Annotated in this window: 48 protein-coding genes and 4 pseudogenes (2 of these 52 cut by a window edge); 28 read left to right on the top strand and 24 right to left on the bottom strand. The window is 71.7% G+C overall.

Going from position 1 to position 57136, the window contains the following annotated elements; translation table 11 throughout:
• Positions 1-855, bottom strand: partial view of a thioredoxin domain-containing protein gene (locus ACZ501_RS07175; protein WP_468793170.1) — the 5' portion only. The gene continues 1200 nt to the left of window position 1, outside the view; only the first 855 of its 2055 coding nucleotides appear in the window; its start codon is at positions 853-855; its stop codon lies beyond the left edge, outside the window.
• A gap of 47 nt (positions 856-902) precedes the next feature.
• Positions 903-1121, bottom strand: coding sequence for a hypothetical protein (locus tag ACZ501_RS07170; RefSeq protein ID WP_468793168.1), 219 nt, complete (start codon positions 1119-1121; stop codon positions 903-905).
• 529 nt (positions 1122-1650) lie between these two features.
• Between ACZ501_RS07170 and ACZ501_RS07165 the strand changes: the two are divergent.
• Together ACZ501_RS07165 and ACZ501_RS07160 are read left to right on the top strand one after the other, a co-directional pair.
• Positions 1651-2073: pseudogene (locus ACZ501_RS07165) on the top strand (very short patch repair endonuclease); the annotation flags it as partial.
• A 193-nt stretch (positions 2074-2266) separates the two neighbouring features.
• Complete coding sequence (locus ACZ501_RS07160) at positions 2267-3577, top strand: DNA cytosine methyltransferase (RefSeq protein ID WP_468793166.1); 1311 nt, start codon at positions 2267-2269, stop codon at positions 3575-3577.
• Here ACZ501_RS07160 and ACZ501_RS07155 read toward each other — a convergent pair.
• The 4 genes and pseudogenes from ACZ501_RS07155 to ACZ501_RS07140 all read right to left on the bottom strand — a co-directional run.
• On the bottom strand, positions 3546-4433 hold the full coding sequence (locus ACZ501_RS07155; RefSeq protein WP_468793164.1) for a DUF6339 family protein: 888 nt from the start codon (positions 4431-4433) through the stop codon (positions 3546-3548). The genes ACZ501_RS07160 and ACZ501_RS07155 overlap by 32 nt on opposite strands.
• Complete coding sequence (locus ACZ501_RS07150; protein WP_468793162.1) at positions 4430-5422, bottom strand: hypothetical protein; 993 nt, start codon at positions 5420-5422, stop codon at positions 4430-4432. The genes ACZ501_RS07155 and ACZ501_RS07150 overlap by 4 nt, the downstream gene beginning before the upstream one ends.
• A pseudogene (locus tag ACZ501_RS07145) lies at positions 5419-7323 on the bottom strand (transcriptional regulator); the annotation flags it as partial. The gene ACZ501_RS07150 and the pseudogene ACZ501_RS07145, both read right to left, overlap by 4 nt.
• A gap of 309 nt (positions 7324-7632) precedes the next feature.
• Positions 7633-8289: pseudogene (locus ACZ501_RS07140) on the bottom strand (sigma-70 family RNA polymerase sigma factor); the annotation flags it as partial.
• Positions 8290-8988: 699 nt separating this feature from the next.
• Between ACZ501_RS07140 and ACZ501_RS07135 the strand changes: the two are divergent.
• From ACZ501_RS07135 to ACZ501_RS07120, 4 genes are read left to right on the top strand one after another with little or no spacing between them, the layout of a single operon-like run.
• Entirely contained in the window at positions 8989-10605 is a 1617-nt protein-coding gene (locus ACZ501_RS07135) for a nuclease-related domain-containing DEAD/DEAH box helicase (protein ID WP_468793159.1), read from the top strand.
• Complete coding sequence (locus ACZ501_RS07130; protein WP_468793157.1) at positions 10602-13760, top strand: helicase-related protein; 3159 nt, start codon at positions 10602-10604, stop codon at positions 13758-13760. The genes ACZ501_RS07135 and ACZ501_RS07130 overlap by 4 nt, the downstream gene beginning before the upstream one ends.
• The gene (gene drmB / locus ACZ501_RS07125; RefSeq protein WP_468793155.1) at positions 13757-15646 is read left to right on the top strand and encodes a DrmB family protein; all 1890 of its coding nucleotides are present in this window, start codon (positions 13757-13759) and stop codon (positions 15644-15646) included. Before ACZ501_RS07130 ends, drmB begins: the two co-directional genes overlap by 4 nt.
• The gene (locus ACZ501_RS07120) at positions 15643-16743 is read left to right on the top strand and encodes a P-loop NTPase family protein (protein ID WP_468793153.1); all 1101 of its coding nucleotides are present in this window, start codon (positions 15643-15645) and stop codon (positions 16741-16743) included. The genes drmB and ACZ501_RS07120 overlap by 4 nt, the downstream gene beginning before the upstream one ends.
• 19 nt (positions 16744-16762) lie before the next feature.
• Here the strand turns inward: ACZ501_RS07120 and ACZ501_RS07115 are convergent.
• Both ACZ501_RS07115 and ACZ501_RS07110 read right to left on the bottom strand, forming a co-directional pair.
• Positions 16763-16919, bottom strand: a pseudogene (locus tag ACZ501_RS07115) (DUF255 domain-containing protein); the annotation flags it as partial.
• Between the two features lie 47 nt (positions 16920-16966).
• Positions 16967-17749, bottom strand: a complete 783-nt coding sequence (locus tag ACZ501_RS07110; protein ID WP_468793151.1) for a DUF4344 domain-containing metallopeptidase — start codon at positions 17747-17749, stop codon at positions 16967-16969.
• A gap of 143 nt (positions 17750-17892) precedes the next feature.
• Here ACZ501_RS07110 and ACZ501_RS07105 point away from each other — a divergent pair, with 143 nt between their 5' ends.
• Positions 17893-21132, top strand: coding sequence for a tetratricopeptide repeat protein (locus tag ACZ501_RS07105; RefSeq protein ID WP_468793148.1), 3240 nt, complete (start codon positions 17893-17895; stop codon positions 21130-21132).
• A gap of 85 nt (positions 21133-21217) precedes the next feature.
• Here the strand turns inward: ACZ501_RS07105 and ACZ501_RS07100 are convergent, their stop codons facing one another.
• Positions 21218-21457 (bottom strand): hypothetical protein, encoded by a 240-nt coding sequence (locus tag ACZ501_RS07100; RefSeq protein WP_361601895.1) that lies wholly within the window; start codon positions 21455-21457, stop codon positions 21218-21220.
• A 2-nt stretch (positions 21458-21459) separates the two neighbouring features.
• Positions 21460-22341, bottom strand: a complete 882-nt coding sequence (mca, locus tag ACZ501_RS07095) for a mycothiol conjugate amidase Mca (protein ID WP_468793145.1) — start codon at positions 22339-22341, stop codon at positions 21460-21462.
• 107 nt (positions 22342-22448) lie between these two features.
• On the opposite strand from mca, the gene ACZ501_RS07090 reads away from it, so the two are divergent.
• The 3 genes from ACZ501_RS07090 to greA all read left to right on the top strand — a co-directional run bounded on the left by ACZ501_RS07090 (position 22449) and on the right by greA (position 24913).
• The gene (locus tag ACZ501_RS07090) at positions 22449-22862 is read left to right on the top strand and encodes a DUF4307 domain-containing protein (RefSeq protein ID WP_468793142.1); all 414 of its coding nucleotides are present in this window, start codon (positions 22449-22451) and stop codon (positions 22860-22862) included.
• Positions 22863-23058: 196 nt separating this feature from the next.
• Positions 23059-24267: a hypothetical protein gene (locus ACZ501_RS07085; protein WP_468793139.1), complete on the top strand. Its 1209-nt coding sequence runs from the start codon at positions 23059-23061 to the stop codon at positions 24265-24267.
• A gap of 148 nt (positions 24268-24415) precedes the next feature.
• Positions 24416-24913 carry a transcription elongation factor GreA gene (gene greA / locus ACZ501_RS07080; RefSeq protein WP_361601883.1) on the top strand — a complete coding sequence of 166 codons (498 nt, stop codon included), beginning with the start codon at positions 24416-24418 and terminating at the stop codon, positions 24911-24913.
• A 288-nt stretch (positions 24914-25201) separates the two neighbouring features.
• Here greA and ilvA read toward each other — a convergent pair whose 3' ends face one another.
• Entirely contained in the window at positions 25202-26434 is a 1233-nt protein-coding gene (gene ilvA, locus ACZ501_RS07075; protein WP_361601880.1) for a threonine ammonia-lyase, read from the bottom strand.
• Between the two features lie 216 nt (positions 26435-26650).
• On the opposite strand from ilvA, the gene ACZ501_RS07070 reads away from it, so the two are divergent.
• The 3 genes from ACZ501_RS07070 to ACZ501_RS07060 all read left to right on the top strand — a co-directional run bounded on the left by ACZ501_RS07070 (position 26651) and on the right by ACZ501_RS07060 (position 27954).
• Positions 26651-27172: a MarR family winged helix-turn-helix transcriptional regulator gene (locus tag ACZ501_RS07070; protein ID WP_125822237.1), complete on the top strand. Its 522-nt coding sequence runs from the start codon at positions 26651-26653 to the stop codon at positions 27170-27172.
• A gap of 96 nt (positions 27173-27268) precedes the next feature.
• Positions 27269-27706 (top strand): RNA polymerase, encoded by a 438-nt coding sequence (locus ACZ501_RS07065; protein ID WP_468793137.1) that lies wholly within the window; start codon positions 27269-27271, stop codon positions 27704-27706.
• The gene (locus ACZ501_RS07060; RefSeq protein ID WP_468793134.1) at positions 27703-27954 is read left to right on the top strand and encodes a hypothetical protein; all 252 of its coding nucleotides are present in this window, start codon (positions 27703-27705) and stop codon (positions 27952-27954) included. The genes ACZ501_RS07065 and ACZ501_RS07060 overlap by 4 nt, the downstream gene beginning before the upstream one ends.
• Before the next feature lie 214 nt (positions 27955-28168).
• On the opposite strand, the gene ACZ501_RS07055 is transcribed toward ACZ501_RS07060, so the two are convergent.
• Positions 28169-29326, bottom strand: coding sequence for a cystathionine gamma-synthase (locus ACZ501_RS07055; protein ID WP_361602987.1), 1158 nt, complete (start codon positions 29324-29326; stop codon positions 28169-28171).
• 118 nt (positions 29327-29444) lie between these two features.
• Between ACZ501_RS07055 and ACZ501_RS07050 the strand changes: the two genes are divergently transcribed.
• From ACZ501_RS07050 to ACZ501_RS07030, 5 genes are all read left to right on the top strand, one after another.
• Positions 29445-30551 (top strand): hypothetical protein, encoded by a 1107-nt coding sequence (locus tag ACZ501_RS07050; RefSeq protein WP_468793131.1) that lies wholly within the window; start codon positions 29445-29447, stop codon positions 30549-30551.
• A gap of 153 nt (positions 30552-30704) precedes the next feature.
• Positions 30705-32303 (top strand): M48 family metallopeptidase, encoded by a 1599-nt coding sequence (locus ACZ501_RS07045; protein ID WP_361602981.1) that lies wholly within the window; start codon positions 30705-30707, stop codon positions 32301-32303.
• Complete coding sequence (locus ACZ501_RS07040; RefSeq protein ID WP_468793128.1) at positions 32300-33436, top strand: hypothetical protein; 1137 nt, start codon at positions 32300-32302, stop codon at positions 33434-33436. The genes ACZ501_RS07045 and ACZ501_RS07040 overlap by 4 nt, the downstream gene beginning before the upstream one ends.
• A 77-nt stretch (positions 33437-33513) precedes the next feature.
• The gene (msrA, locus tag ACZ501_RS07035; RefSeq protein WP_468793125.1) at positions 33514-34176 is read left to right on the top strand and encodes a peptide-methionine (S)-S-oxide reductase MsrA; all 663 of its coding nucleotides are present in this window, start codon (positions 33514-33516) and stop codon (positions 34174-34176) included.
• Complete coding sequence (locus ACZ501_RS07030) at positions 34173-34793, top strand: DUF3885 domain-containing protein (RefSeq protein ID WP_468793122.1); 621 nt, start codon at positions 34173-34175, stop codon at positions 34791-34793. Before msrA ends, ACZ501_RS07030 begins: the two co-directional genes overlap by 4 nt.
• Here ACZ501_RS07030 and ACZ501_RS07025 read toward each other — a convergent pair.
• Positions 34760-35806, bottom strand: coding sequence for an NAD(P)-dependent alcohol dehydrogenase (locus ACZ501_RS07025; protein ID WP_361602972.1), 1047 nt, complete (start codon positions 35804-35806; stop codon positions 34760-34762). The genes ACZ501_RS07030 and ACZ501_RS07025 overlap by 34 nt on opposite strands.
• Before the next feature lie 209 nt (positions 35807-36015).
• Between ACZ501_RS07025 and ACZ501_RS07020 the strand changes: the two genes are divergently transcribed.
• Positions 36016-36918 carry an MmyB family transcriptional regulator gene (locus ACZ501_RS07020; RefSeq protein WP_468793119.1) on the top strand — a complete coding sequence of 301 codons (903 nt, stop codon included), beginning with the start codon at positions 36016-36018 and terminating at the stop codon, positions 36916-36918.
• A 74-nt stretch (positions 36919-36992) separates the two neighbouring features.
• Here the strand turns inward: ACZ501_RS07020 and ACZ501_RS07015 are convergent, their stop codons facing one another.
• From ACZ501_RS07015 to ACZ501_RS07005, 3 genes are all read right to left on the bottom strand, one after another.
• The gene (locus ACZ501_RS07015; RefSeq protein WP_468793116.1) at positions 36993-37964 is read right to left on the bottom strand and encodes a GNAT family N-acetyltransferase; all 972 of its coding nucleotides are present in this window, start codon (positions 37962-37964) and stop codon (positions 36993-36995) included.
• A gap of 118 nt (positions 37965-38082) precedes the next feature.
• Positions 38083-39327, bottom strand: coding sequence for a L,D-transpeptidase (locus tag ACZ501_RS07010; protein WP_361602993.1), 1245 nt, complete (start codon positions 39325-39327; stop codon positions 38083-38085).
• A gap of 159 nt (positions 39328-39486) precedes the next feature.
• A complete protein-coding gene (locus tag ACZ501_RS07005) occupies positions 39487-39789 on the bottom strand; it encodes a hypothetical protein (protein WP_361602963.1) in 303 nt (100 codons plus the stop codon).
• Positions 39790-39935: 146 nt separating this feature from the next.
• Here ACZ501_RS07005 and ACZ501_RS07000 point away from each other — a divergent pair, with 146 nt between their 5' ends.
• On the top strand, positions 39936-40301 hold the full coding sequence (locus tag ACZ501_RS07000; RefSeq protein ID WP_362462762.1) for a hypothetical protein: 366 nt from the start codon (positions 39936-39938) through the stop codon (positions 40299-40301).
• A gap of 59 nt (positions 40302-40360) precedes the next feature.
• On the opposite strand, the gene hutH is transcribed toward ACZ501_RS07000, so the two are convergent.
• The 5 genes from hutH to ACZ501_RS06975 form a co-directional block, all read right to left on the bottom strand.
• The gene (gene hutH / locus ACZ501_RS06995) at positions 40361-41902 is read right to left on the bottom strand and encodes a histidine ammonia-lyase (RefSeq protein WP_361602990.1); all 1542 of its coding nucleotides are present in this window, start codon (positions 41900-41902) and stop codon (positions 40361-40363) included.
• Positions 41903-42011: 109 nt separating this feature from the next.
• On the bottom strand, positions 42012-43130 hold the full coding sequence (locus ACZ501_RS06990; RefSeq protein WP_468793113.1) for a GGDEF domain-containing protein: 1119 nt from the start codon (positions 43128-43130) through the stop codon (positions 42012-42014).
• Between the two features lie 91 nt (positions 43131-43221).
• Positions 43222-44025 (bottom strand): enoyl-CoA hydratase/isomerase family protein, encoded by an 804-nt coding sequence (locus tag ACZ501_RS06985; protein WP_468793110.1) that lies wholly within the window; start codon positions 44023-44025, stop codon positions 43222-43224.
• A gap of 40 nt (positions 44026-44065) precedes the next feature.
• Positions 44066-45223, bottom strand: coding sequence for an adenylate/guanylate cyclase domain-containing protein (locus ACZ501_RS06980; RefSeq protein ID WP_468793107.1), 1158 nt, complete (start codon positions 45221-45223; stop codon positions 44066-44068).
• 316 nt (positions 45224-45539) lie between these two features.
• The gene (locus ACZ501_RS06975) at positions 45540-46406 is read right to left on the bottom strand and encodes a biotin--[acetyl-CoA-carboxylase] ligase (RefSeq protein ID WP_468793104.1); all 867 of its coding nucleotides are present in this window, start codon (positions 46404-46406) and stop codon (positions 45540-45542) included.
• Positions 46407-46537: 131 nt separating this feature from the next.
• Between ACZ501_RS06975 and ACZ501_RS06970 the strand changes: the two genes are divergently transcribed.
• The 4 genes from ACZ501_RS06970 (at position 46538) to ACZ501_RS06955 (ending at position 49247) form a co-directional block, all read left to right on the top strand.
• The gene (locus ACZ501_RS06970; protein WP_362462769.1) at positions 46538-48130 is read left to right on the top strand and encodes an acyl-CoA carboxylase subunit beta; all 1593 of its coding nucleotides are present in this window, start codon (positions 46538-46540) and stop codon (positions 48128-48130) included.
• Positions 48131-48151: 21 nt separating this feature from the next.
• Positions 48152-48364, top strand: a complete 213-nt coding sequence (locus ACZ501_RS06965; RefSeq protein WP_361602943.1) for an acyl-CoA carboxylase epsilon subunit — start codon at positions 48152-48154, stop codon at positions 48362-48364.
• A 93-nt stretch (positions 48365-48457) separates the two neighbouring features.
• The gene (gene mmpB / locus ACZ501_RS06960) at positions 48458-48592 is read left to right on the top strand and encodes a morphogenic membrane protein MmpB (RefSeq protein WP_361602940.1); all 135 of its coding nucleotides are present in this window, start codon (positions 48458-48460) and stop codon (positions 48590-48592) included.
• A gap of 46 nt (positions 48593-48638) precedes the next feature.
• Positions 48639-49247 (top strand): Maf family protein, encoded by a 609-nt coding sequence (locus ACZ501_RS06955; protein ID WP_361602937.1) that lies wholly within the window; start codon positions 48639-48641, stop codon positions 49245-49247.
• On the opposite strand, the gene ACZ501_RS06950 is transcribed toward ACZ501_RS06955, so the two are convergent.
• Entirely contained in the window at positions 49228-49671 is a 444-nt protein-coding gene (locus ACZ501_RS06950) for a hypothetical protein (RefSeq protein ID WP_361602934.1), read from the bottom strand. The genes ACZ501_RS06955 and ACZ501_RS06950 overlap by 20 nt on opposite strands.
• Before the next feature lie 390 nt (positions 49672-50061).
• Here ACZ501_RS06950 and ACZ501_RS06945 point away from each other — a divergent pair, with 390 nt between their 5' ends.
• Entirely contained in the window at positions 50062-51825 is a 1764-nt protein-coding gene (locus ACZ501_RS06945) for an acetyl/propionyl/methylcrotonyl-CoA carboxylase subunit alpha (protein ID WP_468793101.1), read from the top strand.
• 294 nt (positions 51826-52119) lie between these two features.
• Here the strand turns inward: ACZ501_RS06945 and ACZ501_RS06940 are convergent, their stop codons facing one another.
• Positions 52120-53052 (bottom strand): DeoR/GlpR family DNA-binding transcription regulator, encoded by a 933-nt coding sequence (locus ACZ501_RS06940; RefSeq protein WP_468793822.1) that lies wholly within the window; start codon positions 53050-53052, stop codon positions 52120-52122.
• A 234-nt stretch (positions 53053-53286) separates the two neighbouring features.
• A complete protein-coding gene (locus ACZ501_RS06935) occupies positions 53287-54726 on the bottom strand; it encodes an NAD(P)H-quinone dehydrogenase (protein ID WP_361602925.1) in 1440 nt (479 codons plus the stop codon).
• A 162-nt stretch (positions 54727-54888) separates the two neighbouring features.
• Between ACZ501_RS06935 and ACZ501_RS06930 the strand changes: the two genes are divergently transcribed.
• The 3 genes from ACZ501_RS06930 to ACZ501_RS06920 all read left to right on the top strand — a co-directional run.
• Entirely contained in the window at positions 54889-55326 is a 438-nt protein-coding gene (locus ACZ501_RS06930) for a gamma-glutamylcyclotransferase family protein (protein WP_125603982.1), read from the top strand.
• Positions 55327-55456: 130 nt separating this feature from the next.
• Positions 55457-56263 carry a purine-nucleoside phosphorylase gene (locus ACZ501_RS06925; RefSeq protein ID WP_361602921.1) on the top strand — a complete coding sequence of 269 codons (807 nt, stop codon included), beginning with the start codon at positions 55457-55459 and terminating at the stop codon, positions 56261-56263.
• Between the two features lie 45 nt (positions 56264-56308).
• Positions 56309-57136, top strand: the 5' portion of a protein-coding gene (locus ACZ501_RS06920; protein ID WP_361602918.1) for a phospho-sugar mutase. 819 nt of this gene lie beyond the right edge of the window; only the first 828 of its 1647 coding nucleotides appear in the window; it begins with the start codon at positions 56309-56311; its stop codon lies beyond the right edge, outside the window.

The following is a 57136-nucleotide window of genomic DNA, read 5'->3' as shown; positions in this document are numbered from 1 at the left end:
GGTCGCCCGCCACAGGTGCGCGTACACCCGGCACAGCAGCGCGTTGTCGTACAGCATCTTCTCGAAGTGCGGCACGACCCACTCCCGGTCGACGGAGTACCGGGCGAACCCGCCGCCGAGCTGGTCGTAGATCCCGCCGCGGGCCATCGCCTCACAGGTGTCGGCGGCCATCTGCAGGGCCCCCTCGGACCCCGTACGGGCGTGGTGGCGCAGCAGGAACTCCAGCACCATGGACGGCGGGAACTTCGGCGCCCCGCCGAACCCGCCGCGCGCGGCGTCGTAGTCCCGCGTCAGCCCGAGCAGCGCCCGCCCCAGCTCCTCCGGCCCCGGCAGCCCGGCCTTCCCGTAGTCCAGCTGCCGCCCGGCCAGGTCCTGCACGATCCGCTGCGCGACCTCCCCGACCTCCTCGCGCCGCCCGACCCAGGCACCCCGCACGCCTTCGAGGACCTGCATGAAGGAGGGCATCCCGTGCCGGGGCTCGGGTGGGAAGTAGGTCCCGAAGTAGAAGGGCTCGGCGTCGGGCGTGAGGAACACGGTCATGGGCCACCCGCCCTGCCCGGTCGCCGCCTGCACGGCCTCCATGTAGACGGCGTCGACGTCGGGGCGCTCCTCGCGGTCGACCTTGACGTTGACGAAGTGTTCGTTCATGTAGGCGGCAGCGAGCTCGTCCTCGAAGGACTCGCTCGCCATGACATGGCACCAGTGGCAACTCGAGTAACCGACGCTGAGCAGCACCGGCACCCCGCGCTCGCGCGCCTCCGCGAACGCTTCGGGCGACCACGGCCACCACTCGACCGGGTTGTCGGCGTGCTGGAGCAGGTACGGCGAGGTCTCGTTCGCGAGGCGGTTCGACATGCGCCCATCCTGCCGCACCAGGCGGTTGCCGCCACGTAACGAGCCGATCAGGCCGCCGGTTCGGCCGCCGCCACACGATCAGCCCATTCCCAAACCAGAACGACGCTGGAACGGTCCCACCCGCCGCCGCCCTTCCTCTCCGGGGTGATCACGAAGTGGGGGAAGACCGCCGCCTCCTCCGCGAGCGCCGCTGATGGCACAACGGCCGCCGCCCCGCAGACGTAGTTGTACGGGCTGCGGCAGCTCGCGGCCTTGCTGCCACCCAAGAGCTGACTGCACACGCCTCCCCTCGGATCTTCTCCGCCACAGCGCAGGAATCCGCCGGTGTCAGGGACCTGGGACCGGCTCTGCGTCCGGTCAGTCGCGGGCTGAGCGGCCCCCGGGGCACGGATAGACTGCCCGCCGAGAAAGTCGCGCAGACGGACTCCCTCTGCTCGGGCGTGATCAACCTCAGAATCCTCTGGTAGATCATCGTCGGCGGCACCCTCGCCGACGCCGGTCCCCCGCTCTCTCAGCCCTCGGCCTGCGCCTCCGGCCCCCGCCCCGCTCTCTCAGCCTCGGCCTGCACCTGCCCGCTCGGCCCCGCCGCCGCGGCGGTCTGCTTCGCGATCACGCAGGCGACAGCGGGGTGCGGCATCGCGGTGATCACGGGGCACAGCCAACGGCCACACCGGAAGGCGCTGCCGGAGAAGCGGCCTGGGGAAACCTTGCAAGCGTCGTGCAGTGACGCCGCCCTCGCCCCGGCAGGCGGACACACGGTACCGATACACCTCACGAGAACGGGACAATGGAGGCATGCCTGCTGTACTGCCCTCCAGCCCTGCGGTCTCGACCCGGATGAGTCGCCAGACCAGCCGCGACACAGCGGCCGAGCAAGCGGTACGAAAGATCCTCCATGCCTCGGGTTACCGATATCGCACCCACTTTCCCGTGCCCGGCATGCGCCGCCGCAAGATCGACATCGCGTTCACGCGAGCCAGGTTGGCCGTTCTCATCGACGGCTGCTTCTGGCACGGCTGTCCGGAGCACGCCACGAGCCCCAAGGCGAACGCGGAATGGTGGCGGCAGAAGCTCGACCGCAACATCGCACGGGATCTGGAGACGAACGCCCAGCTGGTGTCCGAGGGCTGGACGGTCATGCGCTTCTGGGAACACGAGTCACCGGACGCCGTCGCGCGCACGGTCGCCACGGCTGTGGAAGAGGAGAAGGCGGCTCGCACGGCTCCTCGTACGAACCCCTCGGCCCGAGGACGACACCGCCGCGGCAGGGGGACACCGCACGGAGCAGCGGCCCCGGAACTGCCGAATCGGCGGGCCAAGGGCACCTGACGCTCATCGCACTTCCGTGCTCACGACCAACCGATCGAAGCACCGGCGGCGGCCTCGCAGCGGCCGGATAGACTTCAGCCCCATGAGCAGCCCGGGAACGCAGATCGACCCTCTCGATGGAGTCCGCATCCTGGACCTCTTCGCGGGTCCCGGCGGTCTCGATGTGGCCGCGCACTTCCTGGGGTACAAGAGCGTCGGCATCGAGTGGGATCGGAACGCCTGCGAAACCCGTTATGCCGCCGGCCTGCCGACGTTCCACGCCGATGTCAGCGTCATGCGCCAGAAACGCTTCGACGAGATCCCTCGGTCGGTGGACGTGTTGGCCGGCGGCCCCCCTTGTCAGTCCTTCTCCGTGGCGGGGCGTGGTGCCGGAAGGGCAGCGCTCGACACGGTGAAGGAGTTCATTCGCCGACTCGTCTCCGGCGAGGACGAAGCCCTGATCGACGAGGATCTGCACTCCCTGAACGTGGATCCACGCACCGCACTGGTCCTGGAACCCCTCCGCTGGCTGCTCAAGGCAATAGAGACCGAGGACCGTGACCCCTATCGGGTGATCGTCCTGGAACAGGTGCCCGCGGTACTGCCCTTGTGGGACGTCTACGCCCAACTTCTGCGCAGTGGGGAAGGACGGCTCGGAGGCGTCAAATACGAGGCGGATTGCTGGGAGCTGAAGACCGAGCAGTTCGGGGTCCCGCAGACACGCACTCGAGCGGTGCTCATCGCGCGCCTCGTGGGCTCCGGTCCTGTCTCACGGCCCAGCACGACGCACCGTTCCTTCGACGTACGTCGCGGAAGGGGCAGGGCAGGCCAGGAAGAGGCGTTCACGATCGATTCCCGTCCCGCAGACAACTGGGTCTCCATGGCAGAGGCGCTCGATGCCACTGGCGTGCTGCCAGGATCGTCGGTCGACATGTCCAGGTTCCACTCCAAGGGCCGGACGAAGTTCTTCGTCGTTTCCAATTACGGTTCCAGTGGCAACCCAAAGAAACGCGGTAGGCGACTTTCCTCCGAGCCCGCCTTCACCGTTACCGGAAAGGTGACCCGCAACAAAATCTACCGGACACAAAAAGATTACGAAGAGAACAAATTCGATCGTTTCACGATCGCCGAGTCCGGAGTGCTGCAGACCTTCCCGCACAACTTCCCCTGGTCGGGCAAGGACCAGGCTCAACAGGTCGGAAACGCCGTGCCGCCCCTGCTCGGGATGCACGTGCTGAGCCATGCGCTGTGCGGCGCTGCCCCCTCGGACGCCCAATTGGCGGACTCGACGACCTGGCCGGAGGTCAGTGACGACCTGACCGCCCGCCTCCGTGACATCGGATGCGGTGACCGGACCCGATGCCCCGAGGACAGCCACAAGGTCAGCCGGGCTCGTCGGAAGTCCGCCCCCTGACCGAGACGTCGGAGAACAGATCCTCGAATTGGGCGACCAGATGCCGCACCGCGCCGTCCGGGACCCGCTCCTCCTCGGGTCCGCCCGGCAAGGTGTTCCGGGGAACAGGAAGAGCCGAGGCCGCTCCCTCGATCCATTCGCGCAAGGCATCTGCGTCACGATCAGCGTCAGGGGCGATGACGTCGTACATCAGGGTGGCCGCTGCGGCGTTGATCGCCGGCATCAACGCATTGACCTCCCGCCCTGTCCGCACCGTCCCCCGCTCCAGGAGTCGGACCAGGGCCTGAGCGGTCGGGCGGTGGTCGATGACATCGAGGCGCACCGCGGAGTTGAGCATGTCCTGGTTGCCGCAGGCGACGACAACGGGTCGGTAGTCCGGGCCGTCGCGGAACAACTCGGCGGTCCACCAGAGCCTGGCGAACGCCTGCTTGTAGTGCGGACCGACGAACCTGTCCCGGGCCACGGCACGGGGCGTCCCGTCGGCCCTCGGGTCGGGCAGGTGACGCCACACGACGTAGTCGGGCGCCACTCCGAGGGCCAGGTAGGTCCAGAATCCCTTCTCAGCGGCCTCCCTACGAGTCAGTCGAAGCGTTTCATGGAGTCTCGGCGCCAACCACGCGTCCGCCGCGGTCGGCCGTTCGGAGCGGAACATGTCCATCGCGTCGTCGATCAGATCCCGCACACGGTACAACTCCGCTCGCACGTCATCACCGGGCAGCGGCTCCGCCACCTTGTTCAGGGCGATGGAACGGACATCGTCCACCCCTTCGAGCACTCCCGCCGTCAGGTACTCGGCGGCCTGCGCATCCGAGATCAGAGCGAGTCGCTCCGGCAAGTGCTCAGGTCGGGAGGTCACGCGTGGGTCTCCTGCTCGAATCGTTCGATATCACGGACAACAGTGGTCAAAGCCTTGGGCACATCGGCGCGACGAGCTGCGGCGTATTGAATCCGCGGTTGCAGATCGGTCCAGCCCCCCTCGCCGATCCGCCTGTTGTGGACTTCTCGCAGGGCCGTCTCGGCCGATCGCCCGGGAAGGATGTCCGGAAGCATCTCGCGGAGCACCGCGCCCCGCCAATCCGGCGGGAAGAGCGGGGTCCCGTCCTCCTCGAACTCCAGGTCTCCGATGGCAGTATGGAACACCGCCGTCCATACCTCCGCGCACATCTGCGCCAGCAGCATCTCGCCCAGCATGGTCTCCATCTTCGAACCCGGGCTCTGGACGAGTGCTGCGAACCCCTCGAAGTCAGAATTCAGACGCACTGCGGGCATTCGTCCAGAAATATCCACCACCCAGGGAACTTCCCTGAAGGGCCTCAACCACTCCTTGCCGCGGGCGAAGCTCACGGCCGTGACATCGAGTTGACGGTCCCTCAACGGCGCTTCGGAGGTCACGTCGATGAGCCACTCCTGCTCCGTGGACCCGATGATCCTGCCGTCCACGCCTCCTGCCGTGGCAACCACGTAGACGGCGAGGGACGCCCGGTCGACGTGGCTGTCCCGGTCGAGTTCAATGTCGCCGGTCCATTCCTGGCTTCCATCGGTGCCGGCCGTCAACCGGGCCACCGTCCGGGCGTTCGTGGTCCCCTCGGTGAGTACGGCGACGACGGTGACGTCGGACCAGTGCTTCTTCACCCCGATCTCCCGCGCGGGCACCGTCACCGCCAGTGAGAGCCTGGCCGTGTGCCAGTCGTCCCGCTCCGCCATGCCGAGCGCGACGACCTGCTCGACCACCGACCACCCACGGGACTCCAGGTGTTCCCGGCTGTCGCCCGGACCGCGCAGCCGAACCGCCGTGATCCTGGCCGTCACCCGACCGGTCAACCGGGGGTAGGCATAGGCCCTCATGCCTCGGCCTCCTTGCTCTCCTGAAGTTCGACGACGAGTCCGGCGAGCCCGGCTCGTACCGGATGCGTCGATACGTCGGTGACGCCGCGGAACACTGCACGACGCGTACCTGCCGCAAAGTGCAGGACATTGTCCACCAGTTCGCAGTTGCTGACGGCGGCCAGTTCGGACCAGCGCACCAGCGGACGTGGTCCGGAACGCACTTCCACCTTCGCCACGGGCCTCATGGCCCACGCCTCCTCCCCCGGCGGCACCTTGACCACCGCGGTGATCTGCCAGGCGCCGGAGGAGTCGATGAGGGTTTCCAGATCGTCGAGCCTGGGCGGCGTCACCGCACCTCTGACCTTGGCGGCGGGCTTCCCCGAGATCTTCAGTCGCTTGCTCACCCTGCTCGTGCCGTTCCGCTTTTCCCTTCCGGCGACCGCCACGAGCTGCTGCACCGCCTTGTTGATCTCCCATGTCATGGCCGCGATCCGACGGTGCGCGGACGGCGAGTAACGCGTTCTCAGTTCGTCGGTCTGGCCCCACTTGTTGTGCTCCGGCGGCTCCGAAGCACGCAGGAACTCCTCCGCCTGGACGGCGAACGGTGCGCCTCCCCCTGCCGCCCGGCCCGCGAGCAGCACGGCCTGGAACGGGTTGGTCCCGACCGGGAGCCCCGGCACCCGGCTCGTCCTGACCGTCATCCGGTTCCCGCGCATCGCGGTCACCTGGTTGATCCTGCCGTCTGCGTCCGTGGCATCGGTGACCAGCAGCACCGCCCGATGCTCGCCTGCGGTGCCGGCGAGCCCCTCCCGCTCGGGGAGGTTCAAGCGCACTGTGGTCAGAGCCACCTGCCCCGCAGCGGTGAGCCGGTCCACCGTGGTACCGGCCAGGAATGCCTGGAGCGCGCGGGTACGAGCGGGCTGGTGCAGTCGGGGATCGACCCGCTCCTCCGCGATGTGCGGCACACCGTTGCGCAGCGTTCGGACCGACGCCTCCAGAAGAGGCGGACGATCCCCTCCCGCCGTCATCGCGGCCCAGAAGTTGCGCCCCAGCGCGCCGACCAGACGCTGATGCATGCGCTCCACACTGTCCTCGTCGTCACTCGGGTCGCCGTCACCGTCCGGTCGGGCACCGACGAGGCTGGCCACGTCATGCGCTCCCACGATGAGGAAGGACGTCCCGGGTTCGTCGTGCTCCCTGGTGAGGTGCAGTCGTTCGGTCGTCTCCTCGTCCGCCCACCAGGAGCGGACGACGCTCGTGTTCTCCGCCGCGGGGTCGGGCTGTCCCAGCCAGGCGGGTCCCGCGAATCTCTCACCGGCCACTTCCCGCCAAGGCAGGTCGAGCCGTCCGATCAGTCGACGCCTGGTGCGTCCCTCGTGCGGTTCGGAGAGCGTCGAGTTCATGAGCACGAGGCCGAGCCGACTGGTGGCCCACAGGGTCGCCTTCCCCAGGCCGTACGATCCACCGGCCGAGGCATCCGCTTTCCGGCTGTCGAGCTGGCGTCGCACCACTGCGGCGAACCGGCCGTCCTCGTAGTCGTCCCCGGTCAGGCCGCTCGCGTTGTAATCGTCGATGCGGAGCAGGACCAGCCGTTCCCGCTCGCACATCTCACGCAAGCCTGTGCTGATGACACGTCCGACCTTCTGGTCCTGTGCAGCGGCGGCCTCGTAGTGCGGCCTGAGGTCGTCCCAACGGATCGCGTCGCGGAATCGGGCCAGATGTTCCCCGGCCAGCTCGTGGAGCGTGTAGCGGACCCTCACCGGGTGGTCGTTCCGCCGATCACGCTCGTCCAGGCTGTTCTGCGTGGCTTCGCGTGCCAATACCTCCAGATCCGCCTCGAAGGCGAAGGCAGCCGCGTTGCCGAACTCCCGCCCGCCGTCCTTGTGACCGGGACGGTGGTACCACACAGGCGGCACACCGGTGCCACCCGAAGAACCCGCCACCGTGGTCGGCGACATCGAGACCCTGAGGTCCTCGGCATCGACACCGCGCTCGCCTGCCGGCCAGGCCGTCTTCGGACCGGGCTCGATCTCCTTCGAGGTCACCGTTCCCCCTCTCCCTTCGGAACTGTGCTTTGCTTCCACCTTGCGGACCGTGCCGCAGCGCCCCCGCGTCCCACCTCGCGCGGACTTTTCGAGGGCCGCTCGCTTCGCGGCCGCCTTCAACCGCCGGCGCGCGGAGGCAGCGTTGTCCGGCAGCAAGCCGAGCAGGATCCCGATGTCCTTCAGCGCCCTGCTCTCGATCTGCCGAATGCGTTCGCGTGAGACCTCGAACCGCTTGCCGATGTCGTCCAAGGTCCACTGTCGTCCGTCGACGAACCCGAACCTCAGGAACAGCACTTCGCGGTCCCGGTCCCCCAGCCCGCAGTCCTCGAACCACTGCAGGAGTTCCTGTCGCTGGAACCGCGCCCACAGTGCGTGCTCCGGTCCTGGGACCGATGCGGTGTCGGTGACCATCAGCTGCCCGAGCGTCACGTCACCGACGGGCTGGTCCATCGAGAAGACCGTCCTTCGACCGAGCCTCAGGTACTCGGTCACCTTTTCCAGGGACAGGGCACATGCGAGCGAGAGGTCGAGGGCGGTCGGCCGGACCCCTCGCTCGACGAACTCCCGCTCCCTCCGCCGGAGTCTTTCGATCTCGGTCCATATGTGGACCGGAAGCCGGATGGCCGACCCTTCATCGGCCACCGCGCGAGTGATGCGCTGACGGATCCACCAGGTCGCGTAGGTCGAGAACTTGCACCCGATGGAGATGTCGAACTTCTCCACGGCCCGGATCAGACCGATCACGCCGTGTTGCACGAGATCCTCGTGGTCGGGGTGATCCGCCCGGTACCCCAGTGTCAGAACGCTCTTGACGACCAGCCTGCGATTGTGGGCGATCATTGCGGAAAAGGCCTGATAGGGCTCGCCGTCGCGTGCGAGAGCGGCGACGTAGCCCTGCGGCAGGTCTTCCCCCGACGCGATGCCGTCGCGGAACAGAAGGCAGAGTCCCACCTCCTCCTCCGCGCTCAGCAGATGCGCGTCCGGGTTCGGTCGCCTGCGATCCGCACGGAGCACGACCCGGCCCAGGCGGCGTGCCGCTTCCAGATCGTGGACACGTACCGTACCCCTGAACTGGTCCAGGTCCGGCGACTCCTCCTCGTCGTTCGCCGGGCCGAACTGGGCGGCTTCGTCCATGTCCCCGGCGGACACCGCCTCGGGCCGGTCGGCCGGCCCGACCCCGAACCGCTCCCCCTCGTCGAGGGAGGAGTCCACCCGGGTTCTGAGGACCGACTGCCACAGGTCGACAGCCTGCTCCTCGCCGAGGCGCGCGGCCCTCACCACCTGTGCCAGCGCAGACCTGGCGTCCGCACCTTCCGCCTCGAACCGACCGATCAGACCGACGAGGAAGTCCCGGTCGACGTCGTGCTGGCGCTCACCGGATGCACCACCGTTCACCATGATCGCCTTGTCCGCTCGCCCGTGTCTGCCCGTAGTCCATCACTCAACCGACCGATCCTGCCAGCGACTCCGCGCCACAGCCCGCACTCGAAGTCCGGAAGTAGGTATGTTGAGATCAGTTGGTGAGGGTGGGGAGAGTTGATGCGGATCATCCCGAGTGAGATCTCGAACAGCACGCGAAGCCGGGCGGAGCGCAGCGTCTTCGCGGCGCTCAAGGCCATCCCGGACGCCCAGAGCGTCGCCCTGCACTCGGTCCACCTCCCACGACACGCCCGTAAGCGCGTCGGTGAGATTGACTTCGTGGTCATCATGCCGGACCTGCTGCTCTTCATCGAGGTCAAGGGCGGCAGGGTCGGCCAACGGGACGGCACGTGGTACTACGGACCGGCCGGTGCGGACGAGCGCCGCGGCGAGAGCCCCTTCGCACAGGCCAACGGGGGCATGCATGCGTTCGAGCGACAGCTCGGCGAGCAGGTCGGCGATCTGCGCACGCTGGGGGTCCCGAGCGGATACCTGGTGATCACACCGGACGTCGATCTCGCCAGGACCACCGAGTTCGAACCCGAACAGTACCTGGGCAGCAAGGCCTACGACGGGGGGCGCGGGCTGGCCGAGGGCATCGCCCGGGCCACTCGCTTCTGGCGCACGCGCAATTGGTGGGCGAAGACCCCCGTACCGGCGCCGTTGCGCGAGAAGATACTCAAGGCGGTTCGCCCGGACTTCGACCTCGTCCCGAACCTACGCGCCCGACTGACGCACTTGGAAGTGGCTTTCGAGCGCCTCACCGAAGAGCAACTGGACAGACTCGACGAGCTGGAGTCGAATCCCCGTCTCGTCTGGACCGGAGGCGCCGGCACCGGGAAGACATTCCTGGCGGCCGAGGCCGCGCGACGCAGCTCCACCACCGGCAGCGTTCTCTTCACCGCCGTGAGCCCCACCCTGACGACCCACCTGGCCGGCATCCTCTCCGATCACCCGGTCACCGTACTGCCGTTCGATCGGTTGGCGGAGGTCCAGGGTCGGACCTTCGATCACCTGATCGTCGACGAGGCCCAGGACTTGATGACCTTCGACGGTCTCGGTGTCCTGGACGGCCTGTCGGCGCGCGGGCTCGAACAAGGCCGATGGACCTTCATGCTGGACCAGAACAACCAGCTGCTCGCTCCGACGACCTTCGACCCCGAGGCGTGGGACTACCTGCGCGGCATGGGCACGGTGTACGGGCCGATGAAGCGCAACTGCCGAAACACCGTGCAGATCGTCAAGGAGGTTCAGGCGTACACGGGCGCCGACCTGGGTGTCGCCTCGGCCGGTGAAGGGGAGCGCCCCTTGTTCCAGAACGTCCAGGACGTCCGGGACGAGGCTGAGCTCCTCGATGCATACGTGAACGACCTCCTGCAGCAGGAGGTCTCACCACAGGACATCACACTACTGTCGGTCGCCGGCGACTGGGAGTCGAGCTCCGCCCGCTTGTCCCAGCGTGCGTCCAAGATCGAACGCTTCACCGACGTGGTCGGCTCCGCGCGTACCAGGCACCGGCTCACCTGGTCGTCCGTCGCCGACTTCAAGGGGCACGAGAACCACGTCGTCTGCCTGATCGACCTCGAGCCCCAGCACCTGGACGGCCGGCTCGATGCGCTCTACGTCGCCTGGACCAGGGCTCGCGCCCAGCTCTGGGTCGCATGCCGACCAGGCGTCAGGAAGTTGCTGGGGGATCTGGGAATGGCCGTGATCACGCGAGGGGGAGCACAAAAGTGACCGACGCCGAGCCGTCACTCGCCTCCCACCGGGACACCTACGTGTCCTATCTCCGCCGGCAACTGGTCGGTCCCGCGCCCGAGGAGGAGGAACACCTCGTCGATCCGCCGGACCGTCGCTACCTGATGGGCACGCTGTACCCACGTGGTTCCTCCATGCTCGAACATGCGGTGGCCGAGGGGGAGGAGAGTTTCGACGAGTCCGAGGCCGGGTCGGGCGAGGAGGACGGCTTCGCCGACGATCCGGTCGCCGAGGCCAACGCCTGGCTCCCCTCATCGATCGGCTTCTCCTTCTTCACCGACGCCCGTCGGATCGAGGTCGTCTGCGAGGCCTCGCGCTACTCGACCCTCCGGGAGGGCGGACGGCGCACCTGGAAGCGCCAGCGGCGGCTGTCGACGACCGAGATCGTGGAGCTCCGATCGGAGTCGCCGATCTCCTGTTTGGACGGACACGGCCTGCTCCACGTCCGCTGGCGCAGCTTCGGCGCGGGGCATCTCGTCACCTGCGTATTGTCCAACGCTCACAAGGAGGAGGAGAGTCGTCACAAGGACCGGGAGCTGATGCTCTTCCAGGTCTCCCTCCGCGCCACCACGGCAGACGGCACCGTGCTCGAGTACCCGAGTACCCGCCTCAACAGCCGGGACGAGGAGGAGCAGGAGCTGCGTGTCCAGTACCGGCACATCATCACCCGCGCCGTGGGCCACGGATGTGCCGTCGTGTGGGACGACGATTCCGGCCCGGTGACCGCCCTCCGTACGGAGGTCATGCCGGAGCAGATCGTCGCGCACATCAAGCCCGACGGTCCCCGAGACCTGCCGATCCTCAACCTCGCGCACCTGTCGGATCCCGAGCTCACGGTCGAGGATCTGCGAGACGGGCTGAACTCGTTCGTCCTCGGGTATCGCAAGTGGTTCGAGACTCAGCAGTCCGAGGCCGAGTCGTTGCCGCGGTGGGCCAGTGCTCCAGCCGGGCGCCTGCTGGGCCGTATCGGCGCGGCGCTCGACCGGATGGACTCCGGCGTGACCGCGCTCACATCGTCGACACCCACCGGGGTGCGGGCGCGGGAGGCCTTCCGCCTGGCCAACCGGGCCATGGCACTCCAGATGCTCCACAGCCGTCCCGAGCTGGCGGGCAGTCGCAGGCGCAGGAACAGCGAGGTGGTCGAGCTCACCGAGCCTCCCACCGACTACGCCTGGCACCCTTTCCAGCTCGCCTACTTCCTGCTCGTGGTCGAGAGCCTGGTGATCCCGGATCACAAAGACCGACGGACGGTCGACCTCATCTGGTTCCCGACCGGTGGCGGAAAGACCGAGGCCTACCTGCTCACCGCCTGTTTCGAGATCCTTCGCCGTCGACTCCAGTACGGTGCTGCGGGCGGCGGCACCGCGGTCCTGAGCCGGTACACGCTCAGTCTGTTGACCACGCAGCAGTTCCAGCGCACGGCCACCGCGATCTGCGCGCTGGAGTACATCAGAGCCGGGCATGACGGCGGGCTGGGCCACGACCTCGGGCAGGAACCCATCAGTATCGGGCTCTGGGTCGGCCAGGAAACGACGCCGAACAGGATCTCCGCCGCCGAGCAGGAACTCGACAACCTGAAGCAGTCGCCCGAACCGGACGACCGCTTCCTGCTTGAGCGCTGCCCCTGGTGCGGTACCGAGATCGTCCCGGAACGCAGCGGCATGAACCAGGATTTCGGCATCCACGCGGAGGGTGGTGAGACCTGGTTCTTCTGTCCGCGGGGGTCGTGCGTCTTCCACGACCGGCTGCCCGTCTCCGTGGTGGACGAGCAGATCTATCGGGAACCGCCGACCTTCCTGCTCGGCACCGTGGACAAGTTCGCCCGCCTGGCTTGGGAGTCCGATGCCGGCAACCTCTTCGGCAGGGACGGCAGGCGGGCGCCGTCCCTGGTGATCCAGGACGAGTTGCACCTGCTGGCGGGGCCCCTGGGGTCCACGGTCGGCCTGTATGAAGCCGCCGTCCTCGAGCTCTGCTCCTGGCAGGGCACGGCACCGAAGGTCATTGCGTCCACGGCGACGATCCGGCGCTCGCAGGACCAGATCCGAAGCCTCTACGGTCGTCCCGTTCAGCTCTTCCCACCTGCAGGTCTCGAGGCGGGCCGCTCCTACTTCGCCTCACCCGACGAGGAGAAGCCCGGGCGCCTGTACGTCGGCGTCATGGCCCAGGGCCACACCGCTTCCACGGCAACCGTCCACGTGGGCGCCGCCGGGCTCCAGGCGCCCGTGGACCTGGGAGACGACGAGACACGGCGGGACGCCTACTGGACCATGGTGGCCTACCACAACAGCCTCAGGGAACTCGGCCGGACCGTCACGATCGCGAGGGACGACATCCCGGCCCGGCTGGAGCACCTGACCAAGGACGAATCACGACGCCGCCGGCTGGACGACGACTCGGTGGTCGAACTCACCAGCAACGTCCCGCGAGCCGACCAACCGCGGCTGCTCGATCGCCTGGGTAGGCGGTTCGGGGAACGGGGCAGTGTCTCCTTCCTCGCCACCACCAACATGCTGTCGGTCGGCGTCGATGTTCCCCGGCTCGGCCTGATGCTCATGAACGGACAGCCCAAGACGACTTCCGAGTACATCCAGGCCACGAGTCGTGTGGGCCGACGCCACGTACCGGGACTGATCGTCACGCTGTTCCGATCGACCAAGCCTCGCGACCGCTCCCACTACGAGTCGTTCGGCATCTACCACCGTTCGCTCTACCGGCATGTCGAACCCACCAGCGTCACCCCGTGGTCGCTCCCGTCCCGCGATCGCGCCCTGCACGCCGTGCTCACCATCCTCGTGCGCCACGGGATCGGGCTCGCCGCCGAGAACAAGGCCGGGGAGATCCTGGAGCACATGGACGAGGTCGCCCGGATACGGGATCTCGTCGTCGACCACGTGCGGCGTGCCGACCCGGACGAGGCCGAAGCCACGGCGGAGCACTTGGACAGGCTGATCGACGAGTGGCAGCAGGAGGCGGAGAATGCGCGGGGCGAGGGTGGCCGACTGTACTACCGTCCCCAGGGCCGCACATTCAGCTCCCTCCTGACCGACTTCGGCAAGCAGGAAGGCCTGTGGAAGACGGCCCAATCGATGCGCAATGTCGACCGCGACTGCCTCGTCGTCGTCAGGGGGGCGTGAACGCTGTGAAGGACATCCGTCGCAAGGTTCGCAGGACACAGACCATCGTTCCGTTCGGGGTCGGTGGAATCATCGATCTCCGGGGCGAATCGTTCGTGGCCGCAGACATCCGCAGCTGGGCCAAGACTGCCGAGCGTGTCGAGTCCCCACGGCTGGCGGCGAAACTGCGCGTGGAAGATTTCCGTTCGGCTCCTGTCATCCCCTCGGGGAAAGCGGCATACACCAGCCGCAACGGGCCCACCTACGTGCGTTTCCCGAAGTGGCTCTTCTGCCCTCTCTGTCGGGCGATGGCGTTCTGGAAGACCTCGCTCGAGGAGAAGGACCGGGTTCCCACTTGTGGGCGCTGCCCGGGCAGGCCGAAACTGGCGCCCATGCGTTTCATTCAGGTCTGTCGGGCCGGTCACCTGGCCGACATCAACTGGTTTCGCTGGGCTCACTCGACCGGCGAGGGGCACGATCAGCGACAGTGCCGCTCCGGTCGGCTCCGGTTCCTCGCCACGCCCGAATCGTCCGGTCTCGAGGCCCTGCACGTCGTGTGCGAGACCTGCCGTGCTCGGCGGGATCTCTCGGGGATCAGCCACAAGAACGTCCTGCGGAAGTTGGGCATGAACTGTCCTGGGACCCATCCCTGGCAGTACGAGACCGACGAGCCGGATGCCTGTGAGGAGACCCCTCAGGCGGTACAGCGCGGTGCTGCCAACGTCTACTTCCCGGTGGTCCATTCCGCGATCGACATCCCGGCTCCGAGCGGCCCGTCGGAGCACGATCCCGCGACCCAACTGGTAGTCGCCAGCCGCTTCTGGCCCGACTACCGGGACCGATACGGCAGTCCGATCGCTGACAGCTTCCGGGCCATCATCGCCGCCGAGTGCGGGGTTTCCGAGGAGTTCGTCGAAGCAATCGGGCGCCGCACCACCGAGCAGGGCGCCTCCTCGTCGCCGTTCGGCTCGGACGAACATCTCAGCATCGCCGAATGGGCGGCGTTCTCCGATCCGGAGTCAGTGCCCGGATCCAAGACGTTCTCCGTGCGCCGGACACGTTTCGACATCGCGGGCACCGCCCCCGACTCGATGCAGGAGCTGGGTCGGAGGGTGGCCTCCGTCGTCGTGGCGGACAGGGTGCGTGAGGTCCGGGCGCTCGAAGGCTTCTCCCGTTACGAACCCAGCGGCGACAACGACGAGGGCGGTCGACTCGTCTCGGTCGACACGGCCAGGCGGGCGAAGTGGCTGCCCGCTGTGGAGACCTTCGGCGAAGGGATCTTCGTCTCCCTGGACGAGGAACGCCTGAGCGCCTGGGAGCGGCTCGAACCGGTCCGTCTCTGGACCCGCCGGATCGAGCGGGACCTGGACGCCTCGTTCAAGGTCGACCGGCTGAGGGACAAGTCGGGACCGGTTCTGCTGCCGCGCTTCGTCATGCTGCACACGCTGGCCCACCACTTCATCCGTCAGCTGTCCTACGACAGCGGCTACAACGCGGCATCCTTGCGAGAACGCGTCTACGCACGAAGCCACTCCACGGACAGCGCGCACCTGCCACAAGCCGGCGTGTTCATCTACACGGCCGCCGGGGACACCGAGGGGACCCTCGGCGGGCTCGTCCGTCAGGGCCGGCCACCGTATCTGGGGGAGACGCTGATCCGCCTGCTCGAATCGGCCCAGTGGTGTTCGCAGGATCCGCTGTGCGCCGACTCGACGGGCCGGTCGCTGGCCAACCTGAACCGCGCGGCGTGCCACGCCTGCACCTTGCTCCCCGAGACCTGCTGCGAAATCGACAACTCCCTCCTGGACCGGACTCTGCTGATCGGCGACAACGAGGTTCCCGGCTTCTTCCAGGAGGTTCTACGGATGGCACTGCTGGAGTCGGCCGAGGCAGTGGGAGGGGCGTGAGATTCCCTTCGCTGCTGGACCTCGGGTTCGACCAGCGGGCGGTCGTCGAACTGCCGTTCCGGGGGAGCCATGTCGTCACCGGTCCGCCCGGCGGAGGAAAGACCGTGATGGCCGTTTACCGTGCATGGGCGCTGGCCACGGCCGGCAGAGAGGTCGTCCTCCTCACCCGATACAACCTGCTGCACCAGTACATCGCGCAACTGGCTCCGGAGCTGACCGGCACTCCACGCGTGACTACGTACGCCCGGTGGCTCAAGGCCTTGTGGCGGGAGAAGTTGGAAACCGAACCGCCGCGGTCGGCCGAGGACGAACGCCACTACGACTGGGTAGAGATGCAGCGGAACTGCGTATTGCGGGGCATCCGGGTGTCAGCGCACCTCGTCATCGACGAAGGCCAGAATCTGCCGCTCGGCTTCTACCGCCTCTGCCGCGTCCTCGGTGTCGATGTCACGGTCTTCGCGGACGAGAACCAGCGCATCGGTACGGAGGAGACGACGCTGTCCGAGGTCTGTCGAACCCTCGGTGCGCCGGCTGCTCCGTTGGAATTGCGGCAGGATCACCGGAGCAGTCGTGAGATCGCCATGCTGGCGTCGGAGTTCCGCGTGGAGAACCGAACCGGGTTGCCGTTGCCGACGCGTTCCGGCAACCTGCCCGTCGTCATGCGGGTTCCGTCCCTCGACAGTCTCCTCACCGGAATCGCTCAGTACTTCAACGCCCATCATGACCGGAGCATCGGGATCATCTGCAGGTCGGTCCCCATGATCCGAGCAATGCAGTGCGGGCTGGCGTCCCGTGGGCTCGCGAAGAAGACCCAGGCGTACGTCTTCGACGACCGTTATCGGGACGCCATGGACTTCTCGACCCGTCCCATCAGAATCGTCAGCACGGTGAGCATGAAGGGCCTGGAGTTCGACAGCGTCTTCGTTCCCGACCTGGAGAGTTACACCGAGGACCCGACCGATGTCGAGGCGCGCCTCCGCTTCCTCGTGCTCTGTACCCGAGCCCGCGAGGATCTGCACTTCACCCATCGAGGAACACACGAGCCCCCCATCACGGCAGCGATCCCCGACGCCCTGCTGGCACGCCACCAGGGCTGACAGGGTTCGCTCCCTCCGACCAGTGGCAGCCCGAGTACCCGACGCTGAGGTGTACGGGTACGCCGCGCTCGCGCGTCTCCGTGAACGCTTCAGGCGACCACACCCACCACTCGACCGGATTGTCGGTGTGCTGGAGCAGGTACGGTCGAGGTCTCGTTCGCGAGGCGGTTCGACATGCGCCCTTCCTGCCGCAACCCCCGCCCGCCGCGGCGTGACGGGCCCGTCACGCCCCCGGCTCGGCCGCCCCGGGTCCCCGGGCAGCCCCCGGCCCGACGGCGGCACCTGCCGCTCCGTTGTGCCTGAGCAGCGGGGCCAGGTCACGGGTCCAGGCGTCGTGGACGGTGGTCCAGTCGGGGGTGCAGCCCCGGGTGCGGTCGGCGAGGTCGGGGTGGCGTTCGGGGGCGGCGCCGAACAGCAGGCAGAGGTGGGCGGCCGCTCGGTCGGCGGGCGGGGCGTGCTCGTCGTGCCCCTGGCCGGCGGCCGACAGCCGGTACTCCTCGGCGGCGGTCCGCAGGGCGCGCTCCCCCTGCGGGCCCTCGCGGATCAGCATGAACGCCGCGAAGCGGTCGGCGGCGTCCTCCTCCGCCCGGTCCGAGGCGACCGGCAGGCCGAGGGCGTCGATGAGGGCGTGGCCCGCTTCGTGGTACACCGTCTCGGTCGTGACGGCGGCGACGGCCTCCTCGTCCCCCAGGAGTTCCCGCTCCTCCTCCAGGTCGTCGTAGCAGAGCTCGATGCGGTGGGCCGCCGGGTCGTAGCCGGTGCCCTCGCCCGCGCAGGAGCGGGCGACGACGGTGACCGGGGCCGGGACGTCCAGGTAGGCGTTGAGTGCGGCGAGGGCCCGTTCGGCGGGCTTGCGGGTGCGCAGCAGGGCGGCGTCGGCCTCGTCGGCCGCGGCGGGGGTCTCGTACCGGAGGAGGAACCCGTGGGCGGGTGGCGCCTGTTGGCACCCCGCCGAGGCCGCGAGGAGGGCTGCGCAGAGGGCCAGGGCCGTCCGCCGTGAGGTCATGCACCCAGCCTAGGCGTACATATATGCGCGCGGATGGCCGTCCAGGGCTCAACTCCCTCTGAACTAGCTCAGATTCCTCGCGCGGGCGGCTGTCCCGCAGGACACTTGGCGCACGTTTCCGCCACTCTCCGAGGAGGATGCCGATGCGGGACAGCCATCGTGTCGAGGCCGAACGGGTGCTGGTCCGGGCCGTCGGGGAGGAGGTGCGGCGGGCGGGGGCGGGGGATCCCGGGGTGTTGCTGGCGCGCGGGCGGGACGCGCTCGACGGGCTGGCGGGGGCCGCCGCCGAGGAGTACGCCGCGTACGTGGCGGCCCTGGACGAGGCGGCCGCCGGGGAGCAGTCCCTCGGGGAGGCGTTCCGGCGGGGGAACACCGGGACGGCCCTGCTGGCGACCGGGGTCGCCGCGGCCGCCGCCGTCGGGGCGGACCTGGCCTTCGGGGTGGACGGGGGGACGGCCCTGAGCGCGGGGATCGTCGCCGGCGTGGCGGGGGCGGCGGCGACGGTGGCGCGGGTGACCGCACTGCACCTGCCGGCGGCGAACCGCCGGGCCGGGGCCGCGGGCCGCCCGGGCGGGCCGGAGCAGCTGCGGTTGCAGTGGCTGACGGCGCTGGAGGTGCGCGGGATCCGGCCGTTCCTGGAGCAGGAGCGGGCGGTGGCGGCGGCATCGGCGGTGCGGGTGCCCGTGCCGGCGCGGGCCCGGGAGAAGCGGGGGGCCGTCAACGGCAACGGGGCGGCGGCGCCGCTGCTGCGCGGGGGTGACCGCAGCGCGGAGGCGCGTCGGCGCAGCATGCTGGAGCAGTCGTTCGGGCAGCTCCCGGACGCGGACGCGCTGTTCACGGGGCGGCGTGCCGAGCTGACGCGGATCGCGCAGTGGGTGCAGGCGGCGCGGGCCAGTACGGAGACCCGGCCGGTGGTGGTGGTGCTGCACGGTGAGCCGGGGGTGGGCCGTACGGCGCTGGCCCTGCGGGCGGCGCACGCGCTGCGGGACCAGTTCCGCGGCGCGTGCGTGGTGGACCTGCGGGGCGGGTCCGCGGCCGCGGGGGAGGCTCCGCTGTCGACGCGGGAGGCGTTGCTGCACCTGCTGAACCGGCTGGGTGCGCCGCGCGAGCAGTTGCTGTTCCGTGAGGGGGCCTCGGCGGAGTCGCAGGTGCGCCGGCTCACGGAGCTGTACCACCAGCACTTGCAGGGGTTCCCGGTGACGGTGGTGCTGGACGACCCGGTGGATCCGGAGCAGGTGCGGGCGCTCGTGCCGGAGCGCTCGGAGAGCCTGGTGCTGGTCACGGCGAGGGAGCCGCTGGAGCTGCCCGGGGACCTGGGGGCGTGGGTGCACCGGCTGCCGGTGGCGCGGCTGGCGGAGGCGGAGGCGGCCGAGGTGCTGCGGGCGGGGGCGCGGGCGGCGGGTGAGGCGGCGCCGGAGGGGGCGGCGCTGTCGGGGCTGCTGGAGCTGGCGGCGGGGCTGCCGCTGGCGCTGCGGGTGCTGGCTCCGCTGGGGGCGGCGCGGGCCTCGGACGGCGGTGGGGGCGGCGGCCTGGGGCACGCGCTGGAGCTGGCCTACGTACGGCTGCCGGAGGAGCGGCGCCGGCTGCTGCGCCGGCTGACGCTGGCGGGGCGGGCGTCGCTGGGTGCGGCCGCGGCGGCGGCGCTGGCGGGGGCGGACCGGGTGGAGGCCGGGCGGCTGCTGGACGAGCTGGCGCGGGCGGGGCTGCTGGACCTGGTACGCGGGGAGCGGTACCGGATGCACGACGCGGTGCGCGCGTACGCGGCGGCGCGGCTGGCGGCGGACGAGGACCGGGCGGAGGCAGCGGCCGCGCACGAGCGGCTGGTGCGGGACTACGCGCGGCTCGCGGACTCGGTGATCCGGATGGTCGACGGGAAGATGTCGACGCGGGCGAACCCGGTTTCGAAATCGAACGCGGTCGGCGGCCACGGTTTCCCCTCGCTGGACGCGGCGCTGCGCTGGCTGGACGAGGAGTCGAGCTTCATCACGGCGGCGCTGCGGCATTCGGAGGGGGTGGACCAGCAGGCGGTGTTGGATCTGCTGGGCGCGCTGTGCGATTTCTGCCTGCTGCGCGGGGACCTGTACCGGCTGGGGGAGATCAACGAGCTGGCGCGGGCGGTGGACCAGGGGCGGCTGCACCGTTCGGTGCAGTGGCGTACGGGTATCGCGGCGCGTCAGCTGGGTGACCTGGACAAGTCCCGTACGACGCTGACGTCGCTGGTGGACCAGTACCGGGAGGCCCGGCAGGAGGCGGGCGCGGGGATGGCGCTGGTGTCGCTGGGGATCACGCTGCACCACCAGGGGAACCTGCCGGAGGCGGCGGCGCGGATCCGGGAGGCGCTGGTGCTCCAGGAGGCGGAGGAGCTGGCGGGGGACCGGGCGTGGGCGTTGCACGCGCTGGCGGCGGTGGAGCGGGACCGGGCGCGGCTGGGCGAGGCGCTCGGGCTGCTGGAGCGGTCGCTGGAGCTGCACCGGGAGAGCGAGAGCGTGCACGGGGAGGCGTGGGCGCACTTCCAGCTGGGGCAGGTGTTCCTGCGGACGGGTGAGGTGGGGCGGGCGGAGGAGGAGCTGCGGCTGGCGCTGGACCTGTACGGGCGGACGCGCGACGACCGGGGCGAGGCGTGGGCGCTGACGATGCTGGGGCGGGCGCGGGTGGAGGACGGCGATCCGGAGGGGGCGCTGGAGCGGTTGCGGGAGGCGTTGGCGCGGCACCGGCTGGCGGAGGACGCGCGGGGTGAGGCGTGGACGCTGTACTACCTCGGGCAGGCGCTGGAGGAGGGCGGTGAGCGGGACCGGGCGGTGCGGGAGCTGGAGCGGGCGCGGACGATGTTCTCGCGGATGCGGGACGTGTACGGGCTGGCGCACGCGCGGTTCCAGTCGGGGCGGGTGACGCGGGACCAGCGGGCGGCGCAGACGGGGAACCTGCGCAATTCGGGTTTCGCGCGGCAGCTGCTGGTGGACGCGCGGGCGGATTTCCGGCGGATCGGGCTGGCCCACGGGGAGGCGTGGACGTGTGTGGAGCTGGCGGTGATCGACGCGGGCAACGCGCGGGTGGCCCAGGCGGTGGGGCTGTGCGAGGACGCGGTGCGGCTGTTCGTCTCGTACGGGGACCGGCGCGGGGAGGACTGGGCGCGGTTCCTGCGCTGCACGATGCTGGCGTACGCGGGTACGGGCGGATCGGCGGTGGAGGAGGCGCGGGCGGAGCTGGCCCGGCTGGTGGCGGCGCCGCATCCGCTGCGGGACGGCCGGCTGGAGGACTGCCTGGAGACGTACGGGGTGGTGCTGGCGCGCGGGGTGGATGCGGCGGAGGGCTGGCAGGCGTGGCGCCTGGGCCTGGTTCCGGACCTGCGGGCACGGGAGGTCATGGGGGTGCCGACGGCGTAGGGCGTCGTCGTGGCCGCGGGTACGCCGCGGCGCCGTCCCGCCCGGTGACGGGGCGGGACGGGGCTCGCGCGCCGTGTCGCGGGGCCTACGCCTTGGGGGCGTCGGCTGCCGGGGAGGCGGCCGGGCCGGCGGCGGCCGGCTCGGGGGCTTCCTGGAAGTCGACCCGGCCCATGTGCCGGCTCATGGACTTCATCAGGCCCCATACGGCGAGGGCGAGGGCGGCGAACACGACGAACCCGAGGAGGCCCGGGGTCACCTTGTTCTTGTCGAAGGTGTCGGCGGCCAGCGGAAGGAGCTGGGTGACTGCTGCCTGCATAGCGCTCATGGCTACGCATTCTCCCGGATGCCCGCGAAGAGGTCGGACTCGGGGAGGGAGGTGTTGACGAGCGACTTCGCCAGCTCGTACTCCTCGGTGGGCCAGACCTCCTTCTGGATCTCCATGGGGACGCGGAACCAGCCGCCGTCGGGGTCGATCTGCGTGGCGTGCGCGATGAGCGCCTTGTCGCGGATCTCGAAGAAGTCGGCGCAGGGGACGTGGGTGGTCAGGGTCCGCTCCTTGCGCTCGAACTCCTTCCACCGCTCCAGCCACTCGCCGTAGGGGGATTCCAGGCCGCGGGCGAGGAGCGCCTCGTGGAGGGCGATGGTGCGCGGCTTGTTGAAGCCCTGGTTGTAGTAGAGCTTCTGCGGCTGGTACGGGGCGCCGTACTCGGCCTCGGGGAACTTGTCGGTGTCGGCCGCGCCGTCGAAGGCCACCATCGTGATCTTGTGGGTCATGATGTGGTCGGGGTGCGGGTAGCCGCCGTTCTCGTCGTAGGTGGTGATGACCTGCGGCTTGAAGGCGCGGATCTTCTTCACCAGTTCGCCGGCGGCCTCCTCGACGTCCGCGAGGGCGAAGCAGCCCTCGGGGAGCGGGGGCAGCGGGTCGCCCTCGGGGAGGCCGGAGTCGACGTATCCGAGCCACTCCTGTTCGATGCCGAGGATCTCGCGCGCCTCCTCCATCTCCTTGGCGCGCACCTCGTGGATGTTCTCCTCGATGTACTTGTCGCCCTGGAGCTTGGGGTTCAGCACGGAGCCGCGCTCGCCGCCGGTGCACGTGACCACGAGGACCGGCACCCCCTCGGACACGTACTTGGCCATGGTGGCCGCGCCCTTGCTCGACTCGTCGTCGGGGTGGGCGTGGACGGCCATCAGTCGAAGCTGCTCGGTCAAGACAGGATCCTCTGTGATTCGGCGCGACGGTCAACCTCTATATTGACCGAATCGGGGGACGGAAAATTCCTGGGTTTGTGCACCCTCCCCGGCGAGAGGAATCGATCATGAGCGCGGTACGCGAAGGGCTCCCGGAGGGCCGGTACGGCCGGTCGGCGGACGAGCGCGCGGACCGGAAGCTCAAGGTCGTCGGGTCGGTGCTCGGGGTCGGGCTGCTGGCCGTGGTCGGGTGGATCGGCTGGGACTACGTCGGCGGGCAGAGTGTGAGCGCCGAGGTGATCAAGTTCCAGGTCGTCTCCGACAGCGAGGTCAAGGTGCACCTGGAGGTCCGCAAGGAGGCCTCGGTCACCGGTGTGTGCACCCTCATCTCCCAGGACGAACAGCACGGCGAGGTCGGCCGCGCGGACTTCACGTTCGGGCAGGACGGGAAGCGGGTGGACGAGATGGTCACCCTGAAGACCACGGGTCGCGCCACGATGGTGGAGCTCGTGGGCTGCCAGCCTGCGGGCACGGCACGCTGACCCCCACGCGGCGCCTGGACTCCGGGGCCGGGGGCAGGAACCCGGGCCGTGGGCAGGAACCCGGGGCCGGCGCCTGAGGCGCAATCCCCTGCCGCTGACCCGGCCCCCGGCACGGTTTCTTTGATCATGGCCGCAGCGACTGCCTAGCATGGACACGCCACTCCCCCGCGCCCTGTCCAGCCGACGGAAGACACGCATGCGCCTCCAGCGGATATTCGCCGCGACCGCGGCCCTCGCCGCGCTCACCACCCTCGCCACCGCCTGCGAGGACCCCAAGAAGGCGGGCGAGCCCGACCGGAGCCCCGCCGCCAGCGCCACGGCCTCCGGCCAGGCCTCCCCGGCCGCCACCGCCCCCACGCCGGCCACGCTGGCCGGGGCGCAGGCCCACGTGCAGAAGTACACGTCCTGCGAGAACCTGAGCACCGACCCGAAGGACGACCGGGTGCAGCTCAGCGGCTTCATCGGCGTCGGGGACTGGGGCATCACGGAGCGCGGCGTCTGCACGGACAAGAAGGCACGGGGCGAGATCGTCCTCTTCCTGACCCCGGACATGAAGGCCTTCCAGCAGGCCGCCAGGGACGACGCCGCGAAGCTGATCGCCGAGGGCCGCGTCGACACCGACCTCGCCAGCCGCACGGTCGTGGGCAAGACCTTCGCGCTGACCGCGCTCAAGACCGCCACCGCCGTGTCCCTGGTCGACCCGCCCAACTCCGACCTGCGCATCCTGAGCTGCAACCCCGACCTCTACGTACCGGAGGGCTTCAAGAAGGAGAAGGCCCTGGTCGAGGGGTGCTTCCTCACCGACTACGTCAACAGCCCCGACGGCCAGGGCAGCCCCTTCCGCGGGGCGGTCCGCGACCCCTCCACGGAGGGGAGCGCACAGCCCGGCCAGCCCGCCACCGGCAGCCTGGGCCTGCCGAGCGCCGGCAGCCTCGACGAGCTGAAGAAGCTGGTCAGCCCCCACACGGTCGACTGCACGAAGATGACCGTCACCGACGAACACGTCGAGTCGATCGACTACCAGCCGGTCGTCGACGGCAGCCCGCGCTCCTGGGGCGTCAAGCAGCGTGCCGTCTGCGGTGAGCTCGGCGGGGAGCGGCGCGCGCACAATCTGAACTGGCTGGACACCGTCTCCGACATGAAGACCCTCCAGGCCAAGGCCAAGGCGGCGCAGCTGGCCGACCTGAAGGACGACGGGCGGCTGCGGGCCACCGCGAGCAAGCTGATGGTCGGGACGAACATCGCCGTGGAGACCAACAGCGAGAGCATCCGCCACGGGCTCTACCAGCTCCAGTTCCTCTACCTGAACTGCGAGACCGGATTCACCGCCCCGGCCGGCTACCGGTTGGAGAAGGCCCAGGTCGAGGGCTGTGTCCTGACCAACTTCGAGCGCCCCGCCAGGTGAGGGACCGCGGGGAGGGCGCGCGTGCCCGCCGGGCGCGATGACACACTTCATACACAGGGTGTCCTCCCCCTTTTCTTCCCGAATTGTTAGGCTCGTGGTTTCGCCCGCCGCTGGCGGCTATGTACCCCTGTACCGACGAGGAGCACCCGTGACCCAGACGAGCGAGAGCGTCACCTGGCTGACCCAGGCGGCGTACGACCAGCTGAAGGCCGAGCTGGACTACCTCTCTGGTCCCGCCCGCACGGAGATCGCCATGAAGATCGCGGCTGCCCGCGAGGAGGGCGACCTGCGCGAGAACGGCGGTTACCACGCGGCCAAGGAGGAGCAGGGCAAGCAGGAGCTGCGCGTGCGCCAGCTCACGCAGCTCCTGGAGAACGCCAAGGTCGGCACGGCGCCCGCCTCCGAGGGCGAGGTCGCGCCGGGCACCCTCGTCACCATCGCCTTCGACGGTGACGAGGACGACACGCTGGAGTTCCTGCTGGCCTCCCGCGAGTACGCCTCCGGCGACTTCGAGACGTACTCCCCGCAGTCCCCGCTGGGTGCCGGCGTGAACGGCAAGAAGGTCGGCGAGGACGCCCAGTACGAGCTGCCGAACGGCAAGAAGGCCACCGTCAAGATCCTGGCCGTCAAGCCCTTCAACGGCTGATCACCCCCCTTTACGCACAGCACCGCGCGCACGTACGAGCCCCCGCCGGACCGGGTCCGGCGGGGGCTCGCGCGCGTCGGGGCCGGGGCCGCGGGCTCAGGCGGTCGCCGAGCGGTACTTGCGGACCGCGAGGGTCCGGAAAGACCACGATGATCAGCAGCGACCAGCACAGCCTAGGGGGGCCGGGCGTCACCCGCCCGGCGCAACGGCACCGTAAGGCGTCATATCGCGTCCCGCCACGGATTTATCGCGTCCGGCGGCGCGGGCCGCCGTCCCGCCGCCCCGCCGTCAGGACATGACGCGGTAGCCGGCGCCGTGCAGCGTGCGCGCCACCTCCGTGCAGTGCTCGGGCCCCTTCGTCTCCAGGTGCAGCTCCACCTCGACCTCGGTGAGCCCGAGGCGCGGGTCGGTCCGTACGTGGCTGACGTCCAGCACGTTGGCGTCGACCGTCGACAGCACCGCCAGCAGCCCCGCCAGGGCCCCCGGCCGGTCCGCGACCCGCAGCCGCAGCGACAGGTAGCGGCCCGCCGCCGCCATGCCGTGCCGCAGGATGCGCTGGAGCAGCAGCGGGTCGATGTTGCCGCCGGACAGTACGGCGACCACCGGACCGCTCCCGTACAGCTCCGGCTCGCTCAGCAGCGCGGCGACCGGGCTGCACCCGGCGGGCTCCACCACCAGCTTGGCCCGCTCCAGGCACAGGAGCAGCGCGCTGGACAGGGCGTCCTCGGACACGGTGCGTACGTCGTCCACCAGTTCCCCGATGATCGCGAAGGGCACGTCGCCGGGGCGGCCGACCTTGATGCCGTCCGCCATCGTGACCGGGTTCTCGATCGACATGGGGTGGCCCACCCGCAGCGACGGCGGGTACGCGGCCGCACCCGCCGCCTGCACGCCGATCACCTTGACGTCCGGGCGCAGCGCCTTCACCGCGACCGCGATGCCGGCGGCGAGCCCGCCGCCGCCGATGCCGACGAGGATCGTGCGCACCTCGGGGCACTGTTCCAGGATCTCCAGGCCCACGGTGCCCTGTCCGGCGATGATGTCGCGGTGGTCGAAGGGGTGGATGAACACCGCCCCGGTCCGGTCCGCGTACTCCTGGGCCGCCGCCAGGGTCTCGTCGACGACCTGGCCGTGCAGGCGCACCTCGGCGCCGTACTCCTGGGTGGCGGCCACCTTCGGCAGCGGGGCGCCGACCGGCATGAACACGGTGGAGCGGACCCCGAGCAGGGAGGAGGCCAGCGCCACGCCCTGGGCGTGGTTGCCGGCGCTGGCCGCGACAACCCCGGCGGCGCGCTGCTCGGGGCGCAGGCCCGCGATGCGCACGTACGCCCCGCGCAGCTTGAAGGAGCCGGTGCGCTGGAGGTTCTCGCACTTGAGGTGGACCGGGGAGCCGGTGAGGGCCGACAGGTGCCGGCTGCCCTCCATCGCCGTCACCCGGGACACCCCGGACAGCATCTTCTGGGCTCCGCGGACGTCGTCGAGGATGACCTGCGGGACGGGCACGGGCACGCGGTAGTTCATGCGGCCAGTCTCGCAGCCCGCGGCGGCCCCGGCTCAGGGGCGCGGAGAGCCCGGCGGCGGGCCCGCGGGAGGGGCGAGATCTCGCCATGCGGGACGGTCCCGCCGCGGCCGCGGCAACGGCCCGTATCAGTTGTCAAACGCGGCGTACGGGGCGCCGCAGGGCCGCGTACTCTGTCCCCCATCCCTGTCGGCCCCACGCGAAGAGAGCCCACGGCCATGCCCTCGATCCCGGCCAGTTCCGACCTGCCCACGGCGGCCGAAGCGCCCGCCGGTGCCGGACTCCTCGACGCGCTCCAGCACCAGGTGGCGGTCTTCGCCCGCCGGGCCGAGCAGACCCGCCTGGGCGGGGTCGGCCAGGCCCGCAACTCGATGGACCGCGCCGCGTACCTGCTGCTGAACCGGCTCGATCTCGAAGGTCCGATGGGGGTGAAGGCCCTCGCGGGCGGGATGGGCATCGACTCGTCCACCGTCACCCGCCAGGTCGCCCCGCTCGTCGACAGCGGCCTGGTGAAGCGGACCTCGCACCCCGAGGACGGCCGGGCCGTGGTGCTCGCGCTGTCCCCGCGCGGGCTGGCCCGCCTGGAGGAGGTCCGCTCCTCGCGGCGCGAGCTGATGGCTCGGGTGACGGAGGGCTGGGCGGAGGAGGAGCGCGAGGTGTTCACCGCGCTGCTGACCCGTTTCAACGGCTCGCTGTCGGAGCTGATGTCCGCCGCTTCCGAGGGCGGCCCGGCCTCCTGACCCGGCCTGCGGTCCCCTCGTCGGTCCGGCCGCCGGCGCCGCCCGTGACCCGGCGGTGTCCGACCCCTTGACCGGGGTGGTGGCACCGGCCGCACCATGTCTCCTGTGGAACGGGGGCGGGATGCGGAGTTCGAGGCCTTCGTCGCGGGTGCGGCGGGGCGGCTGCTGCACGTCGCGGCCCTGCTGACGGCCGAGCCCCCGGCCGAGGCGCCCGCCGCGCGGCGGATCCTCGCGGGCGCGCTGGCCCGCACGTACGCGCAGTGGGAGCGGCTGCGCGACGACGACCCGTACGACCACACCCGCCAGGAGGTGTGCGCCGCGTACGCCCGCACCGCCCGGCGCCGTCCCCGCGGCGGCGGGGTGCTGGCACCGCTGGGCCCGCTGGAGCGGCTCGTCCTGGTGATGCGGATCTACGAGGGCGTCGCCGAGGAGGTCACGGCCGCGCAGCTGGGGCTGCCGCCCGAGCGGGTCGAAGCCGTGTGCAACCGTGCGGTGGCCACGCTGCGCTCCCGCACCCCGGCGGCCGCCGCATGAGCCCCCTCGACCGCAAGGAGGCGCAGGTCAGGCAGCTGCTGGAGGGCCCGCACCCGGCGGTTCCGGCGGGCCTCGCGACGGCGGCCCGGACGCACGGCAGGCGGCTGCTGCGCCGCAGGCGGGCCCTGCGCCGGTTCGGCTGGGCGCTGCTGTGGGCGGCGGCCGCGGCCTTCACGGTGTGGGCGGCGCTGACCCGCCCCTGGGTGGTCCCGCCGTCCGAGGTGTCGCCGCCCCTGGAGGGTTGGTAGCCCTCCAGGGGCGGCGGACGGTCTAGGCCGTCTCTTCCGGATCTTGCTCCCCCAGCTACCGCTGGGAGGTGCCCCCAGACCCGCGTCGCCCGGCACCGCACCTCGCCGCGTTGTCGAGGCACCCGAGGACGTCCAGTAATCGGGAGCCTCTCCGCCTTGCGATGCACGGCACCGGACGACGCGGGCTTAACCGGCAAGATCCGAAAGAGACGGCCTAGCCGAGGGCCTGGGTGAGGTCCGCGACGAGGTCGTCGGCGTTCTCGATGCCCACGGAGAGACGGATCAGGTCCGCCGGGACCTCCAGGGCCGAGCCGGCCACCGAGGCGTGGGTCATCCGGCCCGGGTGCTCGATGAGGGACTCGACACCGCCGAGGGACTCGGCCAGCGTGAAGATCCGGGTGCGGCCGCAGACCGCGACGGCCTCCTCCTCGCCGCCCGCGACCTGGAACGACACCATGCCGCCGAAGTTGCGCATCTGCTTGGCGGCGACCTCGTGGCCGGGGTGCTCGGGCAGGCCCGGGTAGAGGACCTTGGTGACCTTCGGGTGCCGCTTGAGCACCTCCACGATCTTCGCCGCGTTCTCGGCGTGCCGGTCCATGCGCACGGCCAGGGTCTTGATGCCGCGCAGCACCACCCAGGAGTCGAAGGGCCCGGCGACCGCGCCCATCGCGTTCTGGTGGTAGGCCAGCTCCTCGCCCAGCGCCTCGTCGGCCGTGACCAGGGCGCCGCCGACGACGTCCGAGTGGCCGCCCATGTACTTGGTCAGCGAGTGCACGACCACGTCGGCGCCGAGCGCCAGCGGCTGCTGGAGGTAGGGAGAGGCGAAGGTGTTGTCCACGACGAGCCGGGCGCCGGCCTCGCGCGCGATCTGGGCGGTCATCGCGATGTCGGTGATGCCCAGCAGCGGGTTCGAGGGGGTCTCGACCCAGATGACCTTGGTCTTCGGGGTGAGGGCGGCGCGCACCGAGGCCGCGTCGGAGGTGTCGGCCACCGACCACTCCACGCCCCAGCGGGAGACGACCTTCGCGAAGAGGCGGAACGTGCCGCCGTAGGCGTCGTTCGGGATGACCACGTGGTCGCCCGGGGACAGCAGCGTACGCAGCAGGCAGTCCTCGGCGGCGAGCCCGGACGCGAAGGCGAGGCCGCGCCGGCCGCCCTCCAGCGCCGCGAGGTTCTCCTCCAGCGCGGAACGGGTCGGGTTGGCGCTGCGGCTGTACTCGTAGCCGCCGCGCAGTCCGCCCACGCCGTCCTGCTTGTAGGTGGACACCTGGTAGATGGGCGGTACGACCGCACCGGTCTGCGGGTCCGCCGTGTTGCCCGCGTGGATCGCGCGGGTCTCGAAGCTCTGGTGCTCGTGGCTGTCGTCGCTCATGAGGCAGATGCTATGCCCCGTCAGGCCCGCGGTCCTCTCCTGGCCTGACCGCGGGCTGACCCGCCCCGCGCCGGTCGCCGTTCGCCATTGCGCCGCCGGGTCTGGTTCGCTTGGCGGCATGGAGATTATCTGGGTGCTGATGCTGCTCGCCCTGGCCGCGGCCATGGTCTACAGGTTCGTACGGGCCGGGCGGGGCGGCCTGACCCGGGTCGCGCCCGGCAGCCCCGACGCCGCCGACCCCGCCGACTACGGGTTCGCGCGGCAGGAGGAACTGGACGTCCGGGTCCCCGGGCCCGACCAGGACCTGATGGACGCGCTGGAGAACGTCCGGCGCACCGGCCACTGGCAGGCCGCGTCCGCCCTCCTCGCCGGCACCCCCAAGGACGGCGAGCGGCGCTGGCAGCGCGTGCAGGCCTTCGGCGGTGCGGCGGCGCTGGAGCTGGCCGAGCGGCCCGGAGCGGGCGCGCAGTGGCTGAAGGCGTGGCGGCTGGAGGCGGAGAAGGACCCCGGCGGCGCGCAGGTGCACGCGGAGCTGCTGGTGCAGCAGGCGTGGCGGCATTCGGGCGGGGTGGGCTCGCAGGACCACCGGATCATCCTGGAGGAGGCCCGCGAGGCCTGCCGCAGGGCGGCGCTGCTGGCCCCGGGCGACCCGGTGCCCTTCATCACGGAGCTGGCCGTCGCCCGGGGGCTCGCGTACCCGGAGGCCGAGTTCGACGCGCTGTGGGCCAAGGTGATCGACGTGGCTCCGGCGCACATGGGCGCCCACCTGGCCGCCCTGCACTACTGGTGCGGGAAGTGGCACGGCTCCCGGGAGCAGGCCGACGCCTTCGCCGCGGCGGCCGCGGCCCGCGCCCCGCAGGGGTCGCTGCTGGCGGCGCTGCCGCTGTTCTCGGTGTACGAGAACATGCCCGACACGGTCCTGGTCAGCGACTTCGGGCGGACCGCCGTCGTCTCGCGGGCGCTGGAGGGCGCCCTGTACGCGGTGCACCAGGCGCGCGCCGACGACCCGGTGGCGGCGCACGTACGGCACCTGCTGCTGTGGTTCCTGGTGAGCACCGGCCGCTGGGCGCAGGCGATGGAGCAGGTGCGGCACGTGGACGGCTTCGTGGGCGCGCTGCCGTGGTCGGCCCACGAGGACCCGGCGGCCGCGTACGCGGTGGCCCGGGCGATGGCGGTGGCCGGCTACGAGGCCAACGGCGGCTCCCCGGCGACCCTGCCGCACTGACCGCGCGCGGGGGCGGACGGCCCGGTCCGCCCCCGGCCGCACGGAGCGGGACCCCCGCTGCCCGGCCCGCGGCGCCGGGCCATAAGGTGCGCGTAAACATCGCATCATGTGCGCGTCAAAAACGCACCATTTCCGTAGGGGACCCCCATCCATATGGGCGCTTCGCTGCGCGCTCTGCGCGCCCTCGTCCTGCTCGCCGGTTTCTACCTGCTGAGCGTCGTCCTGCTGGCCCTGCTCGGGCTCGCCGACTGGGCCGCCTTCAGCTGGCTGCACGGCGCCGTCGCAGGCAAGATCGTCATCGGAACGGTGGTCCTGGCCATCCCGATCGTGCGCGGCATGTTCATGCTCCGCACCCCCCGGTCCGAACCGCAGCCCGGCGTCCGCGTCACCGACGCGCAGGAACCCGTCCTGTGGCAGACCGTCCGGGAGGTCGCCGAGCAGGTCGGCACCCGCGCCCCCGACGAGATCGTCCTGATCGACGAGGTCAACGCGGCCGTCTCCGAGGACTCCCGGCTGCTCGGCCTGCGGTCCGGCACCCGCCGCCTCTACCTCGGCCTGCCCCTGATGACGGGCCTGGACGAGATGCAGCTGCGCGCCGTGCTCGCCCACGAGATGGGCCACTACGCCAACCTCGACACCCGCCTCACCCCGCTGATCGTCCGCGGCCGCGCCCAGCTGGTCCGCACCATCACCCACTTCCACGACCGGGCCGACAACACCGAGGCCAAGGAGCGCGCCAAGCAGGAGAAGCGTGCCGAGAAGCGGATCGCCAAGGGCAAGAAGGCCAAGGAGATCGACACCGACGGCGCGGGCTTCTCGTACCGCGCGATGGCGGCGGTCTACACCGGCTACGCCCACTTCTACATGCGGGCCACCCTCTCCTCCTCGCGCCGCCAGGAGCTGGCCGCCGACCTCGCCTCCGTCCGCGTCGCCGGCCGCGACGCGGCCGCCTCCGCGCTGCGCGAGCTGAACGCCATCGGCTCCGCGCACGACTTCTACATGAGCTCGTACGCCACCCTCGGCGTCGGCGCCGGCCTGCTGCCGCGCCCCGGCCAGGTCTTCGGCGGGCTGCGCCACCTCCTCGACGCCCGCTCCGGCGAGCTGGAGGACCTGCGCCGCGAGCTGTCCACCGAGCCCGCCTCCCCGTACGACTCCCACCCCGCGCTCGCCGAGCGCGTGGCCCGCATCGAGGCCCTGCCCGACGACGGCCGCGGCGGCCAGGCGGCCCGCCCGGCGCTGGAGCTCCTCTCCTCCCCGCAGGAGGCGCTGGCCGCGCTGGAGCAGGTGGTCCTCACCCCGCAGGCCCTCGCGCTCACCCGGGTCGACTGGGACGACCTCGTCCACCAGTCGATGAGCACCTACGCGGGCCGCGGCGCCGAGGAGGTCCGCGAGGCCCTCACCGCCGAGGGCGCCGGCCCCGGCCTCGCCGCCCTGCTCGACGCCATAGACGCCGACCCGGCGGTGCGCTGGCGGATCGCCGCGCGCTTCCCGCAGTCCGAGGAGGCCCGGGCCGCGACCGGCCGGACCGCCCGCGAGTTCGCCCGCCCGGTCGTCCGCAGCGCGCTGAGCCGGCTCGTCACCGTCGAGCTGACCGCCCGCGGCGCCGCCCGCTGGCAGCTGTCCTGGTCGGACTCGGCCACCCTGTCCTACCCCGTTCCCGGTTTCGAGGACGAGCTCGGCCCCGCCCTGGACGCGGCCGTCGCCGACCAGCCCGACACCGAACTCCTGCGGAAGCTGGTGCTCGCCCCGTGACCGTCGTCCTCATCGCCCTCGGCGTCCTGCTGCTGGCCGTCGCCGGCTGGGTGCTGCGCGGGGTCTACCTCATCCGCAAGGCCAAGCGCCTGGAAGCCGAGATCGGCGTGCTGGACGCGCAGACCGAGGCCGCGGAAGCCGACGAGCAAGCCCGCAAGGCGGCCGCCGTCGTCGCCCTGGGCTTCGTCGCCGAAGCCGACCTCGACACCGAGAACCCGGCGCCCGTCCCGGCCGGGCGCCTCGCCGTCCTGGAGGCCGTCCGGTCCGGGGACTGGGAGGCGGCGGCCGCGTACCTCGAAGCCGCCGGCCAGGACTGGCAGGAGCGCCTGGAGCGGACGCGCCCGCTCGCCGAGGCAGCCGCCGAGGACGACGCATGGCTGCTGGCCTGGCGCGCCGCCCGGCCCGAGGACCCCACGGCGGCCCTCGTCAACGCCGACACCAGCGTGATGGTGGCGTGGAACGTCCGCGGCAGCCAGTCCGGCAGCCGCACCACGCAGGAGCAGTTCCGCCTCTTCCACCAGCTGCTGACCAAGGCGCAGGCCGACGCGCACGAGGCCCAGAAGCTGGCCGACCCCGCCGACCCGACCCCGTACGTCGTCGAGCAGGCCATCGGCATGGGCCTGGGCTACTCGCACGAGCGCTACCGGGAACTGTGGGAGCGGATCACCGAGCGCGCCCCGAGGCTGCTGTGGTCGCACGTCACCGGGCTCCAGTACTGGTGCGACAAGTGGCAGGGCTCGCACGAGCTGGCGATGGACTTCGCCCGCCGGTCGGCGGCCGCGGGCGAGCCGGGCGACCTGCTCACCCTGCTGCCGCTCATGGCGTACTTCGAGCAGGAGAGCCGCGAGGAGGACCTGCTGCCGGAGACGTACTACAAGGAACCGGAGATCGTCGCCGCGGTCGACGCGGCCCTCGCGGACCTGGCCGCCGCGGGCAACGACCACCCGGGCACCCCGCGCATGCGGCACATGCTGGCGTACCTGCTGTTCTGGCAGGACCGCGACGCGGAGGCGGTCGAACAGTTCCGCCACGTCGACGGGCACATCGGCGCCGTGCCGTGGACGTACGCCGGGGAGCCGAAGCGCCGCTACCTGTACGCCCGCGACTGGGCGGTGGGCGTGACGACCGGGTGACCGCGTCGTGAGGCGGGGGGCGGGCGGGGAATCCCCGCCCGCCCCCGTCCGTTGACACCCCTACAAGGAGGCGATCCATGTTCTCGTACCGCCGCACGCCCGAGCTCCCCACCCGCGAGGAGGCCCTCAAGGGCCGCGCCGAAGCGCCGTTCCCGCTCCCCGAGCGCCACACGGTCCTCGGCAACCCGCTGTCCGGCCCCTACCCGGAGGGCCTGGAGGTCGCCGACTTCGGCCTGGGCTGCTTCTGGGGCGCCGAGCGCACGTTCTGGCAGACCCCCGGAGTGTGGACCACCCTGGCCGGCTACCAGGGCGGCTACACCGAGAACCCGCTGTACGAGGAGGTGTGCTCCGGCCAGACCGGCCACACCGAGGTCGTCCGCGTGGTCTTCGACCCGTCGCAGGTGGCGTACGAGACGCTGCTGAAGCTGTTCTGGGAGTCGCACGACCCCACCCAGGGCTTCCGCCAGGGCAACGACGTCGGCACCCAGTACCGCTCGGCCGTCTACACCCACTCCCCCGCCCACCAGGCGGCCGCCGAAGCCTCCCGCGCGGCCTACCAGCGGGTCCTCACGGCCTCCGGCCACGGCGGGATCACCACCGCCGTCCTCCCGGCGGAAGACCGCCCCTTCTGGCCGGCGGAGCCGTACCACCAGCAGTACCTGGACAAGAACCCCGGCGGCTACTGCGGCATCGGCGGCACGGGCGTGTCCTGCCCGATCGGCATCGCCGCGGCGGAGTGACCACCCCGGACGCCGACCCCGCGCACGAGCGGCTGACGCGGCTCTGGCGGGCCGCGGAGCCGCCCGGGCCGCTCCTGCCGTGGGACGTGAAAAGGGCGTACCGCGAGCGCTGGGTGCGCTTCCACAGCCTGCCGGAGTCGAAGCGCTACCCGGAGGACGAGTCGGAGTACGCCGTCCTCCTCGACCGGTACAACACGGTCCTGGACGAGCTGTTCGGGGGCGGCGAGGTGTACGTGGTGACCATCGACTGGGCCGATCCGGCCGCGCCGACGCAGTGGTCGCACCACCGCGCCGCCCTCCACCCGCAGGGCACCCTGTGGATGACGTGGGACGACCCGGACGACGCCGACGACCCCGACGCGACCCCCTGGTACTTCCACGCCGACCGCCGCCCCTGGCGGCGCGGCTGCGCCGACCCGCTGCTCCGCGCCGCCGCGGACGACGCGCTGCCCGGCGTGTTCTTCACCGACCCCGGCCTCACCCGCATCCACTACCCGTACGAAGGCGGCGCCGACGTCGTCCTCGCCACCCCCGCGGAGCGCGACCGGTTGCGCGACCGGCACCGCGCCTGGCTGCCCGGCCGTCAGATCGTCGAGGTGTCGATGACGAAGCGGTAGCGGACGTCGCTGGCCAGGACGCGTTCGTAGGCCTCGTTGATCTGGTCGCCGCGGATCACCTCGATGTCCGAGCCCAGGCCGTGCTCCGCGCAGAAGTCCAGCATCTCCTGCGTCTCGGCGATGCCGCCGATCATCGATCCCGCGAGGGTCTTGTTCCCGCCGATGACGGAGAACAGGTTGAGCTCGACCGGCTCCTCGGGGGCGCCGACGTTCACGAGCGCGCCGCCGACGCGCAGCAGGGACAGGTACCGGTCCAGGCCCAGCGGCGCCGAGACGGTGGACACGATCAGGTCGAAGCGGCCGGCCAGCTCCTCGAAGGTGGCCTCGTCGCTCGTCGCGTAGTAGTGGGAGGCGCCCAGCCGCAGGCCGTCCTCCTTCTTGCGCAGCGACTGGGACAGGACGGTCACCTCGGCGCCGAGGGCGGCGGCGATCTTGACGCCCATGTGGCCGAGCCCGCCGAGGCCGATGACGGCGACCTTCTTGCCCGGGCCCGCCTTCCAGTGCTTGAGCGGCGAGTACAGGGTGATGCCGGCGCACAGCAGCGGTGCGGCCGCGTCGAGGGGCAGGCCCTCGGGGATGCGGACGGCGTACTTCTCGTCGACGACGAGCTGCGTGGAGTAACCGCCGTACGTGGGCTCGCCGTTCTTGTCGAGGGCGTTGTACGTGCCGGTCATGCCCTTGACGCAGTGCTGCTCCTGCCCGGCCAGGCAGTACTCGCACTCCCGGCAGGAGTCGACCATGCAGCCGACGCCGACCTGGTCGCCGACGGCGAACCGGGTGACGGCCGAGCCGGCCTCGGTGACGACACCGGCGATCTCGTGGCCGGGGACCATCGGGAAGATGCCCTCACCCCAGCCGTCGCGGGCCTGGTGGATGTCGGAGTGGCAGATGCCGCAGTACTTGATGTCGATGAGGACGTCGTGCTCGCCGACCGCGCGGCGTTCGATCGTGGTGCGCTCCAGCGGGGCCTTGGGGGCGGGGGCGGCGTAGGCGGCTGCCTGGGTGACGGACATGGGGTGCTCTCCTCGGACGAGGACGCCGGGCGGGGGTGCGCCGCGTGGTGGCCGGCGCGGGGCCGTGGCGTCCGTGCTGCGATGACTCCACGATGCCCCGCCCCGCGCGGCGGACCCAGCCCCCTGTGGAGCCTAGGTCTGCCGTGCCTACCCCTGGCGGGGTCAGGCTGAGGCCCGCGGCGGGCGCGCACCCCGGGGATACTTGCGCTATGGACCAGCTTGATCAGCGAGCCGAGCTCGGCGACTTCCTGCGCAGCTGCCGCGCCCGGCTGCGTCCCGCGGACGTGGGCCTGCCCGAGCACGGCCGGCGCCGCCGGGTGCCGGGCCTGCGGCGGGAGGAGCTGGCCCAGCTGGCCGGGGTGTCGGTGGCGTACTACACGCGCCTGGAGCAGGGACACGGCCAGAACGTGTCGGCGGAGGTGCTGGACGCCATCGCGCGGGCGCTGCGCCTGAGCGGCACCGAGTCGGCGCACCTGAACCACCTGGCGAGCCCGTGCACCCGTCGGCGCAGCCGTCCCGCGCGCCCCCAGCAGGTCCGGCCGGAGCTGCGCACGCTGCTGGCGGCGATGGAGGGCGTACCGGCGTACCTGGTGGGGCGGCGGCAGGACGTGATCGGCTGGAACCGGCTCGCGGCGGCCGTCTTCGGGGATTTCTCGGCGCTGCCGGCGGCGGAGCGGAACCTGGTGCGGCTGGTGTTCCTGGACCCGGCGACGGCCGAGCTGTACGCGGACTGGGAGTGCCGGGCCTGCGAGGTGGTGAGCAACCTGCGCCTGTACGCGGGCCAGAACCCGGAGGACGAGCGGCTGTCCGCGCTGGTCGGGGAGCTGTCGGTGAAGAACGAGGAGTTCCGGCGGCTGTGGGCGGCGCACACGGTGGCGGACAAGACGCACGGGGTGAAGCGGCTGCGGCACCCGGTGGTGGGCGAGCTGGAGCTGGCGTTCGAGACGCTGACGCTGCCCGACGACCCGGCGCAGTTCCTGGTGACCTACCACGCCGAGCCGGGCTCGCCCTCCGAGGACGCCCTGCGGCTGCTGTCTTCCTGGACGGCGCCGCCCCCGGAGCCGTCGCTCCCCGCGTCGTCGCCGCAGCAGACCGCCGGGGAGCGGGCCTGACCGGGTCGGAGCTTGAGCTCGACCGGGGTCGGAGCCTGAGCGTGGCCGCGGTCAGAGCCTGAGCGTGGCCGGGGTCAGAGCTTGAGCTGGAACAGGCCCGCGCCGCGTTCGCGGCGGTAGCCGAGGGAGTCGTTCACGGCCAGCATCGCGGTGTTCTCGTCTGCCACCGTGGTGCCGATCCGGTGCAGCCCCGGGCAGTGCTCGGCGGCGTACGCCTCCATGCGGAGCTTGACCGCGCGGCCCAGGCCGTGGCCCCGGTGGGCGGGGACGACGACGGTGTCGTACTGGAGCGCGCGCGGGCCGGCCGGCTCGGGCCGCACCAGCACGGTGTACGCGGCGATCTCCCCGGCGGGGGTGACGGCCGCGACCATGGTGATCTCCCCGCCCCGGTCCAGGACGAGCCGCTGCGCGCTGTGCACGCGCTCGGCGGTCCAGGGCTGGAAGGCCTCGTCGCTGTCCCCGCTGGGGGCGTCCTCCATCGCGCCGTGGGCGACGGCGGCCGCCGGGGCCCAGGCGTCGGGTACCAGTCCGGGCCAGACGTGGAGTTCGTAGCCGGGCGTGGCCGGCACGCGCGGCGGGCCGTCCTGCCCGAGTTCGCGCACGTACCAGGCCATGGGGAGGACGTTCTCGAAGCCGAGGGACTCCGCGAAGGCCTGCCCGGGTCCCCCGAGGTCGGCGACGGTGGCGACGGAGGTGCGGCCCTGCGCCAGGAGCTCGCCGCGGACCCGCTGCCACAGGGCCGTGCCCACGCCGCGCCGGCGCGCGTCGGGCCGTACGGTCAGCTCGTCGAGGAAGGCGGTGTGGGTGTTGCCCCGCTCGGTGAACAGCAGCAGGGCGGCCTGGCCCTCGCCGCCGGCGGCCGCCCAGTGCCGCAGGCGTCCCCGGAGCGATGAGACCCGCAGCCGTCCGGTCACCTCGACGCGTGAAGGGGCGGGCACGGCCGGCAGGGCTGCGGCGTCGGTGGCGTGGGCGGCGGTCTGGACCGCCCACCAGGCCTCGACTTCGGCGTCGGTCGGGGGCACGGACAGCGTGTTGATCTTCGTCATACCGGGACCCTAGGCCCTCGCCGCCTCCGCCGCTCAGGCGTTTTGGGCGCGAACGCCGGACGGCGGGGCCCCTTCCGGGCTCCCCGCCGTCCGCCGTCGTGCGTACCGTGCCGTCGCGTCAGGCAGACGGACCGGCCTTCCACTCGGCCCAGGACATGTTCCAGCCGTTGAGGCCGTTGTCCGGCTTGATGGTCTTGTCCGGGGAGTTCACCACGGTGACCACGTCGCCGATGAGCGAGTTGTCGAAGAACCAGGCGCCGGGCTGGTTGGGGTCGTTGGCGCCCTTGGCGTCGTTCAGACCGACACAGCCGTGACTGGTGTTCACCTTGCCGAAGATGGAGTCGGCGCCCCAGTAGTTGCCGTGGATGAAGGTGCCGGACGTGGACAGCCGCATCGCGTGCGGGACGTCCTTGATGTCGTACTCGCCCTTGCCCTCCTTGTTCGTGAAGCCCACGGTGGAGCCGTCCATCCGGGTCTCCTTGAACTTCTCGGAGATCACCATCTGGCCGTTGTAGGTGGGGTTCTCGGGGGAACCGGCCGAGATCGGGATGGTCTTGAGGACCTGTCCGTCACGGGTGACCGTCATCGTCTTGGCCTTCACGTCGACGGTGGAGACCTGGCTCCGGCCGACCTTGAAGGTGACGGTCTTGTTCTGCGCGCCGACGACGCCGGGCGCGCTCTGCACGCCCTGGAGGGCCAGCTTCAGGGTGATGGTGGAGTTCGCCTGCCAGTACTGCTCCGGGCGGAAGTCCAGCCGCTGGTTGCCGAACCAGTGGCCGACGACCTCCTGGCCGCTGCTGGAGGTGACGCTGATGGCCGCCTGGACCGCCTTCTGGTCCTTGATCGGCTTGTTGAAGGTGATCGAGACCGGCATGCCCACACCGACCGTCTCGCCCTCCTCGGGGACGAACGAGCCGACGAAGCTGTTCTCCGGGGAGAGGGTGGTGAAGGAGGCGTTCTCGTGCGCCTCGCGCCCGGCCGCGTCCTTCGCGGTCGCCGACAGGGCGTACTTCGTGGAGCGCTTCAGCGCGGCGTCCGGCTTCCAGCTCTTGCCGTCGGCGGCTATCTTGCCCGCGACGGCCGTGCCGTCGGAGCTCTTCAGCTCGACCTGGGTGAGCGTGCCGTCGCTGACGGCGACGTTCGTCCCGTCGTTCAGGGCGACGTTGGTGGAGCCGTCCTTGGGCGTGATGGCTATTCGGGCCTTCGAGGCGTCCTTGGCGGCCGCCGCGTCCACCTCCGCCTGCGACTTGCCCGCCTCCGCGCTCCCCTGCGGCTTGTCGGAACCCCCGTCATTGCAGGCCGAAAGCATCAGTACGCCACCGAGCACGGCGGACACGGCCACCAGGGACCTTCTCCGCCGCATGCTGTACGTCCTCACACGTCACTCCATCGTTGCCGGAAACCCCGGGGCTGCGAGCCCGGGGTCGGGCCGGGCAGGGGGCATCACCCCCTGCTCGTCCTGACAACGCGTTAACGGTGCGGATCGGTTCCACATTCCGTTCGAATGTGTGCAACCCCACGGTCAGGCGTTGTCGGCCCCTTCTTCGAAGTCACCATCTTCCTCGTCCAGGTCCCACTCCAGGGACTCGGGGTCGTATTCGACCGGTTCGCTGCTCCAGGAGGCCTGCGCCAGTTCCACCCCGGTCAGCTCCGCGACCAGGTCAGTGGGGTCGACGAGGTAGGCCAGGGCCTCGGACTCGTCCTCCCTGACGGCCGACTCGGCGTGCGCCCGCTCCTCGTCCGGCATGAACTCGTCGGCCTTGATGCGTTCGAGGGCCGCGCCGATGAGGGCGTCGGAGTCCGACACCTCCAGCACCAAATCCACCCGAAGCCGTACGTATCGTGATGTCTCAGAAGGGTTCATACGACGGAGAGTAAGCCCGCGACAGCCTCGACTTTCCCGCGACCCGCCCCTTTCACTAGCATCGGCGCACACGGCCAATTCGCTGCTTCCGCAAGGGGGATCGCACCGTGTCCGCACGCCGGCCTCTGCTCACCGCTCTCGGAGCGACCACCCTCCTCGCCGCCCTCTGGTTCGTCCCGTCGGCGAACGCCACCGCCCCGGGGCAACCCACGGGCACCTCGGGCGCGCCCGCCGCCGCCAACACCGGAACCGTCTCGGGCACCGGGACCGACCCCGGTGCGGGAACGGGCACCATCGCCGGTGTCGCCGGCGTCTCCGGCGCCGCCGACGCGCGGCCCGCCAGTGTCACCGTCCTCTCGCTGGCCGACACCGGCAGCGTCGACACCACCCCCTACGTGCTGGGCGGCACCCTCTGCCTCGGCGTGGGGGCGGGCTTCGTGACCTTCTCCGTACGCCGCTCCCGCGGCCTGTAGACACGGCGAAGGGCCGCACCCCGGGCGGGGTGCGGCCCTTCCGCTTCCGTGCGGGCGTACTAGGCCAGCGGGCCCGTCACCGGCTCCACGGCCGCGACGAGACCGCCCGCGCGGACGAAGGCGTCGGCGGCGGCCAGGTCGGGCGCGAGGAACCGGTCCGGGCCGGGGCCCTGCACGCCGGCCGCCCGCAGCGCCGCGACGGCGGCCTGGCTGGCCGGCGCCGGGGTCAGCCCGTGGCGCAGTTCGAGGGCGCGGGTGGCCGCGTACAGCTCGACGGCGATGATCCGGGTCAGGTTGTCCACCGCGGTACGCAGCTTGCGCGCCGCCGACCAGCCCATGGAGACGTGGTCCTCCTGCATGGCGGAGGAGGGGATGGAGTCGGCGGACGCCGGCACCGCGAGCCGCTTCATCTCGCTGACCAGGGCCGCCTGCGTGTACTGGGCGATCATCAGGCCGGAGTCCACGCCGGCGTCGTCCGCGAGGAACGGCGGCAGGCCGTGCGAGCGGTTCTTGTCGAGGAGGCGGTCGGTGCGCCGCTCGGCGATGGAGCCGAGGTCGGCGGCGGCGATGGCCAGGAAGTCCAGAACGTACGCCACGGGCGCGCCGTGGAAGTTGCCGTTGGACTCGACGCGGCCGTCGGGCAGCACGACCGGGTTGTCGACGGCGGAGGCCAGCTCGCGGGAGGCCACGAGGGCGGCGTGCGCGATGGTGTCGCGGCCCGCGCCGGCGACCTGGGGGGCGCAGCGCACGGAGTAGGCGTCCTGCACGCGGGGCGCGGACTCCTCCTGGAAGTGGCCGGTGAGCCCGGAACCCTTCAGCACGGCGGCCATGTTGGCGGCGGAGGCGCCCTGGCCGGGGTGCGGGCGGATGGCGTGCAGCTCGGGCGCGAGCACCTTCTCGGTGCCGAGCAGCGCCTCGAGGGTCAGGGCGGCGGTGATGTCGGCGGAGGTGTACAGCGTCCGCAGGTCGGCGAGGGCCATGACCAGCATGCCGAGCATGCCGTCGGTGCCGTTGAGGAGGGCGAGGCCCTCCTTCTCGCGCAGCTCGACGGGCTCGATCCCGGCTTCGGCGAGCAGTTCCCCGGCGGGGCGGACGGTGCCGTCCGGGCCCTCGGCGTCGCCCTCGCCCATCAGCGCGAGCGCGCAGTGGGAGAGCGGCGCGAGGTCGCCGGAGCAGCCGAGGGAGCCGTACTCGTGCACGACGGGGGTGATCCCGGCGTTGAGCACGTCGGCCATGGTCTGGGCGACCGAGGGCCGGACGCCGGTGTGCCCGGAGGCCACCGTCTTCAGGCGCAGGAACATCAGGGCGCGCACGACCTCCCGCTCGACGCGCGGGCCCATGCCGGCGGCGTGCGAGCGGACGATGTTGCGCTGGAGCTGCGCGCGCAGCTCGGGGCTGATGTGCCGGGAGGCGAGCGCCCCGAACCCGGTGGAGACCCCGTAGACGGGCTCGGGCTTGGCGGCGAGCGCGTCGACGATCTCGCGAGCGCGGCCGAGCGCTTCGAGCGCCTCGGCGGACAGCTCGACGCGTGCGTTGCCGCGGGCGACGGCGATGACGTCCTCGGCGGTGGTCCCGGACGTCCCCACGACGACAGTGTGCATATCCATATTCAGCACCCTACGGACTGAATCCCTTCATGTCACCCCTCCCTTACCCGGATCCCTTGGGCGGTCGCAGGAAGGCTCGGGGGCGGGCGCACCCCCGCCGCCCCTACTGCCGCCCCCGGAAGCGGCGGCGCTCCCCGCGGCCCTCGCGGGCGGCCGCGGCGTCGGCCAGGCGGACCACCGCCGTGTCGCGGCCCGCGACCACCGGCTCCACTGACCTCGCCGCCTTCGCCTTGTACTGCGCGGCGTCCGCCAGCCGGAACAGCCGCCGCGAGGACTTCACCGGGCCGATCGGGTCCCCCGTGGAGGCGACCCCGCACGCCACCCCCTCGCCCAGCTCCAGCTCTGCGGCACGTACGCACACCTCCCCGGTCACCCGGACCACCTCGTCCGCCGACGGCCCCACGCTCATCAGGCAGAACTCGTCCCCGCCCAGCCGCGCGACCAGCGCCCCCGGCAGCATCGCCCCGCACAGGCTCAGCACCGACCCGAACCGCTCCAGCAGCCGGTCGCCGGTCGCGTGGCCCAGGGTGTCGTTGACCCGCTTGAGGCCGTTCAGGTCGCACACCACCAGGCTCACCACCGCCCCGCTGCGCCGGTGCTCCTCCAGGGCCTCGTCGAGCCGCATGTCCACGGCCCGCCGGTTGGCCAGGCCGGTCAGCGGATCCGTGAAGGCCAGCCGCCGGGCCTCCTCCAGGCGCTCGTTCTGCGCGAGCCCGGCCGCCACCACCGCCGCCAGCACCGCCGCGAACTCGGCGTCGTCCTCGTCGAAGTCCGGCAGCCCCTCGTCCCGGGCCACGTACAGCTCGCCCCAGGCCCGCCCGCTGAGCACGATCGGCGCGACCACGCACGTACCGCGCCCGCGCCGGCGCAGGGCGTCGCCGCGGCGCCCCGGGCGGTCGCCGACCGCGCTCTCGACCCAGGCGTGCGGGCCCGCGCCGCCGGCCCAGCGCTCGTGCAGGAACTCCGCGATCTCGGGGAAGTCGTGCACGGGGTAGGACTCGTCCTCGGGGAACTCCTCCTCCCCGGCCCGCCGCTCGCCCTCGTTCACGAGCACCCGCAGCAGCCCCCGCTCGCGCTCCCAGGCGCAGATGGCGGCGAACGAGCCGTCCATCGCCAGCCGGGCGCCCCGGGCGGCCGCCCGCATGCTGTCCCGCGGCGCGCAGGCCGCCGCCATCGCCTGCGCGAGGCCCACGACGGCCCGCAGCCGCCCGTCCACTCCCATCACCCCAGCCTAGGGAGTTTTATCCGATTTAGTGATGGATAGCCCGGCCTAGGGTGATATCCGGGTCACGTCCGGTAACCTCCGGTCGCGACTACTCCCCCGGCCAGTTCGGCTTCCGCTTCTCGTTGAAGGCCGCCACGCCCTCCGCCCGGTCCCCGGAGAAGGCCACCGTCCGCCAGGCCGCGTCCTCGATCTCCAGCCCGGCCGCCAGGTCCATCCCGTGCCCCAGCCGCAGCGCCCGCTTGGCCGCCCGCAGCCCCACGGGCGAGTTCGCGGCCATGGCCAGCGCCAGCTCCAGCGCCCGCGCCCGGTCCTCGCCGGCCGCGGCCACCTCGTCCACCAGGCCCAGGGACAGCGCCTCGGCCGCCTCCACCCGGCGGGCCGTGAAGATCAGTTCCGCCGCCCGCGCCGCACCGACCCGGCGCGGCAGCAGCTGCGTACCGCCGCCGCCCGGGATCACGCCGACCGACACCTCGGGCAGCCCGACCACGGCCGTCTCGTCGGCCACGATCACGTCGCAGGCCAGCGCCAGCTCGAAGCCCCCGCCCAGCGCGTATCCGTGCACCGCCGCGACCGTCGGCATCGGCAGCTCCAGCACGCCCCCGTACGCCCCCCGCGTGGTCGGCCGCTGCCGCACCAGCTCGGCGTCCGACAGCGCGTTGCGCTCCTTGAGGTCCGCGCCCACGCAGAACACCCGCTCATGGCTGGAGGCCAGGACGACGACCCGTACGCCGGGGTCCGCGGCGAGCGCCGCGCAGGCGGCGGAGATCGAGCGGGCCATCTCCGTGGAAACGGCGTTCATCGCCTTGGGCCGGTCCAGCAGCAGCTCCGCGACCACCCCGCGGTCACCGTGCCGCCGCACCGCCACGAACTCCCCGAAACGGCTCTCGCTCACGCCCACGGCGCACTCTCCCCGGAAAACAGGTTAACGAACGTTACCCGGGGATCTTAGGTGTCCGCCGCGTCAGCGACCAGGGCTCCACGACGCCCAGTCCGCGCACGGGGCGCTGCCACATCGGCTGGAGCGCGAAGCGGTAGGTGCCGCCGCCCTCCTCGCTCTCGGCGTCCTTCTCGGACTTCGGCGCGGCGCCCGTACGGCTCAGCTCCTCAGCCATCGCCCCGTCCACCAGCACCGCGTCCTTGGGGGCTATGGAGGTCAGCCGGCTCGCCAGGTTCACCGTCGTGCCGAAGACGTCGCCCATCCGGGTCGTCACCGTCCCGAAGGCGATCCCGACCCGCAGCTCCGGCATCTGCGGGTCCGCCTCCATCGTCTCGATCAGCCGCAGGGCGATCTCCGCCGCCGTCGCCGCGTCGTCCGCCGCGTACAGCACCTCGTCGCCCAGGGTCTTGATCAGCCGCCCGCCGTGCGCCGCGACCAGGTCCGCCGCCGTCGTCTCGAAGGCCTCGACCAGCTCGCCGAGCTCCTCCTCCTCCAGCCGCCGCGTGAGCCGGGTGAAGCCGACCAGGTCCGCGAAGCCCACCGCGAGGCGCCGGTCGACCATCTCCTCGTCGTCGGCGACCTGCACCACCCGACCCGTGGCCGCCGCCAGCTGGCGGCGCCACACGTAGACGAGGAACTCCTCCAGCTCCGGCAGCAACAGCTCGACCAGCGGGTACGTGACCTCCGTGCGGGTCATGCCCGGCTCGGGCGGCTCCGTCAGCCCCTCCAGGAAGGAATCGATCTGCCATTCGGCCAGCCGGGCGGTGGTCTGCCCGGTGGACCGCGCCACCTGCACCGCCATCGGCTCGCTCAGCAGCCCCGCCTCGACCAGGCCCGCCAGGCGCCGCAGCGCCAGTACGTCCGCCTCCGTCAGGGCCTTGGCCTGCCCGATGTCCGCGAAACCCATCGCCCGCCAGAACCGGGAGGCCAGCTCCATCGACACCCCGGCGCTACGGGCCGCCTGGAACGGCGTGTACCGCCGCTCGGCGCCCAGGATCAGCTGCTCCAGCCGGATGGCGAGCGGGTCGGCCGTCGGCTGCGCCGCGTGGTCGACCTCGTGGAAGGGGGTGTGCTGGTCCCGCCCGATGGGGGTGCCGGGACCGCCCGTGGGGCCTGACGGTGACGCGCTGGACGTTGAGTCGTCGACGGTCAAGGGCCGCCTCCTGTCCATTCCGTGCGCGCTGCCGAACCGGGTGATCGCGGCAAGGACCGGGATCGCCTAAACCATACGGCAGGTGTGCCGTAGCTCACTCCCCCTCGTCCGGGAGGCCCCTGCGCCCGTGGAGCGCCGCCCGCCCGGCCCCCGGGCCCGGGCGGGCCCGAAAACCCCCGTACCCCGGCATTCCGCCGCATCCCGGACCCGTTCCCCGGGTGCGCGCCCCCGGCTCAGGAGCCGCGTGCGGGCTTGGGCCGGACAGGGGGCGGCGCGCACCGCACCCGCCCGGCCGGGCAGCCCGCCGGGGCGGGTGTCAGCGGACCGACCGCAGGTGCACCACGTCCCCCGCCCCCACCGCCTCCCGCGCGTCGTCGGCCGTGCGGATCACCAGCCGCCCTTCCGCGTCCACCGCTTCGGCCGTACCGGTGAGCTCGCGGCCGCCCGGCAGGTCCGCGCGGACGTGGCGGCCCAGCGTCGCGCAGCCCGCCGCGTACGCCTCCTGGAGTCCGCTGTCCGCCGGGTCGCCGCCCGCGTCGCGCCACCTCCCGTACCACTCCTCCAGGGACCGCAGCACGGCCTTCAGCACCGGCTCCCGGTCGGTCACCGCCGCCTTGGCCAGCAGCAGCGACCCGGCCGCCGGTACGGGGAGCTCGTCCTCCGTGAGGGTGACGTTGAGGCCGATCCCCAGGACCACCCCGTCCTCGACCCGCTCCGCGAGGATGCCGCCGGCCTTGCGCTCCTCGCCCTCCACGCTCACCAGCACGTCGTTCGGCCACTTGAGGGCGGTGTCCACGCCCGCCCCCCGCGCCAGCCCGGCCGCCGTGGCCACCCCGGCCAGCAGCGGCAGCCACCCCCACTGCTCCTTCGGTACGCCGGCGCCCGGCTTGAGCAGGACGGAGAAGAACAGCCCCGACCGGGCGGGCGCGACCCAGCTGCGGTCCAGGCGCCCCCGGCCGGCGGTCTGCTCCTCGGCGGCCAGCACGGCCCCCTCGGGCAGCTCCGCGGCCCGCCCCGCGAGGTCGGAGTTGGTGGACCCGGTGGCGGCGACGACCTCCAGCGAGGTCCACAGGCCGTCCGGGGTGACGAGCGCCCGGGAGAGGGCGGCGGCGTTCAGGGGCGGCCGGTCCAGGTTCGACCAGCGTCCCGCGGTTGCTCCGGCTGAAGCATCTTGTGGAGTCATGCAAGCAAATGTAGGTGTGTCAAACGCCGCACTGCCGAGCGCCATGCCCGCCGATACGCTACGCACCAGTAGCCAGCAGCAGTCAATCAATTGACCAGGCAGTTGACACCACACAGGGAGCCGCGACCCCGATGTCCCAACCCTCAGAGCCGATCGACATGCACACGACCGCGGGCAAGCTCGCGGACCTGCGGCGCCGCGTCGAGGAAGCCACCCATGCAGGTTCCGCCCGAGCCGTCGAGAAGCAGCACGCCAAGGGCAAGCTGACGGCACGTGAGCGGGTGGCCCTGCTGCTGGACGAGGGGTCCTTCGTAGAGCTGGACGAGTTCGCCCGGCACCGGTCGACCAACTTCGGTCTGGAGCAGACCCGCCCGTACGGCGACGGCGTCGTCACCGGCTACGGCACGGTGGACGGCCGCCCGGTGGCCGTTTTCTCGCAGGACTTCACCGTCTTCGGCGGCGCCCTCGGCGAGGTCTACGGACAGAAGATCATCAAGGTGATGGACTTCGCCCTGAAGACCGGCTGCCCGGTCGTCGGCATCAACGACTCCGGCGGCGCCCGCATCCAGGAGGGCGTCAGCGCGCTGGGCATGTACGGCGAGATCTTCCGCCGCAACGTCCACGCCTCGGGCGTGATCCCGCAGATCAGCCTGGTCGTGGGGCCGTGCGCCGGCGGCGCCGTGTACTCCCCCGCCATCACCGACTTCACGGTCATGGTCGACCAGACCTCGCACATGTTCATCACCGGCCCGGACGTCATCAAGACGGTCACCGGCGAGGACGTCGGCTTCGAGGAGCTGGGCGGGGCGCGGACGCACAACAGCACGTCCGGCGTCGCCCACCACATGGCCGGCGACGAGAAGGACGCGATCGAGTACGTCAAGTCGCTGCTGGCCTACCTGCCGTCGAACAACCTTTCCGAGCCGCCCGCCTTCCCGGAGGAGGCCGACACCGAGGTCACCGACACGGACCTCGAACTCGACGTCCTGATCCCGGACAGCGCGAACCAGCCGTACGACATGCACACGGTCATCGAGCACGTGCTGGACGACGCGGAGTTCCTGGAGACGCAGTCGCTGTTCGCCCCGAACATCCTCACCGGCTTCGGCCGCGTCGAGGGGCACCCGGTGGGCGTCGTCGCCAACCAGCCGATGCAGTTCGCCGGCTGCCTGGACATCGACGCCTCCGAGAAGGCCGCGCGGTTCGTCCGTACGTGCGACGCCTTCAACATCCCGGTGCTGACGTTCGTCGACGTCCCCGGCTTCCTGCCCGGCACCGACCAGGAGTACAACGGAATCATCAGGCGCGGCGCGAAGCTGATCTACGCGTACGCCGAGGCGACCGTCCCCCTCATCACCGTCATCACCCGCAAGGCCTTCGGCGGCGCCTACGACGTCATGGGCTCCAAGCACCTCGGCGCCGACCTGAACCTGGCCTGGCCGACCGCGCAGATCGCGGTCATGGGCGCGCAGGGCGCGGTGAACATCCTGCACCGACGCACCCTGGCGGAGGCCGCCGCGGAGGAGGTGGAGGAGACCCGGGCCCGGCTCATCACCGAGTACGAGGACACCCTGCTCAACCCCTACACGGCCGCCGAGCGCGGTTACATCGACGCGGTGACCATGCCGTCCGAGACCCGCGCCCATGTGGTGAAGGGGCTGCGCCAGCTGCGCACGAAGCGGGAGTCGCTGCCCCCGAAGAAGCACGGCAACATCCCCCTCTAGGCCCCCCAGGAGGACTCTGTGATGATCAAGGTCGTCAAGGGCAACCCGACCCCCGAGGAGCTGGCCGCCGCACTGGCGGTGGTCCAAGCGCGCGCTGCGGCGCTGGCCTCGGCCCCGTCGGGCGCGCCCAGGATCCCGGACGAGTGGGCGTCGCCGAGCCGGGTGGCCCGCCGGCAGCAGATGCTGCCCGGGCCGCGCGCCTGGGGGCGTACGTACTGGCCCGGACGGGGCTGAGCCCCGGGCCGGCGGAAGATGGCGCGAACGGACGGTGGCGCCTGAGTACCCGTACTCAGGCGCCACCGGCGTGTCCGGGGCCAGGATCGGAGCATGCTCTGGTCAGACCCGAAGGACGAGCCGCCGAAGGACATGCGCGACGCCCAGGCGATGCTCCGGCGGATGCTCGTGGTGCTCGTCCTGGCGATGGTGGTCGCGGTGTACGTCCTCGGCGCGCCCCCGTTCTGAGGCCGTCCGGGGGCACGGCCCGGGGCGGCTCGCGGGCCGCCCTACGATGGCCCCCATGACCGTACGCACGCTCGTCCTCGCCTCCGCCTCCCCCGCCCGGCTGAACCTGCTGCGGCAGGCCGGTCTCGCCCCGCACGTCATCGTCAGCGGCTTCGACGAGGACACGCTGGACCACGACGAGCCGGCGGGCCTGGCGCTGGCCTTGGCCGAGGCCAAGGCGGGCGTGGTGGCGGGCCTGGAGGAGGCGGCGGGCGCCCTGGTGATCGGCTGCGACTCCGTGCTGGAGCTGGACGGCGAGGCGCTCGGCAAGCCCGCCGACGCGGCGGAGGCCACGGCCCGCTGGAAGGCGATGCGCGGGCGCGCGGGAGTGCTGCGCACGGGCCACTGCGTGATCGACACGGCCACCGGGCGTCAGGTCTCGGCGACGGCCTCCACGACGGTGCGCTTCGGCGAACCGTCGGACGCGGAGGTCGCGGCGTACGTGGCCAGCGGCGAGCCGCTGCACGTGGCGGGGGCGTTCACCCTCGACGGGCTGTCGTCGCCGTTCATCGACGGCATCGACGGCGACCCGGGCAACGTCATCGGCCTGTCGATGCCGCTGCTGCGCTCCCTGCTGGCGGAACTGGACGTGTCGATCACGGACTTGTGGGCCTGAGCCGCCCGGCGGGATCCGGGGCCGGCCCCTCGGCCGGCCGGGGGTAGAGCATCAGCGTCAGGACGAGCAGGCACAGGATCAGCATCGTCGCCGCGAAGGCGCCCCAGCCGACGAGCCCCACGGCGAGGGCGCCGAGCACCCCGTGGGTGACGGCCGCGGCGACGAGCAGGACGCGGGCGAAGCGGCCCGGCGGGCGGTCGCGCAGGGCCGTCGCGGCGGCCGCCGCGGCGCACAGCAGGAGGAAGGCGCCGAGGACGGCACCCATGGCGTAGGTCGCCGTCGACATGACGTCGGGGTCCATTCCGGCGATGGACATCGACTGCCCCTCGGCGGCCCGCCCCAGGACCAGATGGACGAGAACGAGCACGACGGCTTCCGCGACGAGCGTGATCGCGGCCAGCCCCGCCACGATTCTGCGCAGCACGACGCCCCCATCCCTCCCACGCCACAAGCGTGTTCGACGCCTGGAGGCTACTAACGAGTAAACCTGGGGACAAGAGCCCGGGCCCGCTTCGTTACGGGAAACCGGTCCCAGGGGCGGAGCGTGACGGCTCTCACTCAAAGAATGCATAGGCCGTTCGTAGGGACTCCACAAAGAATCAGCGGGGGCCGCTGACCCGCCGAACAGAGACCTTCCCCTCGCAACGGGGTTACTGTGCAGTCGGGGATCTCCCTGACCTGGGGCGACACAAGGGTTCTCGCACTCAAGGGGCACTCGCATCACGCTCCGTGTGGGCAAGCTCACCACCGGGGAAGGGTCGTAAGGCCGTGTCGGCAGTCCCTAAACTCAGCTTGTTTCAAGGAGGGAGCCATCGTGCGCAAGGTGCTCATCGCCAACCGTGGCGAAATCGCTGTCCGCGTTGCTCGGGCCTGCCGGGATGCCGGAATCGCGAGCGTAGCCGTCTACGCCGATCCGGACCGGGACGCCCTGCACGTCCGCGCGGCAGACGAAGCTTTCGCGTTGGGCGGTGACACCCCGGCAGCCAGCTACCTCGACATCGCGAAGGTCCTGCAGGCCGCCGCGGACTCCGGAGCGGACGCCATCCACCCCGGATACGGCTTCCTGTCCGAGAACGCCGAATTCGCCCAGGCCGTCATCGACGCGGGCCTGACCTGGATCGGCCCGCCCCCGCAGGCCATCCGCGACCTCGGCGACAAGGTCGCCGCCCGCCACATCGCCCAGCGCGCCGGGGCCCCCCTCGTCGCCGGCACCCCCGACCCCGTCTCCGGGGCCGACGAGGTCGTCGCCTTCGCCCGCGAACACGGCCTGCCCATCGCCATCAAGGCGGCCTTCGGCGGCGGCGGCCGCGGCCTCAAGGTCGCCCGCACCCTCGAAGAAGTCCCCGAGCTGTACGACTCCGCCGTCCGCGAGGCCGTCGCCGCCTTCGGCCGCGGCGAGTGCTTCGTCGAGCGCTACCTCGACAAGCCCCGCCACGTCGAAACCCAGTGCCTGGCCGACTCCCACGGCAACGTGGTCGTCGTCTCCACCCGCGACTGCTCCCTCCAGCGCCGCCACCAGAAGCTCGTCGAGGAGGCCCCGGCCCCCTTCCTGACCCAGGCCCAGAACGACGAGCTCTACGCCGCCTCCAAGGCCATCCTCAAGGAAGCCGGCTACGTCGGCGCCGGCACCGTCGAGTTCCTCGTCGGCACCGACGGCACCATCTCCTTCCTCGAGGTCAACACCCGCCTCCAGGTCGAGCACCCCGTCACCGAGGAAGTCGCCGGCATCGACCTCGTCCGCGAGATGTTCCGCATCGCCGACGGCGAGGAACTCGGCTACGGCGACCCCGTCCTGCGCGGCCACTCCTTCGAGTTCCGCATCAACGGCGAGGACCCGGGCCGCGGCTTCCTCCCCGCCCCCGGCACCGTCACCCTCTTCGCCCCGCCCAGCGGCCCGGGCGTCCGCCTGGACGCGGGCGTCGAGACCGGCTCGGTCATCGGCCCCGCCTGGGACTCCCTGCTCGCCAAGCTCATCGTCACCGGCGCCACCCGCGAGCAGGCCCTCCAGCGCGCCGCGCGCGCCCTGGAGGAGTTCAACGTGGAGGGCATGGCCACCGCCATCCCCTTCCACCGCGCGGTCGTCACCGACCCGGCCTTCGCCCCCACCGACGGCACCCCGTTCAAGGTCCACACCCGCTGGATCGAGACCGAGTTCGTCAACGAGATCAAGCCCTTCGCCGCTCCGGCCGCCGAGGACACCGAGGACGAGCCGGGCCGCGAGACGGTCGTCGTCGAGGTCGGCGGCAAGCGCCTGGAGGTCTCCCTCCCGTCCTCGCTGGGCATGACCCTGGCCCGCACGGCCGCCGCGGGCGGCGCCAAGCCCAAGCGCCGCGCCGCCAAGAAGTCCGGCCCGGCCGCGTCCGGCGACACCCTCGCGTCCCCGATGCAGGGCACGATCGTCAAGGTCGCCGTCGAGGAGGGCCAGCAGGTCAACGAGGGCGACCTGGTCGTCGTCCTGGAAGCGATGAAGATGGAGCAGCCGCTGAACGCGCACCGCTCCGGCACCATCGTCGGCCTGACCGCCGAGGTCGGCGCCTCCCTCACCTCCGGCGCCACCATCTGCGAGATCAAGGACTGATCCCGCGCAGCCACACGAAGGCCCCGCCCGGCATCCCGGGCGGGGCCTTCGGCACGTCACACCAGCCCGTCCGGCGCACCCCCAGCCCGTCCGGCGCTTGAGGACCGGGGCCCGGGGCGGAGCCCCCGCACCCCCAGCCCGTCCGGCGCTTGAGGACCGGGGCCCGGGGCGGAGCCCCCGCACCCCCAGCCCGTCCGGCGCTTGAGGACCGGGGTCCGGGGCGGAGCCCCGGTGAGCGGGAGAGGGGCGGGTAGGGGACCGGCCCCGCAGGGCCGCCCCGCCCCCACCAAGCGGCTAGCGCCGCCGCATGTCCGCCACCCGCGCCCGCTCCCCGGCCTGCTGCTCCAGCAGCGACGCCGGAGCACTGCGCAGCTGGGCCGTGGGCCCGCCGCGCCGCTGGACCGGCAGCGGGGCGTCCCGCCGCGGCCTGCGCCCGGGCATGCCCTCCCCGCCGCCACCGCCGTGACCGCCGGCGGCGGGGGCCGAGCCGGCCACGGTGATCTGCACGCCCTGGTCGGCCAGCGCCTGGAGCTCCGTCGCCGCCCGCTCGTCGTGCTGCGGCGGCTCGTCCGTCACCAGCCGCGTCATCACGTCCGTCGGCACGGTCTGGAACATGGTGTCGGTGCCGAGCTTCGTGTGGTCGGCGAGGACGACCACCTCCGCCGCGGCCTGCACCAGCGCCCGGTCCACGCTCGCGGAGAGCATGTTGGACGTGGACAGCCCGCGCTCGGCGGTCAGGCCGCTCCCCGACAGGAAGGCCCGCGAGACCCGCAGCCCCTGGAGGGACTGCTCGGCGCCGCTGCCGACGAGGGCGTAGTTCGAACCGCGCAGCGTGCCGCCGGTCATCACCACCTCCACCCGGTTGGCGTGCGCCAGCGCCTGGGCGACGAGCAGCGAGTTGGTGACGACGGTGAGACCGGGCACCCGGGCGAGCCGGCGGGCCAGCTCCTGGGTCGTGGTACCCGCGCCGACGACGACGGCCTCGCCTTCTTCGACGAGGCCGGCCGCGACGTCGGCGATGGCGGTCTTCTCCGCCGTGGCGAGATGGGATTTTTGCGGAAAGCCGGACTCCCGCGTGAAACCGCCCGGCAAGACCGCACCGCCGTGCCGGCGGTCGAGGAGTCCTTCTGCCTCGAGTGCCCGCACGTCCCGCCGTACGGTCACTTCGGAGGTCTGGACGACGCGGGCGAGCTCACGGAGCGATACCGCACCGTTGGCCCGCACCATTTCGAGGATCAATTGGCGACGTTCAGCAGCGAACACGAAACTGACAGTAACCCCAACGACCGTCTGCTTTCAGCTCCTTGCGCCGGAATACCGAAGTTGTCCATACCGCGGGGCGAGGAGTGGTATACGCGCCGGCGCCGCTGGAGCGATCCGGCGGCCCGCTTCCCCGCCCCACCGCGGCCTCCGCCCCAACCCCCGTGGGGGAAGGGGCGGTTGGGCTTCGGGTGGCGTCGCCTACGCCTCGCCGCCCGCCTTGCGGGTGTGCAACTGGCGGGCCACCTCGGCGATCGAACCGGACAGCGAGGGGTACACCGTGAACGCGTTTGCGATCTGCTCGACGGTCAGGTTGTTGTCGACGGCGATCGAGATGGGGTGGATCAGCTCGCTGGCGCGCGGCGACACGACGACGCCGCCCACCACGATCCCGGTCCCCGGGCGGCAGAACATCTTCACGAAGCCGTCCCGGATGCCCTGCATCTTCGCGCGCGGGTTGCGCAGCAGCGGCAGCTTGACCACGCGGGCGTCGATCTTCCCGGCGTCCACGTCGGCCTGGGTGTAGCCGACGGTCGCGATCTCGGGGTCGGTGAAGACGTTCGAGGACACCGTCTTGAGGTTCAGCGGGGCCACCGCGTCGCCGAGGAAGTGGTACATCGCGATGCGGCCCTGCATCGCCGCCACGGACGCCAGCGCGAAGATCCCCGTCACGTCGCCGGCCGCGTACACGCCCGGCGAGGAGGTCCGCGACACCTTGTCGGTCCAGATGTGCCCCGACTCCTTGAGCCGGACGCCGGACTCCTCCAGGTTCATGTCCCGGGTGTTCGGGATCGCGCCGACCGCCATCAGGCAGTGGGTACCGGTGATCACGCGGCCGTCGGAGAGGGTGACCTCGACGCGGTCGCCGACCCGCTTGGCGGACTCGGCGCGCGAGCGGCCGATGACGTTCATGCCGCGGCGGCGGAAGACGTCCTCCAGGACGGCCGCCGCGTCCGGGTCCTCGCCCGGCAGCACGCGGTCGCGGGAGGACACCAGGGTCACCCGGGAGCCGAGGGCCTGGTACGCGCCGGCGAACTCGGCACCCGTCACACCGGAGCCGACCACGATGAGCTCCTCGGGGAGCTCCTCCAGGTCGTAGACCTGGGTCCAGTTCAGGATGCGCTCCCCGTCGGGCATGGCGTCCGGGATCTCGCGCGGGGTGCCGCCGGTGGCGATGAGCACGGCGTCGGCGGTGAGGATCGTCTCCGTGCCGTCGGCGGCGGTGACGATGACGTCCCGCGTGCCGTCGATGCCCTGCGGCCCGCCGAGCTTGCCGCGGCCGCGCATGACGCGGGCGCCGGCACGGGTCACCGAGGCGGTGATGTCGTGGGACTGCGCGAGCGCGAGGCGCTTGACGCGCCGATTCACCTTGCCGAGGTCCACGCCGACGACGCGCGCCGCCTGCTCGATGTGCGGGGTGTCGTCCGCGACGACGATCCCCAGCTCCTCGTACGACGAGTCGAAGGTCGTCATGACCTCTGCGGTCGCGATGAGGGTCTTCGAGGGCACGCAGTCGGTCAGCACCGACGCCCCGCCCAGACCGTCGCAGTCGACGACGGTCACCTCCGCGCCGAGCTGGGCCCCCACCAGGGCCGCCTCATACCCGCCGGGTCCGCCGCCGATGATCACGATCCGGGTCACGAAAAGTCCGCCTCACGTCTACCCGGCCGGCTGCCGCCCCGGCCGGTGTTCCGGGGGGTCTCCCCGGGGGATGCATTCCGTGCCCCATTGTCCCGCACGCATCAAGGTGCTCGCACCATCCGGACACGCGTGCCGGGGCGCCCCTCCCGTACCCTCGACCTCATGTCGCTCTACGCCGCGTACGCCGGCAACCTCGACCCGCGGCTGATGACGCGCCGCGCTCCCCATTCACCGCTGCGCGGCACGGGCTGGATCAACGACTGGCGGCTGACCTTCGGCGGCGAGCAGATGGGCTGGGAAGGCGCCCTCGCCACCGTCGTCGAAGCGCCGCGCCAGCAGGTCTTCGTCGCGCTGTACGACATCGCCCCGCTGGACGAGGACTCCATGGACCGCTGGGAGGGCGTCGGTCTGGACATCTACCGCCGCATGCGGATCCGGGTTCACACCCTGGACGGCGAGGAAGCCGCCTGGTGCTACGTCCTGAACGGCTACGAGGGCGGTCTGCCGTCGGCGCGGTACCTCGGGGAGATCGCGGACGCCGCCGAATCGGCGGGTGCGCCGCACGACTACGTGATGGAACTCCGCAAGCGCCCCTGCTGAGCCCCGGCCGTGCGGGCCCGGGCGCGCGAGCGGCGGGGGGACGATTCGGCGGAAACGACAAGGCAACGATCCGAACACCGTGAGCTGCGCCATCTACGCGCGTAGGCGATAAGCGGCTACGCTCGTCTGCGTGAACGCATCTGTTACCGACCCCTTCGCCGCCGCCGACGCCGCCGCCGCCCGCCTCCGCGAGCTCACCGGCGTCGAATCCCACGATGTCGCCCTCGTCATGGGCTCCGGCTGGGCCCCCGCCGCAGAGGCGCTCGGCGCCCCCGAGTCCGAGTTCCTCGTCACCGAGCTGCCCGGCTTCCCGCCCGCCGCCGTCGAGGGCCACGGCGGCAAGATCCGCTCGTACAAGATCGGCGACAAGCGCGCCCTGGTCTTCCTCGGCCGGACCCACTTCTACGAGGGCCGCGGCGTCGCCGCCGTCGCCCACGGCGTGCGCACCGCCGTCGCCGCCGGCTGCAAGACCATCGTCCTCACCAACGGCTGCGGCGGCCTCCGCGAGGGCATGAAGCCCGGCCAGCCCGTCCTGATCAGCGACCACCTCAACCTGACGGCCACCTCGCCGATCGTCGGCGCGAACTTCGTGGACCTCACCAACCTGTACTCGCCGAAGCTCCGCGCGATGTGCAAGGAGATCGACCCCACCCTCGAAGAGGGCGTCTACGTCCAGTTCCCCGGCCCGCACTACGAGACCCCGGCCGAGATCAACATGATCCGCGTCATGGGCGCCGACCTGGTCGGCATGTCCACCGTGCTGGAGGCCATCGCCGCCCGTGAGGCCGGCGCGGACGTGCTCGGCATCTCCCTGGTCACCAACCTGGCCGCGGGCCTGTCCGGCGAGCCGCTGAACCACGAAGAGGTCCTCCAGGCCGGCCGTGATTCCGCCGCGCGCATGGGCACGCTGCTGACGCAGGTCCTGGCCCGCATCTGATCGACACCCGACGATCGACGACGTACGAGAGGTAAGGCGGAAGCAGTGCAGGAACAGGACGACCTCCTCACCCGGGCCCGCACCTGGCTGGCCGAGGACCCGGACCCGGAGACCGCGGCGGAGCTCACGGCCCTGATCGACGCGAACGACACGGCCGAGCTCACGGACCGCTTCTCCGGCACCCTCCAGTTCGGCACCGCCGGACTGCGCGGCGAGATCGGCGCCGGTCCGATGCGGATGAACCGTTCCGTGGTCATCCGGGCCGCGGCCGGCCTGGCGGCCTACCTCAAGGCCCAGGGCCACGCCGGCGGCCTCGTCGTCGTCGGCTACGACGCGCGCTACAAGTCGGCGGACTTCGCCCGCGACACCGCCGCCGTCATGACCGGCGCCGGGCTGCGCGCGGCCGTCCTGCCCCGGCCCCTGCCGACGCCCGTCCTCGCGTACGCCATAAGGCACCTGGGCGCCGTCGCCGGCGTCGAGGTGACCGCCAGCCACAACCCTCCCCGGGACAACGGCTACAAGGTCTACCTCGGCGACGGCTCGCAGATCGTCTCGCCCGCCGACACCGAGATCGCGGCGCACATCGCGGCCGTCGGCGCGCTGGCCGACGTACCGCAGCCGGCGGACGGCTGGCTGCAGCTGGACGAGGAGGTCCTGGAGGCCTACCTGACCCGCACGGACGCCGTCCTGACCCCCGGGTCCCCCCGGAACGTGCGGACCGTCTACACGGCCATGCACGGCGTCGGCAAGGACGTCGTCATGGCGGCCTTCGCCCGGCACGGCTTCCCCGCCCCGGTGCTGGTCGCCGAGCAGGCGGAGCCGGACCCGGCCTTCCCGACGGTCGCCTTCCCGAACCCGGAGGAGCCCGGCGCG

It is taken from the genome of Streptomyces sp. NPDC034085 (assembly GCF_055575555.1).
Note: the sequence above shows the minus strand (reverse complement) of the source record. Positions and strands in the feature narration are given on the sequence as shown.

Excerpts from the sequence above, each read along its gene's own strand:
- ACZ501_RS07105 (WP_468793148.1), top strand. The coding sequence starts at position 17,893 with ATGCGGGACAGCCATCGTGTCGAGGCCGAACGGGTGCTGGTCCGGGCC.
- ilvA (WP_361601880.1), bottom strand. The coding sequence starts at position 26,434 with ATGAACTACCGCGTGCCCGTGCCCGTCCCGCAGGTCATCCTCGACGAC.
- ACZ501_RS07085 (WP_468793139.1), top strand. The coding sequence starts at position 23,059 with ATGCGCCTCCAGCGGATATTCGCCGCGACCGCGGCCCTCGCCGCGCTC.
- ACZ501_RS07070 (WP_125822237.1), top strand. The coding sequence starts at position 26,651 with ATGCCCTCGATCCCGGCCAGTTCCGACCTGCCCACGGCGGCCGAAGCG.
- ACZ501_RS06990 (WP_468793113.1), bottom strand. The coding sequence starts at position 43,130 with ATGGGAGTGGACGGGCGGCTGCGGGCCGTCGTGGGCCTCGCGCAGGCG.
- ACZ501_RS06965 (WP_361602943.1), top strand. The coding sequence starts at position 48,152 with ATGATCAAGGTCGTCAAGGGCAACCCGACCCCCGAGGAGCTGGCCGCC.
- msrA (WP_468793125.1), top strand. The coding sequence starts at position 33,514 with ATGTTCTCGTACCGCCGCACGCCCGAGCTCCCCACCCGCGAGGAGGCC.
- ACZ501_RS07135 (WP_468793159.1), top strand. The coding sequence starts at position 8,989 with ATGCGGATCATCCCGAGTGAGATCTCGAACAGCACGCGAAGCCGGGCG.
- ACZ501_RS07015 (WP_468793116.1), bottom strand. The coding sequence starts at position 37,964 with ATGACGAAGATCAACACGCTGTCCGTGCCCCCGACCGACGCCGAAGTC.
- ACZ501_RS07025 (WP_361602972.1), bottom strand. The coding sequence starts at position 35,806 with ATGTCCGTCACCCAGGCAGCCGCCTACGCCGCCCCCGCCCCCAAGGCC.
- ACZ501_RS07020 (WP_468793119.1), top strand. The coding sequence starts at position 36,016 with ATGGACCAGCTTGATCAGCGAGCCGAGCTCGGCGACTTCCTGCGCAGC.
- ACZ501_RS07060 (WP_468793134.1), top strand. The coding sequence starts at position 27,703 with ATGAGCCCCCTCGACCGCAAGGAGGCGCAGGTCAGGCAGCTGCTGGAG.
- ACZ501_RS07160 (WP_468793166.1), top strand. The coding sequence starts at position 2,267 with ATGAGCAGCCCGGGAACGCAGATCGACCCTCTCGATGGAGTCCGCATC.
- ACZ501_RS07100 (WP_361601895.1), bottom strand. The coding sequence starts at position 21,457 with ATGAGCGCTATGCAGGCAGCAGTCACCCAGCTCCTTCCGCTGGCCGCC.
- ACZ501_RS06930 (WP_125603982.1), top strand. The coding sequence starts at position 54,889 with ATGTCGCTCTACGCCGCGTACGCCGGCAACCTCGACCCGCGGCTGATG.
- ACZ501_RS07010 (WP_361602993.1), bottom strand. The coding sequence starts at position 39,327 with ATGCGGCGGAGAAGGTCCCTGGTGGCCGTGTCCGCCGTGCTCGGTGGC.
- ACZ501_RS07150 (WP_468793162.1), bottom strand. The coding sequence starts at position 5,422 with ATGAGGGCCTATGCCTACCCCCGGTTGACCGGTCGGGTGACGGCCAGG.
- ACZ501_RS07110 (WP_468793151.1), bottom strand. The coding sequence starts at position 17,749 with ATGACCTCACGGCGGACGGCCCTGGCCCTCTGCGCAGCCCTCCTCGCG.
- ACZ501_RS07045 (WP_361602981.1), top strand. The coding sequence starts at position 30,705 with ATGGGCGCTTCGCTGCGCGCTCTGCGCGCCCTCGTCCTGCTCGCCGGT.
- ACZ501_RS07090 (WP_468793142.1), top strand. The coding sequence starts at position 22,449 with ATGAGCGCGGTACGCGAAGGGCTCCCGGAGGGCCGGTACGGCCGGTCG.
- ACZ501_RS06970 (WP_362462769.1), top strand. The coding sequence starts at position 46,538 with ATGTCCCAACCCTCAGAGCCGATCGACATGCACACGACCGCGGGCAAG.
- mmpB (WP_361602940.1), top strand. The coding sequence starts at position 48,458 with ATGCTCTGGTCAGACCCGAAGGACGAGCCGCCGAAGGACATGCGCGAC.
- ACZ501_RS06940 (WP_468793822.1), bottom strand. The coding sequence starts at position 53,052 with ATGGTGCGGGCCAACGGTGCGGTATCGCTCCGTGAGCTCGCCCGCGTC.
- ACZ501_RS06955 (WP_361602937.1), top strand. The coding sequence starts at position 48,639 with ATGGCCCCCATGACCGTACGCACGCTCGTCCTCGCCTCCGCCTCCCCC.
- ACZ501_RS06975 (WP_468793104.1), bottom strand. The coding sequence starts at position 46,406 with ATGACTCCACAAGATGCTTCAGCCGGAGCAACCGCGGGACGCTGGTCG.
- hutH (WP_361602990.1), bottom strand. The coding sequence starts at position 41,902 with ATGCACACTGTCGTCGTGGGGACGTCCGGGACCACCGCCGAGGACGTC.
- ACZ501_RS07050 (WP_468793131.1), top strand. The coding sequence starts at position 29,445 with ATGGAGATTATCTGGGTGCTGATGCTGCTCGCCCTGGCCGCGGCCATG.
- ACZ501_RS07055 (WP_361602987.1), bottom strand. The coding sequence starts at position 29,326 with ATGAGCGACGACAGCCACGAGCACCAGAGCTTCGAGACCCGCGCGATC.
- ACZ501_RS07065 (WP_468793137.1), top strand. The coding sequence starts at position 27,269 with ATGTCTCCTGTGGAACGGGGGCGGGATGCGGAGTTCGAGGCCTTCGTC.